Source organism: Pseudonocardia sp. NPDC049154 (assembly GCF_040648315.1).
GTDB lineage: Bacteria > Actinomycetota > Actinomycetes > Mycobacteriales > Pseudonocardiaceae > Pseudonocardia.
Genome location: NZ_JBEZDN010000044.1, coordinates 1 through 55,181, shown reverse-complemented (window position 1 = coordinate 55,181; position 55,181 = coordinate 1). Strand labels below are relative to the sequence as shown.

General features: G+C 74.9%; 54 protein-coding genes and 4 pseudogenes. 24 read left to right on the top strand and 34 right to left on the bottom strand.

What is annotated here, in order from left to right:
• Window positions 1–402: pseudogene (locus AB0B41_RS21325) on the bottom strand (hypothetical protein); the annotation flags it as partial.
• 142 nt (window positions 403–544) lie between these two features.
• Between AB0B41_RS21325 and AB0B41_RS21320 the strand changes: the two are divergent.
• Window positions 545–1,039, top strand: coding sequence for a helix-turn-helix domain-containing protein (locus AB0B41_RS21320; RefSeq protein ID WP_358205843.1), 495 nt, complete (start codon window positions 545–547; stop codon window positions 1,037–1,039).
• Between the two features lie 32 nt (window positions 1,040–1,071).
• On the opposite strand, the gene AB0B41_RS21315 is transcribed toward AB0B41_RS21320, so the two are convergent.
• From AB0B41_RS21315 to AB0B41_RS21300, 4 genes are all read right to left on the bottom strand, one after another.
• Window positions 1,072–1,365, bottom strand: a complete 294-nt coding sequence (locus AB0B41_RS21315; protein ID WP_358205841.1) for a WhiB family transcriptional regulator — start codon at window positions 1,363–1,365, stop codon at window positions 1,072–1,074.
• A gap of 248 nt (window positions 1,366–1,613) precedes the next feature.
• Window positions 1,614–2,180, bottom strand: a complete 567-nt coding sequence (locus AB0B41_RS21310) for a DNA starvation/stationary phase protection protein (protein WP_358205839.1) — start codon at window positions 2,178–2,180, stop codon at window positions 1,614–1,616.
• Between the two features lie 85 nt (window positions 2,181–2,265).
• A complete protein-coding gene (locus AB0B41_RS21305; RefSeq protein ID WP_358205837.1) occupies window positions 2,266–3,126 on the bottom strand; it encodes a sigma-70 family RNA polymerase sigma factor in 861 nt (286 codons plus the stop codon).
• A gap of 108 nt (window positions 3,127–3,234) precedes the next feature.
• Window positions 3,235–4,047, bottom strand: a complete 813-nt coding sequence (locus AB0B41_RS21300; protein ID WP_358205835.1) for a YhjD/YihY/BrkB family envelope integrity protein — start codon at window positions 4,045–4,047, stop codon at window positions 3,235–3,237.
• 195 nt (window positions 4,048–4,242) lie between these two features.
• Between AB0B41_RS21300 and AB0B41_RS21295 the strand changes: the two are divergent.
• Window positions 4,243–4,602, top strand: a pseudogene (locus tag AB0B41_RS21295) (CDP-alcohol phosphatidyltransferase family protein); the annotation flags it as partial.
• 49 nt (window positions 4,603–4,651) lie between these two features.
• Here the strand turns inward: AB0B41_RS21295 and crtI are convergent.
• Window positions 4,652–6,229 (bottom strand): phytoene desaturase family protein, encoded by a 1,578-nt coding sequence (crtI, locus tag AB0B41_RS21290; protein ID WP_358205833.1) that lies wholly within the window; start codon window positions 6,227–6,229, stop codon window positions 4,652–4,654.
• Window positions 6,226–7,350, bottom strand: coding sequence for a glycosyltransferase family A protein (locus tag AB0B41_RS21285; protein WP_358205831.1), 1,125 nt, complete (start codon window positions 7,348–7,350; stop codon window positions 6,226–6,228). The genes crtI and AB0B41_RS21285 overlap by 4 nt, the downstream gene beginning before the upstream one ends.
• 140 nt (window positions 7,351–7,490) lie before the next feature.
• On the opposite strand from AB0B41_RS21285, the gene AB0B41_RS21280 reads away from it, so the two are divergent.
• Window positions 7,491–8,300: a carotenoid biosynthesis protein gene (locus AB0B41_RS21280; protein ID WP_358205829.1), complete on the top strand. Its 810-nt coding sequence runs from the start codon at window positions 7,491–7,493 to the stop codon at window positions 8,298–8,300.
• Entirely contained in the window at window positions 8,297–9,844 is a 1,548-nt protein-coding gene (locus tag AB0B41_RS21275; protein ID WP_358205827.1) for an FAD-dependent oxidoreductase, read from the top strand. The genes AB0B41_RS21280 and AB0B41_RS21275 overlap by 4 nt, the downstream gene beginning before the upstream one ends.
• An 18-nt stretch (window positions 9,845–9,862) precedes the next feature.
• Here the strand turns inward: AB0B41_RS21275 and AB0B41_RS21270 are convergent, their stop codons facing one another.
• From AB0B41_RS21270 to AB0B41_RS21260, 3 genes are all read right to left on the bottom strand, one after another.
• Window positions 9,863–10,876 (bottom strand): YihY/virulence factor BrkB family protein, encoded by a 1,014-nt coding sequence (locus AB0B41_RS21270; protein ID WP_358205825.1) that lies wholly within the window; start codon window positions 10,874–10,876, stop codon window positions 9,863–9,865.
• Between the two features lie 70 nt (window positions 10,877–10,946).
• Entirely contained in the window at window positions 10,947–12,296 is a 1,350-nt protein-coding gene (locus AB0B41_RS21265; RefSeq protein ID WP_358205822.1) for an NAD(P)/FAD-dependent oxidoreductase, read from the bottom strand.
• 81 nt (window positions 12,297–12,377) lie between these two features.
• On the bottom strand, window positions 12,378–12,776 hold the full coding sequence (locus AB0B41_RS21260; RefSeq protein WP_358205820.1) for a VOC family protein: 399 nt from the start codon (window positions 12,774–12,776) through the stop codon (window positions 12,378–12,380).
• Between the two features lie 86 nt (window positions 12,777–12,862).
• Between AB0B41_RS21260 and AB0B41_RS21255 the strand changes: the two genes are divergently transcribed.
• The 3 genes from AB0B41_RS21255 to AB0B41_RS21245 all read left to right on the top strand — a co-directional run bounded on the left by AB0B41_RS21255 (window position 12,863) and on the right by AB0B41_RS21245 (window position 15,206).
• Entirely contained in the window at window positions 12,863–13,804 is a 942-nt protein-coding gene (locus AB0B41_RS21255) for a WYL domain-containing protein (protein ID WP_358205818.1), read from the top strand.
• A gap of 20 nt (window positions 13,805–13,824) precedes the next feature.
• Window positions 13,825–14,298 (top strand): SRPBCC family protein, encoded by a 474-nt coding sequence (locus AB0B41_RS21250; protein WP_358205815.1) that lies wholly within the window; start codon window positions 13,825–13,827, stop codon window positions 14,296–14,298.
• 83 nt (window positions 14,299–14,381) lie between these two features.
• Complete coding sequence (locus tag AB0B41_RS21245) at window positions 14,382–15,206, top strand: SDR family oxidoreductase (protein WP_358205813.1); 825 nt, start codon at window positions 14,382–14,384, stop codon at window positions 15,204–15,206.
• Between the two features lie 27 nt (window positions 15,207–15,233).
• Here the strand turns inward: AB0B41_RS21245 and AB0B41_RS21240 are convergent, their stop codons facing one another.
• Window positions 15,234–15,806: a histidine phosphatase family protein gene (locus AB0B41_RS21240; RefSeq protein WP_358205811.1), complete on the bottom strand. Its 573-nt coding sequence runs from the start codon at window positions 15,804–15,806 to the stop codon at window positions 15,234–15,236.
• 95 nt (window positions 15,807–15,901) lie between these two features.
• Between AB0B41_RS21240 and AB0B41_RS21235 the strand changes: the two genes are divergently transcribed.
• Window positions 15,902–16,534, top strand: a complete 633-nt coding sequence (locus AB0B41_RS21235; RefSeq protein ID WP_358205809.1) for a maleylpyruvate isomerase family mycothiol-dependent enzyme — start codon at window positions 15,902–15,904, stop codon at window positions 16,532–16,534.
• A 26-nt stretch (window positions 16,535–16,560) separates the two neighbouring features.
• A complete protein-coding gene (locus tag AB0B41_RS21230) occupies window positions 16,561–17,676 on the top strand; it encodes an NDMA-dependent alcohol dehydrogenase (RefSeq protein WP_358205808.1) in 1,116 nt (371 codons plus the stop codon).
• Between the two features lie 28 nt (window positions 17,677–17,704).
• Here the strand turns inward: AB0B41_RS21230 and AB0B41_RS21225 are convergent, their stop codons facing one another.
• The gene (locus AB0B41_RS21225) at window positions 17,705–18,343 is read right to left on the bottom strand and encodes a biliverdin-producing heme oxygenase (protein ID WP_358205806.1); all 639 of its coding nucleotides are present in this window, start codon (window positions 18,341–18,343) and stop codon (window positions 17,705–17,707) included.
• A 72-nt stretch (window positions 18,344–18,415) separates the two neighbouring features.
• On the bottom strand, window positions 18,416–19,012 hold the full coding sequence (locus AB0B41_RS21220) for a TetR/AcrR family transcriptional regulator (RefSeq protein ID WP_358205804.1): 597 nt from the start codon (window positions 19,010–19,012) through the stop codon (window positions 18,416–18,418).
• Window positions 19,013–19,198: 186 nt separating this feature from the next.
• Between AB0B41_RS21220 and AB0B41_RS21215 the strand changes: the two genes are divergently transcribed.
• A complete protein-coding gene (locus AB0B41_RS21215) occupies window positions 19,199–19,567 on the top strand; it encodes an STAS domain-containing protein (protein ID WP_358205802.1) in 369 nt (122 codons plus the stop codon).
• Between the two features lie 12 nt (window positions 19,568–19,579).
• Here AB0B41_RS21215 and AB0B41_RS21210 read toward each other — a convergent pair whose 3' ends face one another.
• Window positions 19,580–19,993, bottom strand: coding sequence for a nuclear transport factor 2 family protein (locus tag AB0B41_RS21210; protein ID WP_358205801.1), 414 nt, complete (start codon window positions 19,991–19,993; stop codon window positions 19,580–19,582).
• A gap of 152 nt (window positions 19,994–20,145) precedes the next feature.
• Between AB0B41_RS21210 and AB0B41_RS21205 the strand changes: the two genes are divergently transcribed.
• Window positions 20,146–21,069, top strand: coding sequence for a TIGR03564 family F420-dependent LLM class oxidoreductase (locus AB0B41_RS21205; RefSeq protein WP_358205798.1), 924 nt, complete (start codon window positions 20,146–20,148; stop codon window positions 21,067–21,069).
• Window positions 21,070–21,073: 4 nt separating this feature from the next.
• Here the strand turns inward: AB0B41_RS21205 and AB0B41_RS21200 are convergent, their stop codons facing one another.
• Complete coding sequence (locus AB0B41_RS21200; protein ID WP_358205796.1) at window positions 21,074–21,781, bottom strand: dienelactone hydrolase family protein; 708 nt, start codon at window positions 21,779–21,781, stop codon at window positions 21,074–21,076.
• A gap of 283 nt (window positions 21,782–22,064) precedes the next feature.
• Here AB0B41_RS21200 and AB0B41_RS21195 point away from each other — a divergent pair, with 283 nt between their 5' ends.
• Window positions 22,065–22,958, top strand: a complete 894-nt coding sequence (locus tag AB0B41_RS21195; protein ID WP_358205846.1) for a fatty acid desaturase — start codon at window positions 22,065–22,067, stop codon at window positions 22,956–22,958.
• Between the two features lie 14 nt (window positions 22,959–22,972).
• Here AB0B41_RS21195 and AB0B41_RS21190 read toward each other — a convergent pair whose 3' ends face one another.
• The 4 genes from AB0B41_RS21190 to AB0B41_RS21175 form a co-directional block, all read right to left on the bottom strand.
• Window positions 22,973–23,215 carry a hypothetical protein gene (locus AB0B41_RS21190; protein ID WP_358205794.1) on the bottom strand — a complete coding sequence of 81 codons (243 nt, stop codon included), beginning with the start codon at window positions 23,213–23,215 and terminating at the stop codon, window positions 22,973–22,975.
• A 71-nt stretch (window positions 23,216–23,286) separates the two neighbouring features.
• The gene (locus tag AB0B41_RS21185; RefSeq protein WP_358205792.1) at window positions 23,287–24,441 is read right to left on the bottom strand and encodes a polysaccharide pyruvyl transferase family protein; all 1,155 of its coding nucleotides are present in this window, start codon (window positions 24,439–24,441) and stop codon (window positions 23,287–23,289) included.
• Window positions 24,442–24,466: 25 nt separating this feature from the next.
• The gene (locus AB0B41_RS21180) at window positions 24,467–25,264 is read right to left on the bottom strand and encodes an SDR family oxidoreductase (RefSeq protein WP_358205789.1); all 798 of its coding nucleotides are present in this window, start codon (window positions 25,262–25,264) and stop codon (window positions 24,467–24,469) included.
• 43 nt (window positions 25,265–25,307) lie between these two features.
• Window positions 25,308–25,811: a DUF664 domain-containing protein gene (locus AB0B41_RS21175; RefSeq protein ID WP_358205787.1), complete on the bottom strand. Its 504-nt coding sequence runs from the start codon at window positions 25,809–25,811 to the stop codon at window positions 25,308–25,310.
• Between the two features lie 88 nt (window positions 25,812–25,899).
• Here AB0B41_RS21175 and AB0B41_RS21170 point away from each other — a divergent pair, with 88 nt between their 5' ends.
• The 3 genes from AB0B41_RS21170 (at window position 25,900) to AB0B41_RS21160 (ending at window position 29,883) form a co-directional block, all read left to right on the top strand.
• On the top strand, window positions 25,900–26,529 hold the full coding sequence (locus AB0B41_RS21170) for an L-threonylcarbamoyladenylate synthase (protein WP_358205785.1): 630 nt from the start codon (window positions 25,900–25,902) through the stop codon (window positions 26,527–26,529).
• A gap of 456 nt (window positions 26,530–26,985) precedes the next feature.
• Window positions 26,986–28,554, top strand: a complete 1,569-nt coding sequence (locus AB0B41_RS21165) for an ATP-binding protein (RefSeq protein ID WP_358205783.1) — start codon at window positions 26,986–26,988, stop codon at window positions 28,552–28,554.
• Window positions 28,555–28,659: 105 nt separating this feature from the next.
• Entirely contained in the window at window positions 28,660–29,883 is a 1,224-nt protein-coding gene (locus AB0B41_RS21160; RefSeq protein WP_358205782.1) for a cytochrome P450, read from the top strand.
• Between the two features lie 61 nt (window positions 29,884–29,944).
• On the opposite strand, the gene AB0B41_RS21155 is transcribed toward AB0B41_RS21160, so the two are convergent.
• The 4 genes from AB0B41_RS21155 to AB0B41_RS21140 all read right to left on the bottom strand — a co-directional run bounded on the left by AB0B41_RS21155 (window position 29,945) and on the right by AB0B41_RS21140 (window position 35,171).
• Window positions 29,945–31,447 carry a CoA transferase gene (locus AB0B41_RS21155; protein ID WP_358205781.1) on the bottom strand — a complete coding sequence of 501 codons (1,503 nt, stop codon included), beginning with the start codon at window positions 31,445–31,447 and terminating at the stop codon, window positions 29,945–29,947.
• Entirely contained in the window at window positions 31,444–33,204 is a 1,761-nt protein-coding gene (locus AB0B41_RS21150) for an acyclic terpene utilization AtuA family protein (protein ID WP_358205778.1), read from the bottom strand. Before AB0B41_RS21150 ends, AB0B41_RS21155 begins: the two co-directional genes overlap by 4 nt.
• An 84-nt stretch (window positions 33,205–33,288) precedes the next feature.
• Window positions 33,289–33,975, bottom strand: coding sequence for a hypothetical protein (locus AB0B41_RS21145; RefSeq protein ID WP_358205776.1), 687 nt, complete (start codon window positions 33,973–33,975; stop codon window positions 33,289–33,291).
• A gap of 266 nt (window positions 33,976–34,241) precedes the next feature.
• Window positions 34,242–35,171 (bottom strand): RluA family pseudouridine synthase, encoded by a 930-nt coding sequence (locus AB0B41_RS21140; protein WP_358205774.1) that lies wholly within the window; start codon window positions 35,169–35,171, stop codon window positions 34,242–34,244.
• 150 nt (window positions 35,172–35,321) lie between these two features.
• Here AB0B41_RS21140 and AB0B41_RS21135 point away from each other — a divergent pair, with 150 nt between their 5' ends.
• From AB0B41_RS21135 to AB0B41_RS21125, 3 genes are read left to right on the top strand one after another with little or no spacing between them, the layout of a single operon-like run.
• The gene (locus tag AB0B41_RS21135; RefSeq protein WP_358205771.1) at window positions 35,322–36,989 is read left to right on the top strand and encodes a PP2C family protein-serine/threonine phosphatase; all 1,668 of its coding nucleotides are present in this window, start codon (window positions 35,322–35,324) and stop codon (window positions 36,987–36,989) included.
• Window positions 36,986–38,050, top strand: a complete 1,065-nt coding sequence (locus AB0B41_RS21130) for a cobalamin B12-binding domain-containing protein (RefSeq protein ID WP_358205769.1) — start codon at window positions 36,986–36,988, stop codon at window positions 38,048–38,050. Before AB0B41_RS21135 ends, AB0B41_RS21130 begins: the two co-directional genes overlap by 4 nt.
• The gene (locus AB0B41_RS21125) at window positions 38,047–38,454 is read left to right on the top strand and encodes an STAS domain-containing protein (RefSeq protein WP_358205767.1); all 408 of its coding nucleotides are present in this window, start codon (window positions 38,047–38,049) and stop codon (window positions 38,452–38,454) included. The genes AB0B41_RS21130 and AB0B41_RS21125 overlap by 4 nt, the downstream gene beginning before the upstream one ends.
• A 293-nt stretch (window positions 38,455–38,747) precedes the next feature.
• Here the strand turns inward: AB0B41_RS21125 and AB0B41_RS21120 are convergent, their stop codons facing one another.
• Window positions 38,748–39,464, bottom strand: a complete 717-nt coding sequence (locus tag AB0B41_RS21120; RefSeq protein ID WP_358205764.1) for a DUF222 domain-containing protein — start codon at window positions 39,462–39,464, stop codon at window positions 38,748–38,750.
• 375 nt (window positions 39,465–39,839) lie between these two features.
• Between AB0B41_RS21120 and map the strand changes: the two genes are divergently transcribed.
• Window positions 39,840–40,664, top strand: coding sequence for a type I methionyl aminopeptidase (gene map / locus AB0B41_RS21115; protein ID WP_358205762.1), 825 nt, complete (start codon window positions 39,840–39,842; stop codon window positions 40,662–40,664).
• Between the two features lie 33 nt (window positions 40,665–40,697).
• Here map and AB0B41_RS21110 read toward each other — a convergent pair whose 3' ends face one another.
• A complete protein-coding gene (locus AB0B41_RS21110) occupies window positions 40,698–41,030 on the bottom strand; it encodes a nuclear transport factor 2 family protein (RefSeq protein ID WP_358205760.1) in 333 nt (110 codons plus the stop codon).
• Window positions 41,031–41,032: 2 nt separating this feature from the next.
• A complete protein-coding gene (locus AB0B41_RS21105; protein ID WP_358205757.1) occupies window positions 41,033–41,893 on the bottom strand; it encodes a helix-turn-helix domain-containing protein in 861 nt (286 codons plus the stop codon).
• Window positions 41,894–42,022: 129 nt separating this feature from the next.
• Between AB0B41_RS21105 and AB0B41_RS21100 the strand changes: the two genes are divergently transcribed.
• Window positions 42,023–42,535, top strand: coding sequence for a hypothetical protein (locus tag AB0B41_RS21100; protein WP_358205755.1), 513 nt, complete (start codon window positions 42,023–42,025; stop codon window positions 42,533–42,535).
• Between the two features lie 58 nt (window positions 42,536–42,593).
• Here AB0B41_RS21100 and AB0B41_RS21095 read toward each other — a convergent pair whose 3' ends face one another.
• The 3 genes and pseudogenes from AB0B41_RS21095 to AB0B41_RS21085 all read right to left on the bottom strand — a co-directional run bounded on the left by AB0B41_RS21095 (window position 42,594) and on the right by AB0B41_RS21085 (window position 45,332).
• Entirely contained in the window at window positions 42,594–43,157 is a 564-nt protein-coding gene (locus AB0B41_RS21095) for a potassium channel family protein (protein ID WP_358205753.1), read from the bottom strand.
• Window positions 43,158–43,176: 19 nt separating this feature from the next.
• A complete protein-coding gene (locus tag AB0B41_RS21090) occupies window positions 43,177–43,608 on the bottom strand; it encodes a hypothetical protein (RefSeq protein WP_358205751.1) in 432 nt (143 codons plus the stop codon).
• Between the two features lie 407 nt (window positions 43,609–44,015).
• Window positions 44,016–45,332, bottom strand: a pseudogene (locus AB0B41_RS21085) (transposase).
• Window positions 45,333–45,428: 96 nt separating this feature from the next.
• On the opposite strand from AB0B41_RS21085, the pseudogene AB0B41_RS21080 reads away from it, so the two are divergent.
• Both AB0B41_RS21080 and AB0B41_RS21075 read left to right on the top strand, forming a co-directional pair.
• Window positions 45,429–45,767 (top strand): annotated as a pseudogene (locus tag AB0B41_RS21080) (DUF4253 domain-containing protein); the annotation flags it as partial.
• A 200-nt stretch (window positions 45,768–45,967) separates the two neighbouring features.
• On the top strand, window positions 45,968–46,867 hold the full coding sequence (locus AB0B41_RS21075; RefSeq protein WP_358205748.1) for a phytanoyl-CoA dioxygenase family protein: 900 nt from the start codon (window positions 45,968–45,970) through the stop codon (window positions 46,865–46,867).
• A 10-nt stretch (window positions 46,868–46,877) separates the two neighbouring features.
• Here the strand turns inward: AB0B41_RS21075 and AB0B41_RS21070 are convergent, their stop codons facing one another.
• Entirely contained in the window at window positions 46,878–47,354 is a 477-nt protein-coding gene (locus tag AB0B41_RS21070; RefSeq protein WP_358205746.1) for a hypothetical protein, read from the bottom strand.
• 150 nt (window positions 47,355–47,504) lie between these two features.
• On the opposite strand from AB0B41_RS21070, the gene AB0B41_RS21065 reads away from it, so the two are divergent.
• Window positions 47,505–47,990 carry a peroxiredoxin gene (locus AB0B41_RS21065; protein ID WP_358205744.1) on the top strand — a complete coding sequence of 162 codons (486 nt, stop codon included), beginning with the start codon at window positions 47,505–47,507 and terminating at the stop codon, window positions 47,988–47,990.
• A 69-nt stretch (window positions 47,991–48,059) separates the two neighbouring features.
• A complete protein-coding gene (locus AB0B41_RS21060; protein WP_358205742.1) occupies window positions 48,060–49,034 on the top strand; it encodes an NADPH:quinone oxidoreductase family protein in 975 nt (324 codons plus the stop codon).
• On the opposite strand, the gene AB0B41_RS21055 is transcribed toward AB0B41_RS21060, so the two are convergent.
• Genes AB0B41_RS21055 through AB0B41_RS21040 form a run of 4 tightly spaced genes read right to left on the bottom strand, consistent with a single transcriptional unit; the run spans window position 49,006 to window position 55,110 of the window.
• Entirely contained in the window at window positions 49,006–51,276 is a 2,271-nt protein-coding gene (locus tag AB0B41_RS21055) for a DEAD/DEAH box helicase family protein (RefSeq protein ID WP_358205740.1), read from the bottom strand. The two genes, AB0B41_RS21060 and AB0B41_RS21055, sit on opposite strands and share 29 nt — an antisense overlap.
• Window positions 51,277–52,899, bottom strand: coding sequence for a DNA methyltransferase (locus AB0B41_RS21050; protein WP_358205738.1), 1,623 nt, complete (start codon window positions 52,897–52,899; stop codon window positions 51,277–51,279).
• A 7-nt stretch (window positions 52,900–52,906) separates the two neighbouring features.
• The gene (locus AB0B41_RS21045; protein WP_358205735.1) at window positions 52,907–54,886 is read right to left on the bottom strand and encodes a M13-type metalloendopeptidase; all 1,980 of its coding nucleotides are present in this window, start codon (window positions 54,884–54,886) and stop codon (window positions 52,907–52,909) included.
• A complete protein-coding gene (locus AB0B41_RS21040) occupies window positions 54,883–55,110 on the bottom strand; it encodes a hypothetical protein (protein ID WP_358205733.1) in 228 nt (75 codons plus the stop codon). The genes AB0B41_RS21045 and AB0B41_RS21040 overlap by 4 nt, the downstream gene beginning before the upstream one ends.
• Window positions 55,111–55,181: the final 71 nt, after the last annotated feature.

The window sequence follows — 55,181 nt, the reverse complement described above, 5'->3', positions numbered from 1 at the left end:
ACCAAGGACACCCACGGCCCGACGCTGCGCCTCTCGCCGCCGCTCGTCGTCGAGGAGCAGGACCTGCACCTGGCCCTCGACGCCCTGGAGCTCGTCCTGCAGCGCGTCGAGGCTGCGGGCGAGCTCGCCGGTGGTCGCGGGGGTCTCGATGCGGTCCCGGGACCGCCGGAGCGAGACGCCCGCCTCGGCACACCCGTCGACCAGCTCGACGCAGGCGCCGAGCACCCGGTCGACGACCTGCTCGCTGCTGCCGGCCCGGTAGAGGTCGCGGGCCAGCTCGGCCATCGACAGGGCGAGCTGCCGGGGGGCCGCGCCCGCCGACTCCATCGCGCGGTCCTCGTGGAAGGACCCCTCGCGGAGATCGTGGATCCAGCCCTCCTCCGGCGGGGAGCGGTCGTCCATCCGTCCTCCTTCCGTGCCGCCGCACTCCCGGCCCGGATTCCTCCGGCTCGCTTGCCTAAACCTGTAGCAGCTGCTACAAGTTTACTCGATGCGCGACATATGTTCGCGGAGAGAGGCAGCGGAAGGAGGGGCGCGGCAGGTCGTGACCAACCAGCTGAGCAGGCTTGACGACGAGGACTACCCGTCCGTGTCCATGGGGCAGGCGGCCGAGCTCCTCGGCGTCCAGCCCGCGTTTCTGCGCAGCCTGGACACCGCCGGGGTGCTGCACCCGCACCGCACCGGCGGCGGGCACCGCCGGTACTCGCGGCGGCAGCTCACGCTCGCCGGCCGGCTGCGCGAGCTGCTCGACGACGGCCACACCCTGGCCTCCGCGCAGACCATCGCCGACCTCGAGGACCGGCTGGTCGTCAGCGACCGGGCCCGCGCGCGGGCGGACGACGCCCGCCGCGAGGCCGAGAGCGCCCGCCGCGAGGCCGACGACGCCCGGGACCGCGCCACCGAGGCGCTCGACACCGCCCGCTCGAACCTGCGGGACCGCGCCGACGAGCTGGCCCGCGCGCAGGCGCAGCTCGACGACGCCCGTGGCGAGATCGAGGACCTCACCAGCAGGCTGAAGGCGGACCCGGGGACGCCCTGACGCCGGTGCAGGGCGTCAGGACGTCAGGTCCGTCAGGTGCGCGGCCGGCGCCGTTCCGGCCGGGTGATCGCCAGCCGCTCGTGCTCGGAGAGCCCGCCCCACACGCCGTAGGGCTCGTCGACGCTGAGCGCGTGCCGCCGGCACTCGTCGAGCACCGGGCAGCCGCGGCAGATCTCCTTCGCCCGGGTCTCGCGGCGGGCCCGGGCCGGGCCGCGTTCGCGTTCCGGGTGGAAAAAGACGGTGCTGTCCATGCCGCGGCACGCCGCGGCCTTCTGCCAGTCCCACGTCTCGACCACGGGCAGGGGGAGACGGCGCGTGTCAGCCACGGCGCCACCTCCCGGTGCTGCCGGGCGCGCTGTCGGGAGCGCCGGCACACCGCCGGCGCTCGGGGGGACGAGACCAGGGAGGGGTCCCGAGGGCGTCCCGGCCACGCGCGGCGCGCCAGGATTCGGTTGTCTCGTACATCGCTCACCAGCCTGGGAGGAGCCGGTAGCGGGGCCGATCGCAGACTAGCCGCGCGTGGGCCGTCCCGCCGGACGGGCGACCCGGCCGGGTCGCCCGTCCGGTGTACGGGTCAGCGGTCGACGGCCTTCGCCGCGCCTACCTCGGTGTCCGCGTTCGCCGAGCGCAGGGTGCCGTCGGCGTTCTCCAGGTGTGCACGGACGAACCACTGGTACTGCTCGAGCTCGCCGGCCTGGGCGATGAGCATGTCCTGGGTGACCGGGTCCAGCTCCTCGGTCTTCTCGATCGCGTTGCGGTGGTCCTCGATCACGCCGGCGTAGACGAGGTCGAGGGCGCCGAGATGGGCGATCGCGTCCCTGCGGCCGATCGAGTAGTCGTCCCAGCTGCGCTGTGCGACCAGGGCGCCCGGGGTGCCGCAGGGCGAGCCGCCGAGGGTGGCGATCCGCTCGGCGACGTCGTCGACCATCCCGCGGACGCCGTCCACCTGCGGGTCGAGCATGGTGTGCACCGCGATGAAGTTCGGTCCGACCACGTTCCAGTGCACGTGCTTGAGCGTCAGCGCCAGGTCGTTGAGGGCGTTCAGGCGGTCCTGCAGGAGGGTGACGACCTCACCGGCCTGGTCGGTCTTCATACCGGGGACGGTGTAGTGGATCTGCTGGCGGGATTCGGTGGTGGTCATGGTGTCCTTCCTGTCGTCCCGGTTCAGGGGTTCTCCGGTGGGATAGTCCGTGACGCGCTCGTCAAACGTGGCGGCACCCATGGCGTCAGACGTGACGCCGTGCGGCGTGGGCCCGCAGGGTGGCGAGGCTGCGGGCGAGCAGCCGCGAGACGTGCATCTGCGAGATGCCGACCCGGCGTGCGATCTCCGACTGGGTCAGCTGGTCGACGAACCGCAGGCCGAGGATGGTCCGCTCGCGTTCGGGCAGGGCGGCGAGCAGCGGGCGCAGCATGGCGCGGTCCTCGGCACGGTCGAGGGCGGCGTCGAGGTCGCCGAGCCGGGCGTCGTCGGGCTCGCCGGGACCGCGCCGCTCGTCGAGCGAGTCGGCGGCCTGGTAGCCCTGGGCGAGCAGGACCTCCAGCACGACCTCGCGGTCGACGCCGAGTGCCTCGGCGATCTCGCTGGGCCGCGGCGACCGGCCGAGGCGCTGGTGGAGGGCCGAGGTCTCGCGGTTGACCCGGGTCGCCATCTCCTTGACCCGGCGCGGCACCCGGACGATCCAGGTCCGGTCGCGGACGTGGTGCAGGAACTCGCCCCGGATGCACGGGACGAGATAGCCGACGAAGTCCGTGCCGTCGCCGCGGTCGGGGTCCCACCGGTCGACCGCCCTGAGCAGGGCGAGCCGGGCGACCTGGAGCAGGTCGTCGTAGGCCGCCGGGGAGGTGCCGGCCTGCCCGCGGGCCATCCGCTCGGCGATGGGCAGGTAGGCCTCCGCGATCGAGTTGCGCAGCGCGGTCCGGCGCGGGTCGTCCGCCGCCATGGCGTGCAGGGTGCGCAGACGCGGGAGCTGCGCGGAGTGCCGCCTGCCGGGGCGGGTGTCCGCCAGGGTGCCCGTGCGGGTCTCCGTCCGGGTGCCCGGCGACGTCTCCGTCGGGGTCTCTGCCGTCGGGGGCGCCACGGTCGTCATGTCCGCTCCGTCCGTCCGGGTCCGACCGCGGACGCGAATCGCGCCACACGTTGTTCATGTCGAGGATGACCCGGGATCGGGCGGCGCGCGAGTCGGCCGCGCCGGGAGTCAGCCGCGCAGCACGTCGTCGGCCACGAGCGTGGCCCGATAGCCCGCGAGCAGCAGGACGTGCAGCAGGTAGAGCCACAGCGCCAGCGCCGACACCGCGCCGACGATCGGGAGCCCGCCGAACGGCGCCGACCACTCGACGGGAATGGCGAGGAACAGCAGGAACCCCTGCAGGAACCCGGCGAGCACGGACCCGCTGCCGAAGCCGCCGAGCAGCAGCGCCTTCCACCCGATGCGACCGGGGCCGACGAGCCGGAACACCAGCACCAGGGCCACCGACACGGTGACCCACACCACGTGGAAGGCGACGACCACCCCCAGCACCAGCCACCACCCGCCGCGCACGTAGAGGGGCGCGACGAGCGGGGCCGCGGCGAGCACGGCGAGCACCAGCACGGGGGCGACGACGGCGAGCGCGAGCAGGCCCAACCGCCCCCGCCACCCGGTGAACCGGTCCCGGGCGGGGGAGAGCTGCAGGAACGCGCGGCGCAACCCCTCGCCGTAGAGGCTGGCGGGGAACAGCGCGACGAGCGTCTCCACCCAGGACATGTCGAGCGCCGTGGCGGTGAGCGTGCGCAGGGCCGCGGGGGTCCCGTGCCCGCCCGGGAGCCCGGAGATCGCGGTGTCCATGCCGGCCCACAGCGCTTCGGGCCCGACGAGCACCCCCGCGACCCGCAGCGAGACCAGCGCGAGCGGGACCAGGCCGAGCAGGCCGAAGAAGGTGGCCCCGGCCGCCCACAGGGCGACGTCGCTGCCCGGGAAGGACCGCGCCGTCTCGCGCAGGAGGGCCCGCGGCGTGCGCTCGGAGGTCATCGGCGGCTCCCGCGGTGGGCAGCGACGGCGCGGCGGTGCGAGGCTGGCGCCGTGGAGGAGCCACGGACAGGTGCCGCGGGGTGGTCCGCGCTGCACTCCGGCGTGCAGCCGTCGGCGGTCGTGCGCGGGTGGCTGCGCCTGGTGCAGGGGCTCGCCGCGGGTCCGGCCGGTCGCGTGCCGCCGGACCTGCTGTCGATGGCGGGTGTGCTGGTGCTGGCCGGCGCGTGGGGCGCCGCCGCGGCGGGTGGGCGCTGGCCGCTGCTCGCCACCGCGCTCGTGGTGGCCGGCGGGATCCTCGACGGGCTCGACGGCGCCGTGGCCCTGCGCACCGGCCGGGCCCGGCCGCTCGGCGCGGTCGTCGACGCCGCGGCGGACCGCGTCGGCGACCTCCTGTTGGCCGCGGTGCTGGTGGCGCTCGGTGCCCCGGTGGCGTGGGCGGTCGCCGCCGCGGCACTGGTGCTGCTGCACGAGTACGTGCGAGCACGGGCGCAGTCCGTCGGGATGCCCGGGGTCGGCGCGGTGACGGTGGCGGAGCGGCCGACCCGGGTGATCGTCGTGGCGGTGGCGGCGCTGGGGGCCGGGGCACTGCCCGCGGGCACGCCGCTCACCGGCTGGGACTGGGCCACGGTGCTCGTGGTCGCCTGGACGGTCGTGGGCGCGCTGGGTCTCGTGCAGCTCGTGGCGGGGATCCTGCGGACGGTTCCCCGGGAGTTCCCGCCGGACCGATGAGCCCGGCCGTGATCTCGGCGGAGAGCAGCACGAGCGGCAGCCCGCCGCCGGGGTGCGCCGAGCCGCCGACCAGGTAGAGCCCGGGGACGGGGGAGCGGTTGGCCGGGCGGCGCAGCGCGGCGCGCGGCCCGTGCGACGCGGTGCCGTAGATCGCCCCGCCGGGGGCGCCGGTCTGCCGTTCGAGATCGGCCGGGGTGCGGATCTCCCGGACGCGGATCCGGTCCCGGACGTCCGTGCCGCGCGCGGCCAGCGTGGCGAGGACGTGGTCGGCGTAGCGCTCCCGCAGCCCCGGCTCGTCCCAGTCGACGCCGCGGCCGGGGTCGTGCACGGGCGCGTTGACCAGCACGAACCAGCCCTCGCCGGCGTCGTCCGGTCGAAGGGCGGGGTCGTCCGGGGCGTGTACGTAGATCGTCGGGTCGGGGACGGGCCGGGGACTCCGGCCGAAGATCGCGTCGAACTCGGCGGGGTAGTCCCCGGGGAACCAGACCCGGTGCGCCGGGCCGGGCTCCCGGTCCGCCAGCCCCAACAGCAGGACGAACCCGGCCAGCGACCGCGGGGCGCGGCGCAGGTCGCGGCGGGCCCGCGCGGCCGACCGCGCCGGGAGCAGGTGCTCGTAGAGGACGGAGGCGTCGGCGTTGCACACCACGACGTCCGCCGGCACCTCGCGGCCGCCGACCCGGACGCCCCGGACGGCGCCGCCCGCGACGGTCACGGCCTCGACCTCCGATCCGAGGTGGACGGTCACGCCGAGCGCCCGGCACCGGTCGAGGAGCGCGTCGGCGATGCGGCGCAGCCCGCCGCGGACGTACCAGCCGCCGAACCGCTGCTCGACGTACGGCGTCACGGACAGCACCGCGGGCGTGCGGCGGAAGTCCGAGCCGGAGTAGGTCGCGTAGCGGGCGAACCAGGTCCGCAGCCGCGGGTCGGGCAGGAGCGCGCGACCGAGGCCGTCGAGGGTCCGCCACGGTGCGACCGCCCGCAGGTCCCGCAGCCGCGCCGACATCCGCAGCAGCGTGCGCAGGTCGAGCGGGCGGCGCAGCACGGGCTCGCCGACGAGGTCCCAGAGCCGCCCGGACCGCTCGTACAACGCCCGCCAGGCGGCGCCGGAACCGGGGCCGAGCGCGGCGTCGAGGACGGCCGGTACGGCGTCCGGATCGTGCGGCATCTCGAGCCGGGTGCCGTCGCCGAACGTGTAGGCGCACACCGGGTCCACCGGCTCCACGACGAGCCCGGACGGGCCGCCGGTCGCCGCGAAGACGTCCTCGAGCACCGCGGGAAGGGTGAGCAGTGACGGCCCGGTGTCGAACGTGAACCCGCCGACCTCGGCGACGCCGAGCTTGCCGCCGTGGGTGTCCGCGCGCTCGTGCAACGCCACCTCGTGCCCCAGCCCCGCCAGCCGGGCCGCCGCGGCCAGCCCGCCGACGCCGGCGCCGACGACCACCACCCGGCTCACAGCGTGCGGCCCTTCCAGCTGAGCGTGCCCGCCCGTCGTCCGGCCCAGGAGGAGGCGAGCAGCCCGAGCAGCGCGGCGATCGAGAGCGGGTGGGCGGCGGCGTCGGGCCAGGTGCGGCCGCCGGTCCGGCGGGCGGCGAGCACCCGGCTCGCGACGCCCGCGACGTACCCGAGCGCGCCCGCGCGCGAGCCGCGCAGCGCCGCGACCGCGGGCAGGACGTAGACCAGCGCGAGCAGTGCGGCCACCGCGGCCGCGCCCGGGGCGGAGCCGAACGCCGCCCACAGCGACTTGCGGTAGCCCGCGGCGAGCTGCCGCCCGTCGTCGTACATCCGGCAGGTGGCCAGCGCGGACCCGTCGGCGACCCCGGTCCGCCCCCCGGCCCGCCGGACCGCGCGGGCCAGCGCGATGTCGTCGAGCACCGCGCCGGCCACGGCCTCCCAGCCGCCGGCCCGCGCGAGCGCGGCCGCCTCGACCAGCAGGAACTGCCCGTTGGCGGCGACCATCGACGGCCGGCCCGACCGCTCGGCGACCCGCAGCGGCAGCGTGACCAGCCAGGACCAGGCCAGCAACGGCTGGACGAGCCGGGCCGCGACCCCCTCGGCGACCTGCCGGGGCCAGGGGCAGAGCAGGTCGAGCGGGGCAGGTCCGTGGAGCACGGCCACGCCCGCGGCCACGGCGTGCGGAGCGAGCACCACGTCCGCGTCGACGAACACCAGGACCTCGCCGCGGGCCGCCGCGGCGAGCTGGGCGCAGGCGTGCGGCTTGCCGAGCCGGCCGGGCGGGGGCGGGGTGCCGGTGAGCACGCGCAGCCTGGGATCGCCGCCGGCCGCCGCCCGGACGATCGCGGCGGTGCCGTCCGTGGAGCCGTCGTCGAGCACGAGGATCTCGGCATCCCTCAGCCCGGTCTGCGCGCACAGCGAGCGGATCGTGGGGCCGATGCGGTGGGCCTCGTCGCGCGCCGGCACGAGGAGCGAGACGGGCACGGTGACCGGCGGGGGAGCGGCGGGCGGGGTGCGTAGCAGCCGCTGGTTGCGCAGCTGGTGCAGGGTCCCGAGGACGGCGAGCGCGGAGCCGGCGGAGGCCGCGGCCCGGAGCGGTCCGGGAAGGCGCGCGGCGGTCACGGCCGAACCCTAGGAGCCACCGGCCGGGCCCGCGACTCGACCACCGCCCGCGCGTTCGAGTCGCGGACGCGCCGGACTCGCGGCAAGGTCGGGGCCCCGGGTGTCCCCGCGCCCGGTCCGTGCCCCAGGAAGGACGACGCGTGCTCCGAACCGCTCCCCTCGTGCGCGGGCGCGCGCCCGGCCTGACCTGGATGCTCGTCGCGGGCGCGGTGCTGGTCCAGATCGCCTACCCGCTCACCCCGGAGGCGCTGCGCACGCAGGTGACCGTGCTCTCGGTCGTCGTGTTCGCGGCGGCCTCGCTGTGCGACGCCACCCGGCTGCACGGCGCCCGCGGCGGCCTGCTGCTCCTCGCCGTGGCAGGCGGGGGCGGGCTGGTGGCGGAGGCCGTCGGGCTGCGCACCGGCGTCCCGTTCGGCGCCTACACCTACACCGGCACCCTGGGGCCCGAGCTGCTCGACGTGCCGGTGGTCGTGCCGCTGGCGTGGACGATGATGGCTTGGCCCGCGCTCGTCGTCGGGCGGACGCTCGCGCGGTCGCGCGTGGGCGTCGTCGCCGTCGGGGCGGCCGCGCTGGCGGCCTGGGACGTCTTCCTCGACCCGCAGATGGTCGACGCGGGGCACTGGCGCTGGCTCGACCCCGGACCCGGGCTGCCGTTCGTCCCGGGCATCCCGCTGACCAACTACGCGGGCTGGCTGCTGGTGTCCGCGCTGGTCGTCGCGGCGCTGCATGCCCTCCTTCCCGCCCACGAGCGCCCGTCCGCCCCGGCCACGGCGCTCTACCTGTGGGTCTACGGCTCCTCGGTCCTCGCGCACCTGGCCTTCTTCGGGCTGTCGGGCTCGGCCCTGGTCGGCGGGGTGCTGATGGGGACGGTGGCGATCCCGTTCGCCCGCGCGGCCCTGCCGCGGTTCGCCCGCGCGGCCCTGCCGCGGTTCGCGGGGACACGGCGATGACCGATCCGCTGACGAGCCGGGCCGCCCCGCTGCGGATGCGCCGGCGTCGGCTCGTCGTGCCCGATCCGGCCCTGCCCCGGGAGGTGCCGCCCGGAACCGAGGCGGTGGTCGTCGGGGCGGGGGTGGCCGGCGTCAGCGCCGCGGTCGTGCTCGCCGAGCGCGGGGTGCGGGTGCGGCTGCTGGAGGCCGCCGACCAGCTCGGCGGCCGGCTCGGCGCGTGGCCGGAGATGCTGCCGGACGGGACCGAACAGGTCGTCGAGCACGGGTTCCACGCCTTCTTCCGGCACTACTACACCTGGCGCGCGGTGCTGGCCCGGATCGATCCCGGGCTGGGGTTCCTGGGGCCGGTCGGCGGCTATCCGGTGATCTCGCGGCGGTGGCCGGACGAGGACCTCTCCGGCCTGCCCGCGGCGCCGCCGCTCAACCTGCTCACGCTGATCCTGCGCTCGAAGAGCCTGAGCTGGCGGGACATGGCGGGCGCCGACCCCGACGCCGGCCGCGCCCTCCTCGCCTACGACCGCGCGACGACGACCGCGGAGCTCGACGGCGTCGACGCCGCCGCGTTCCTCGACCGGCTCGGGATGTCCGAGCGCACCCGCGGGATGCTGTTCGAGGCCTTCGCCCGGTCCTTCTTCTGCGACCAGGAGGGGCTCTCCGCGGCCGAGCTGGTCGCGATGTTCCACTACTACTTCCTGGGCAACCCGGAGGGCATCGGCTTCGACGCCCCGGTCACCGACCACCGGACCGCGATCTGGGACCCGCTCGCCGCGCACCTGCGCGCGCACGGGGCGGAGGTGCGGACCGGAAGTCGGGTCACCTGCCTCGAGCCCGACGGTCACGGGTGGCGACTGGGCACGGACACCGGCGACCTGGCCACGCGGCACGTCGTGCTGGCCCTGGACCCGGCCGGGCTGCGCGGGCTGCTCGAGGCGTCGCCCGCGGCGGCGGCGACGGCCCCGCGGCTCGCGGCGCACTGCGCGGGGCTGGGGACCGCGCCGCCCTTCGCCGTGACGCGGCTGTGGCTCGACCGGGACGTCGCGCCGGGACGGGCGGTGTTCAGCGCGGTCAGTGGGGAACGCACCCTCGACTCGATCACCGTGTACTCGCGGCTGGAGGCGCCGTCGGCCGAGTGGGCGGCGCGGACCGGTGGGTCGGTCGTCGAGCTGCACTCCTACGCCTGCCCGGAGCCCGACGCCAAGGCGGCGACCGAGGCGATGTACGCCGAGCTCGCCCGGCTCTGGCCGGAGGCCGGCGAGGCGGAGGTGCTGCACACCCACCAGCGGCACGAGGCCACGGCCCCGGCCTTCCCGCCCGGGCGGGCCGGGACCCGCCCGGGGGTGCGCACCGACGCACGCGGGGTGCGGGTGGCCGGGGACTTCGTGGAGCTGCCCTATCTCGCCGGGCTCATGGAGCGGGCGGCGATGTCCGGGGTCCTGGCCGCCAACGACGTGCTCGCCGAGGCGGGCGCCGCCGCCGAACCGGTCGACGGCGTCCCGCAGCGGGGGCTGCTCGCCGGCGTGCCCCGGGTCCGGGGCCGCTCCTGACGAGCGGGCCGGGCCCGACTACCGGACCCTCCCGGGCTCGGGCTCGGCGATCGTGTCCGCGGCCTCGGCGCCGCGCTCGCCCATCGGCTGGGCCTCGCCCCGCGTGGTGTCCCGGGCGGTCTGCCGCTCGCTCTCGGCGTTGACCTCCGCGCCGAGCAGCACGATGTAGCTGGTCAGGTACAGCCACAGCATCAGGACGATGACGCCGGCCAGCGCGCCGTAGGTCTTGTTGTAGCTGCCGAAGTTGTTCACGTAGAAGCTGAAGGCGACGCTGCCGATGATCCACAGGAGCGTCGCGACCAGCGCGCCGATGCTCACCCAGGAGAACCGCGGCGCGTCCCGGTCCGGGGCGACCCGGTAGACCACCGCGAGCGCCGCGACGACCAGCGCGACCAGCAGCGCCCAGCGCACGATCTGGGCGACGACCAGACCCCACCCGCCGAGGCCGAGCGCGTCGAACAGGGCGGGCACGACGGCCACGAGTGCCACGGCGAGCAGGACGAACACCACCGCGCCGAGGGTGAGGGCCAGCGCGGTGCCGCGGAGCTTGAGGAACCCGCGGGTCTCCTTCTCGTCGTAGGCCAGGTTCGTGGCCTTGATCAGGTTCATCGTGCCGCCCGAGGCGCTCCACAGCGCCGCCAGGATCGACACGACGAGCCCGACACCCAGGGCCCGGTTGCTGCTGCCGGCCACGGCGTTCAGCTGGTCGACGAGGATCGGGCGGGCCGTCTCGGGCAGGGCCGCGGAGAGGGACTCGATCTGCGCCGCGACCTGCGCGGGATCGGCCACCAGGCCGTAGAGGGTCAGCGCGGCGATCAGGGCGGGGAACAGGGCCAGGAACGCGAAGAACGCGACGCCACCGGCCAGGATCGGGACGTTGTCGTCCTTCCCCTCGGCCCAGGCCCGCTTCACCACCTGGAGCCAGCCGCGGGGCGGGATCCGGACCGGGGTGTCGGCCTCCCGGCCCGGGGGCTGCTCGACCCGCGACCCGCGCTCGGCGGAGGCGCTCGTCGTGTCGGTTCGGCTCGTCATGGCGGGCGGGTAGCCCGAAGGACGGCCGACGAATCGTGTCGCCGGCCGCCGTGTCGAGCAGTTTCCCGGCTCAGGCCCGGGCCGGCGCGGCCTCCAGGGGCACGTGCTGGCCGCGCACCACGCCGAGCGCGACGGCCTGGCGCGGGAGCACGGCGTCGAGCAGCCAGTCCGTGGCGACCCGGATCCGGTTGCCCGGCATCGAGAGCAGGTGGTATCCGCGGGTGACGGCGGTGGCCGCCAGCCCGGACAGGGGCACACCGAGCGGGTTCGCGGCCGCGTCGGTCCCGCCCAGCTCGACGACGAACCCGAGGTCGCTGTGCTTGTACGCCCGCGGCGCGCCGTGGCCGAGCGACGCGGCCACGTTGCGGGCGGCGAGCGCGCCCTGCCGCGTGGCGTGCTGCGCGGTCATGGCGGTGGCCGACCCGGGCCGCGTGACGTCCGGGACGGCCGCGGCGTCGCCGCAGGCCACGATCTCGGGGTGCCCGGCCACGGCCAGGTCCGTCCCGACGACGAGCCGGCCGCGCTCGGTGGGCAGCCCGATGTCCTGGACCAGCGGGTCGGGGCGCACACCGACGCACCAGACCAGCGTGTGCGTGGGCACCTCCTCGTCCGTGTTCGTGAGCCGCACGCATCTCGGCAACGCCTCGGCCACGGACTGGCCCATGCGGACGTCGACGCCCCGTTTGCGCAGCACCGCGTCCGCCGTGTGCGACAGCCGCTCGTCGAGCTCGGGCAGCACCCGCTTCGCGATGTCGAGCAACATCCAGCGGATCGGCACGTCCCGCAGCGACGGGTGGTCCGCGGCCAGCTCTGCGGTGAACGAGGCGCCCTGCGCGGCCACCTCGGTACCCGTGTACCCCGCCCCGACCACCACGAAGGTGCAGCGCGACGCCTTCTCGGCCGGGTCGCTCGCGGTGGCCGCCAGCTCGATCTGGCGGGTCATGTGGTCGCGCAGGTAGAGGGCCTCCGGCAGCCCGCGGAAGCCGTGCGCGTACTCGGCGACCCCGGGCACCGGCAGCAGCTTGTTGACGCTGCCGACCGCGAGCACGAGCCGGTCGTAGGACAGCTGCCCGGTGCCGCCCTCCTGGTCGGTCCAGCTCACGGTGCGGGCGTCGACGTCGACGTGCCGGACCTCGCCGACCACGATCTCGGCCTCGCGCAACGACTGCACGAGCGGCACGGCGATCCGCCGCGGCTCGAGCGTGCCCACGGCGACCTCGGGCAGCAGCGGCAGGTAGAGGAAGTGGTCGTTCTGGTCGATCACGGTGATCCGGGCGCGGCCGCGCAGCCGGCGCAACAGCCCCTTCGCTGCGGTGTGCCCGGCGAACCCGGCCCCGACCACCACGACGTGCGGGAGGTCCTCGCCGGAGCTCGGGGGCTGCTGCCTCCGGACCTTGCGCACCACGTCCGCGATCGCCATCTGTGCTCCTCCGTCCGCCGCGTCCCCGATCACCTGGGCCCTACCCGACCATCCCGGGTCCGACACGGCAAGCGGGTGCCCTCATCCGCCCGCGCCGCGGACGCCCTCGGCGAAGTGGCCGTTCTCCATGATCCCGAGCACGTTGCCGAAGGGGTCGACCACGGACGCGGTGACGAAGCCGGGGCCCCGCTCGCGGACGTCGTCGTGCTTCGTGGCGCCGCGGGCGAGCAGGTCGTCGAGGGCGGCGGCGACGTCGTCGACCGCCCAGAAGGTGATCGATCCGGCGGGGGTGCCCGTCGGGTGCGGGGCGTAGGCGGCGTTCACGATCCCGAACTCGTCCTCGCGCGGGCCGAGGCGCCACTCGATGTACCCGCCCTCCACCACGAAGTAGGGCTCGGCGCCGAAGAGGTCCGAGTACCAGGCGCGCGCGGCGTCGAGGTCGGCGGCGAAGAAGTTGTGGGTGGCCATTCCCTGGAGCATGTCGTCCTCCTCGATCCGGTGTGTGGACGAGCATGCGCCGGAGAAGTGCTCACCGAATGAGTACTTTCTTCGAGATACTTCCGGTCGTGCGTGCCGACCGACTCGTCGCGATCCTGCTGTTGATGCAGGCCCGCGGCCGCGTGACCGCCGGACAGGTGGCCGACGAGCTGGAGATCTCGGTCGCGACCGCCCGCCGGGACCTGGAGGCGCTCTCGGCCGCGGGCGTGCCGGTCTACCCGCAGCCCGGCCGCGGGGGCGGGTGGTCGCTGGTCGGCGGGGCACGGACGGACCTGACCGGGCTGACGGCGGGCGAGGCCCGTGCCCTCTTCCTGCTCGCCGGGCCGGAGGCGCGTGCCGCGCCCGAGCTGCGCTCGGCGCTGCGGAAGCTCACCCGGGCCCTGCCCGAGACCTTCCGGGCCGAGGCCGAGGCGGCGGCCGGCGCCGTGCTCGTCGACCCGGCGCGGTGGGGCGAGCGGGAGGCGCCCCGCGACGCCCGGGTGGACCTGCTGCAGGAGGCGGTGGTGCGGCGCCGCAAGGTGCGGTTCGGCTACGGCGGGCGGGAGCGGCTCGTCGACCCGTGGGGCCTGGTCGACAAGTCGGCGACCTGGTACCTGCTCGCCGGCACGGCCGACGGGCGCCGCACCTTCCGCGTCGACCGGATCGCCGGCGCCGAGCTCACCGACCTCGCCGCGGACCGGCCCGACGAGCTCTCCCTCGCCGAGGCGTGGCGCGAGACCGTCGAGCTGCTGGAGCGCCGCCGCTCCTCGGCGACCGCCACGGTCCTGGTCGACGCGCGGCTGGTCCCCGTGCTGCGCGACCGGTTCGGCCGCCACCTCGGCCCGGACGTCGCCGACGCCGGCGACGGTCGCGTGCGGCTCACGGTCACCGCCCACACCCCGGGCGCGCTGGCCGAGCAGCTGGCCGGCTGGGCGGGGTCCGTGGAGGTGGAGCCCGACGGCGCGGACAACGTCGAGGTCCGGGCCGGGCTCGCGCGGATCGGGCGGCTGCTCGCCGAGCGGTACGGATGATCGCCGTGCAGAGTGCGGGCATGAGCGAGCGCATCGAGGTCTCCCGCACGGTCGACGCCGATCCGGCCGAGGTGTTCGCCGTGCTGCGGGACCCGCAGGGCCACGTCGACGTCGACGCCTCGGGGATGCTGATGGACGCGACCGGCGAGCCCGTCTCGGCGGTGGGCGACACCTTCGTGGTCCACATGGATCGCGAGGCCCTCGGCGACATCCCGGAGCTGGGGAAGTACGACGTCACGGTCACCATCACCCGCTACGAGCAGGACCGCGAGATCGCCTGGACGATCGTCGGCGTGGCCCGGCCGCCGATCGGGCACGTCTACGGCTACCGGCTCGAGCCGGTCGACGGCGGCACCCGGATGGTCCAGTACTACGACTGGTCCGACATCGCCCCCGAGTGGCGGGAGAAGGACATCTTCCCGATCGTCTCCGAGGCCTCGCTCAAGGCGACGCTGGGCATCCTCGACCGGACCGTCCGCCGCCGGCGGGTGTGAGCGCGCCCACCCGCCGAAATACGGAGGCTCCTCCGCTCCTTGTGCGGAACGGCAGACTCGCCGATCCTCGAGAAGGTGGAGACATGAAGGTCTGGTTCGTCACCGGTTCGTCCCGCGGCTTCGGGCGCGAGTGGACGATCGCGGCGCTGGAGCGCGGCGACTCGGTCGCGGCCACCGCGCGCGACGCGTCCACGCTGGACGACCTGGTCGCGAAGTACGGCGACAGGATCCTGCCGCTGACGCTCGACGTCACCGACCGCGAGGCCGACTTCGCCGCCGTGGCGAAGGCGCACGAACACTTCGGCCGGCTCGACGTCGTGGTGAACAACGCCGGGTACGGCCAGTTCGGGATGGTCGAGGAGCTCTCCGAGCAGGAGGCCCGCGCGCAGATCGAGACGAACGTGTTCGGCGCGCTCTGGGTCACCCAGGCGGCGCTGCCCTTCCTGCGCGCGCAGGGCTCGGGGCACATCCTGCAGGTCAGCTCGATCGGCGGGATCTCGGCGTTCCCGAACATCGGGATCTACAACGCGTCCAAGTGGGCCCTCGAGGGCTTCAGCCAGGCCCTCGCCCAGGAGGTCGCGGACTTCGGCGTGCACGTGACACTGATCGAGCCGGGTGGGTTCGACACGGACTGGGGCGGCGCCTCGGCGAAGCACGCCACCCCGAACCCGGCGTACGACGAGTTCCGCGAGAAGGCCGCCGAGCAGCGCCGGCGGCGCACGGCCGGCTCGGGCGACCCGGCGGCGTCGAGCGCCGCGGTGCTGACGCTGGTCGACTCGGACGACCCGCCGCTGCGGGCCTTCTTCGGCGAGGCCCCGCTGGCCATCGCCGAGGCGGACTACGAGAGCCGGCTCGCCTCCTGGCGGGAGTACCAGCCGCTCGCGGTCGAGGCCGGCGGCCGGGGCTGAGCATCCTGGGCCGACGAGGCGGTGATCTCAGGGCGGGGTGCCGTCGGCGCCCCGCCCCGGGCCCGTCCGCAGCTCGCGCAGGTTCCACCGGCCCGGCTCCCCGGCCAGCACGGCCACCGACAGGGGATCGACGTCGACGCGCCAGACCGCCGTCGCCGGCGCGCCGAGCGCGTGGGTCAACGCGGCCCGCACGACCGCAGGGTCGACGACGGCGAGCAGCCCGCCCGGCCGGTTCGGCACCGCCCGCAGCCAGCCGCCGATCCGCCCGACGAAGGCGGCCATCGACTCCCCGCCGTGCGGCACGGCCTCGGGCTCGGTGAGCCAGCGGGTGAGGCCGTCCGGGTCGGCGGCCGCGACGTCGTCGAGCGCCCGGCCGGCCCAGCTGCCGTGGTCCAGGCCGGTCAGGCCGGCGTCGACGGCGGCGGGCAGGCCCAGCGCGTCGGCCGTCTGCCGGCAGCGCAGCGAGGGCGCGCAGCGGACCTCCTCGTAGCGGGGGAGGGCCGGGACGGGGAGCTCGGCGGCCTCGAGCCCCTCGTCGTCGGCGAACCCGGACCGCCGGGTGGCCGCGGTGGCGGCGTGGGCCAGCAGCACGAGTCGCACGGGTTCCAGTGTGGACCGACGCGCGCGACGGCGCCCTCCCGGGGCGTTACAGTGCCGCATCCGCGGCGTCCGGTCCGCGGGGCGGGAGGGGACCGGTGGAACGCGCGGAGATCGTCGCGACCGTGGAGCAGGAGCGGCTGGACCTGGCCGACCTGCTCGACGACCTCGGGCCGGAGGAGTGGGCGCGGCCGTCGCTGGCTCGCGGTTGGACGGTGCAGGACGTCGTCGCCCACCTGACGTTGACCACCCGGCTCTCGTCGCTGGCCGCGGTGACCGGTGTGCTCAGGGCGCGCGGCGACCTCAACAGGATGATCGGCGACTCGGCACGAGCGCGGGCTGCGCAGTACACCCCCGCGGAGCTGGTCGCGCAGCTGCGGGAGACCGCCGGCTCGGCGCGCCGCCCGCTCGGCACGCAGCCGCCGGACCCGCTGGTGGACATGCTCGTCCACGGCCAGGACATCGCGCGTCCGCTCGGCCGCACGCGCGAGATGCCTTCGCCTGCCGTGGCCGCTGCCCTGGACCACGCCTGGGGCAGCTCGTTCTACGGCGCCCGGAAGCGGTTCGCCGGCCTGCGGCTGCGGGCCACCGACCTCGACTGGTCCGCGGGCGAGGGGGAGGAGGTCCGCGGGCCCGCGGGCGACCTGCTGCTGCTCGCCACCGGCCGCCCCGCGGGCCTCGACGCCCTCGACGGCCCGGGCGTGACGCAGGCCGCCGCACGCATGGGTTGAGGCCGTTCCTGGCGTAGCGTGATCGCGTGCTGACGCGAGGCGCGGTGCTGCGCGAGGTCCCGGGCAGGTTCGAGGTCGTCGAGCTGGAGGTCGACGACCCGAGGCCCGGCGAGATCCGGGTGACGATGGTGGCGAGCGGGCTCTGCCACTCGGACGACCACCACGCCACGGGGGACCAGAAGGTCGGCATCCTGCCGTTCGCCGGCGGGCACGAGGGCGCCGGGATCGTCGAGGCCGTCGGCCCCGGGACCACCGGGTTCGCCGAGGGCGACCACGTCGTGTTCTCGTTCCTGCCCGCCTGCGGCCGCTGCCGCTGGTGCGCGCACGGGATGCAGAACCTCTGCGACCTCGGGGCCTCGCTGGCGACGAACGCGCGCTGGGAGGACCCGACGTCGTTCCGGCTCGCCCTCGACGGGAAGCCGGTCGGGCAGATGTGCGGGCTGTCCACCTTCTGCGAGCACACGACCGTCTCCACGGCGTCGGCGGTGAAGGTCGACCCGTCGATCCCGCTGGAGATCGCCTGCCTGACCGGCTGCGGCGTGGGCACCGGGTGGGGCGCGGCCGTCAACTCGGCCGAGGTACGGCCCGGCCAGGTCGTGATCGTGATGGGGATCGGCGGGATCGGGATCAACGCGGTGCAGGGCGCGGCGCACGCCGGCGCGTCGGCGGTGATCGCCGTCGACCCGGTCGCGTTCAAGCGGGAGTCGGCGCTCGGGCTCGGCGCGACGCACGCCGTCGAGGACATCCGCGAGGCCGCCGAGATCGGCCGTTCGCTGACCAACGGCCAGGGGGCGGACGCGTCGATCGTCTGCGTCGGGGTGACCCGGGGCGCGCACGTCGGGCAGGCGCTGCGGGCGGTGCGCAAGGGCGGGACGTGCGTGGTCGTCGGGCTCGGCGACGTGCGCACCCACGAGGGCGACATCCCGCTGATGGAGCTGACGCTCTACCAGAAGCGGCTGCAGGGCTCGCTGTTCGGCGCCAGCGCCCCGACCGCGGACATCCCGGCGCAGCTGGAGCTGTACCGGCAGGGCGCGCTCAAGCTCGACGAGCTGATCACCACCCGGTACACCCTCGACGAGGTCGCCACCGGGTTCGACGACATGCACGCCGGCCGCAACCTGCGGGGCGTGATCGTCTTCTGAGCCGGCCGCGGCGGGTCGGGCCGCGGGGTCAGGCCGCGGCGGGCAGGCCCGTCGCCTCGGCCATCCCGTCGAGCATCGCGATGTTCAGCTCGAACGCCCGGACCGCCTCGTCGGCCACCCGGCGCTGCTCGATCTCGTCCCACGGGGCGCCGTCGAGCAGCGCGCGGTAGCGGACGCGGAACTTCGACGGGCTGCCCAGCGCGGAGAAGTCGTAGAACAGGGCGCCGGGCCCGGTCACGCCGTAGGTGCGCTCCAGGATCTTCCCGACGACCTGTCCGCCCGCGAGATCGCCCAGGTAGCGCGTGTAGTGGTGGGCCACGAAGACCGGCGCGTCGGTGGCCGCCTCGCGCAGCCGGGCCACGTAGGTCGCGGTCGCGGGCAGCACCCGGGGTGCGTGGACGGACCCGCCGAGGGCCTCGACGTCCTGCCGCAGCGCGGGCAGCCGGCGCAGCTCGTCGATCACGAAGGGCCCGGCGGCGGGGTCGGCGGCCAGCGCGTCGCCCGCGGCCTCGAGGGTGCCGTACACCGCGAGGTACTGCTCGGCGAGCAGCGTGTACGCCGACAGCGGGAGGCGCCCGTCGAGCAGGGCGGCCATGTAGGTCGAGTGGTGGGCTCGCTCGTGGACCTCGGCCGTGGCCTGGCGCAGACCGGTGGAGAGCTCGCCCATCGGTGTTCCTCCCGCATCTTCCTGACGCCGTGTCAGAAAAGATGCTAGAGCACCCGGCGGACTGAGGCTAGCCTAAGTTCGAGGCCGGACCATGCCCAGCACGATCCGCACGGCCGCCTCGACCGACCCCGCCAGCTCTTCCTGCGGCACGTCGACGATCTGCCGGGCGGACAGCGCGGCGCCGATCATCGCCACCAGGACGGCCGGGTCCTCGGCGGCCATCTCGCCCGACTCGATCCCCTCCCGCACGATCCGCGCGAGCCGGTCGCCGATCGGGTCCGCGTGGGCCGCGATCCGCCGGTACGCCTCGGGATCCAGCGTCCCGGCGAGGCCCTGGCCCGGCGGGAGGTGGAACTCCGCCAGCCGGTGCAGCTGCAGTCGCGCGAAGACGGCGAGCCGGTCGGTGGGCGTGGCCGCGGCGGCCAGCGCCGACTCGAGGTCGGCGACGTACCGGCCCGCCTCGTGCTCCACGAAGGCGACGAGCAGCGCCTGCCGGTCCGGGAAGTGGTTGTAGATCGACGTCCGGCCCACCCCGGCCGCGGCGGCGACGCCGGCGAGCGTGACGGCGTCGAACCCCCGCTCGTAGAGCAGCTCGCGCAGTGCCGCGAACACGCGGGCCCGCACCTCGTCGCGGTGGGCGGCGAGCGACCCCCCGAGCACCTTCGGCACGCCGGCCTCCTCCCGCCGTCGGCACCCAGCGTAGAGGCGGTGCGGGGACCGGGCACGGGTGTCACGTGTAGCCGCCCCGACGTCGATCGAACGTGGTGATCGCGTCACCCACCCGTCGGTTGACCCCTCGCTGACCTGGCGGGAAGGTGAGGCCCGGCGGTGTGACGGCACGAGGAGGCCATCGGCGTGACGCGGGCACTGGAACGATCGCCCAGCTCCTTCACGGCGGAGAGCCGGACCCTGGACCACGGGGTGGTCGCGCTCCGGCTCGTCGGCGAGCTCGACGCGGACTCCGCGGCGCGGCTGCACGACGCCCTGCACGCGGCCGCGGTCGGCGCCCGCGCGATGGTCGTGGACCTGTCGGAGGTCACCTACCTCGGCTCGGTCGGCGTGAGCGCGCTGCTCGGCGTCTACACCCGCTCCGGCGGCCGGGTCCACCTGGCCGGGTTGCACACGCACCCGGGCGTGAGCCGGGTCGCGGTGCTGCTCGGGCTGGACCGGCACTTCGTGGTGCACCGGGACGTCACGGCGTTCCTGGCGACGGTGCGGGGCTGAGAGGCCGAGCGGTCAGGCCGTCGGCGTCACCCCGGTCAGTTCCGCGAACAGCCACGTGTCGGTGTACTGCTGCCAGCGCACCACCTTGCCCTCCTCGAGGTCCCAGACGTGCGCGACCTGGGCGTCGAGCGGCCTGCCGGTCGCCTTCGCCGCGATCGCGCGGTAGCGGGCCTCGACCAGCACCGTGCCGCCGCTGCCGACCATGCGTCCGACCTCGATCGCGAAGTCGTCGAAGTCCTCCGCGAGCCGGGCGATCACGTTCTCGATCACGGCCTGCGGGCCGACGAAGGACCCGCCCGGCCAGTACGTCGAGTGCTCGGCCTCGTTCCACTCGACCTCGGGGTGGAGGATCTCGAGCAGCGGCTCGACGTCGCCCTTGGCGAAGCCGTCGTAGGAAGCCTGGACGAGCGCCACGTTGTCGGTCATGTCCCCTGCACCCCGATCCGGCCTGGTTCGTCCTGGTCCGTCCTGTGGGCGGGCGAGAGTACGGGCCCGACCCGCGGGCGGACCACGGTCGTCCGGCCCCGGCCGTCCGGAGCAACCCGACCCGGGTGCCCGGGGGCTGCGATGCTGGCCGCATGGCGATGCGGATCAGCATGTTCGGGTACCTGGGCGACGGCGGCGGCCGCTCCGTCGTCGACACCTACGTCGAGGAGCTCGCGCGGCTGCGCGACGAGGGCTTCCGCCGGTACTGGACGGCACAGCTGCCCTACGAGGCGGACCTGCTCACCGTGCTCGCCGTGGCCCTGCGCGAGGTGCCGGGGATCGAGGTGGGCACCGGGGTGCTGCCGATCCAGCCGCAGCACCCGATGGCGCTCGCCCAGCGTGCGCTCACCGTCAACCTGATCGGCGAGGGCCGGCTGACGCTCGGGCTCGGGCTCAGCCACCGGCCCGTCGTCGAAGGGGTGTGGGGGCTGCCGTTCGACCGGCCGGTCCGGCGGCTCTCCGAGTACCTCGACGGGCTGCTTCCGCTGCTGGCGGGGGAGAAGGCGGCGGCCGAGGGCGAGCTCGTCACCACGCGGGGGTCGTTGAAGGTCCCCGGCGCGCCCGCACCGGACGTCTACCTCGCCGCGCTCGGCCCGCAGATGCTGCGGCTCGCCGGGCGCCGCACCGCCGGCACCGTCACGTGGATGACCGGCCCGCGGACCCTCGCCGAGCACGTGGTCCCGACGATCCGCGCGGCCGCCGCGGAGGCCGGCCGGACCGTGCGGGTGGTCGCCTCGCTGCCGATCACGGTGACCGACGACGCCGACGCCGCCCGCGCCGAGGCCGCCCGCCAGTTCGCGGTCTACGGCCGGCTGCCCTCCTACCGCGCGATGCTCGACCGCGAGGGGTACGCGGGCCCCGGGGACGCGGCGATCTTCGGCGGGGAGCAGGAGGTCGCGGAGCGGCTCGGGCAGCTGCGGGAGGCGGGGGTGGACGAGTACGTCGCCCTGCCCTTCTCGCCCGATCCCGAGGAGCGCTCCCGCACCCGCGCCCTGCTCCGGGCGCAGGGGGAGTAGCGCGCTACCGCAGGTGCCGGGCGAGGAACGCCGTGGTGTGGCCCCACGCCTCCGCCGCGGCCTTCTCGTCGTACATCGAGGGGGCGTCCCAGTTGGAGAAGGCGTGGCCGGCGTCGTAGTGCCGCACCTCGACCTGCGGCTTCCCGCCCACCGCCGACTCGACCTCCTCGATCTGCTCCTGCGGGATGAACGGGTCGCGGTCGCCGTAGTGGAAGAGCGCGGGGCACTCGAGGGCGTCGGCGCGGTCGAGCAGGTCGTGGATGCCGGAGCCGTAGTAGGGGACGGCGGCGTCGATGCCGGCGCCGTCGACCCGGGCGGTGGTGGCGCAGAGCCAGGTCAGCGTGCCGCCGAGACAGAAGCCGATGGCGCCGACCTTGCCGGTGCTCTCCGGCATCGCGCGCAGGTGGGCGAACGCGGCGGTGATGTCGCCCGCCGCGGCGGCGAAGTCCAGCCGCTGGACCATGCCCATGCACTCGGCCAGGGCGGACTCGTCCTTGCGCTCGAAGCGGCGCTCCAGCCGCCAGAACATGTCGGGCGCCAGGGCGACGTACCCCTCGCCGGCGAGCCGGTCGCAGATCCCGCGGATGTTGTCGTTGATCCCGAAGATCTCCTGGAACACGAGGACGCCGGGGCCGCGGCCGCCTTCCGGGAGGGCCAGGTAGGCGTCGAACTCGTCGCCGTCGGGGGCGGGCACGCGCTCGTAGCGGGTCATGGGGCTCCTTCTCGTCTCCGGGGCGCCGGGCCCGGTGATCCTGGCACGTCCGGCACGGTGGCCCGCCGGTTCCGGACCGGTGACACGCGGACGGCGACCGCGTGAGAACTACCCCTGCACTCTGCGGGTACAGGACCCCCGCCCTTAGGCTTGCCTGAAGTCCGTCCGGCTCCGCCCCCGACACCACGAGGTGACCCGCTTGAGCGTCGAGGCCCCCGAACTCCCCGCCCCCGACCCTGCTCCCGGGCCCGTCTCCGATGGCGCCCCGAAGGGCCCCAAGCCGATGATCGGCGAGTACCGCAGCACCTGGCAGCAGGGGCTGGTCTGGGCGTTCGTGGTGCTTCCCGTGCTCGCCCTGCTGGCGACCGTCCCCGTGCTGTGGGGCTGGGGCCTGGGCTGGTGGGACGTCGTGATCGCGGCCGTCTTCTACACCGTCGGCATCCTGGGCGTGACCGTCGGCTACCACCGGCACTTCACGCACCGCTCGTTCAAGGCGCGCCCGTGGCTGCGGGTCGTCCTGGCGATCACCGGCTCGATGGCGATCCAGGGCTCGATGATGGCGTGGGTCGCCGACCACCGCCGCCACCACGCCTACTCCGACAAGGAGGGCGACCCGCACTCGCCGTGGCGCTACGGCACCACGCCGTGGGCCGTCGCCCGCGGGTTCTTCTGGGCGCACATCGGATGGATCTTCGACCGCCGCAAGACGAACTGGGAGCGCTTCATCCCGGACCTGCTCGCCGACAAGGTGCTGCGGCGGGTGAGCGGGCTGTTCGGGCTGTGGGTCACGGTGAGTCTGGTCCTGCCCGCGGTGCTCGGCGGCCTGCTGACCTGGTCCTGGGCCGGCGCGCTGACCGGGTTCTTCTGGGGTGGACTGGTGCGCATGGGGGTGTGCCACCACGTGACCTGGTCGATCAACTCGATCTGCCACATGGTCGGGGCGCGGCCCTTCCGCTCGCGCGACCGCTCCCGCAACTTCTGGCCGCTGGCGATCCTGTCGATGGGCGAGAGCTGGCACAACCTGCACCACGCCGACCCGACCTGCGCGCGGCACGGCGTCCTCAAGGGGCAGATCGACATCTCGGCCCGGGTGATCTGGCTGTTCGAGCGGTTCGGCTGGGCGCACGACGTACGCTGGCCCACCACCCGTCGCCTCACCCAGCTGCAGCAGGCCTGACGCTCACCCGCCGCTCACACCCGCCCGCAGCGGCGCCACCCGCCGCCCCGCCCGGTGCGTGGCAGCCGCATGACCTGGCGCCAGCGCACGAGGACGCGGACGAGGGGATCGGGGTCGTCGGCCGTCCGGCGCCCGGTCCTGATCTCCTCGATCAGGCGGTCGTCGGCGGCGACGGGGTCCGTGGAGCCCTCGGGGGCCGGACGCTGTGCGGGAACCGGGACCGCCGCAGCCCCGTGGTCGTTGCTGATCGCGTCCATGCCCATCCATCGCGGCGGCTACGGCGAACGTGTCCCTCCATCCGGGTGATGATCGGCACGTGTGCCACCCGTCAGGCCGAGCGGCGGATCCGGGTGCCGACCCGGCGCCCGTAGACGCGGTCGGCCAGCGCGGCCTTCCGCCTGCGCAGGTCGGCCAGCACCGCGGGCGGGAAGCCGCCGGGGCCCGGCCGGTCCGGCGCCGCGCCGAGGTCGGTGACCAGCTCCCAGCCGCTGCCGAGCGCGGTCAGCGAACGGTGCTTGGTCGGGTAGTAGTCGCCGTTCAGGCTCACGGCGATCCCGCTCGCGCCCACCGCCGCCGCGACCAGGTGCGGGTGGAAGCGCGTGGAGATCCACGTCTGGTCCGCCGCGACCGGCAGCCCGTCCCGCCACACGGCGTCGAACGGCACGAACCGCGCCCCGGGCAGCTCGTGCTCCAGCAGCGCGTAGACCACGCGGTCCTGCCCCGGGATCCCCTCGACGACGGCGACCTCGTCCGGGGCGACCTCCCAGCGCCGCAGCGCCCCGAGCACGAACGTGGCCAGCGCCTCGGCGGGCCGGTCGCTGAGGTCGGACTGCAGGCAGAGCACGACCCGCGGCGCGCCGTCGACCGCGGGGACCGCGGCGGCGGGGAGGAAGGCGTCGTCGAGCCCGAGGGTGTCCGGCCGGTCGAGCAGCCGGGCCGAGGCCTCGTCGCGCACCTCGACCAGCGCGAACCGCTCCAGCAGCGAGCGGAGCAGCGGGCCGGCGCCGTCCGCCTCCGGGGTGAGGCCCTGGCCGGTCGCGACGGCGCGCCCGCCCGACTGCTCGACGGCGGCGACCGCGGCGGCGAGCACCCCGGCGTGGCGCGGCCAGATCCCGTTGACGTACCCGCCGCCGACCACGTGCACCACGTCGGCCCGGCCCAGGAGCTCGACCCCCGCGACCCACCGGGGCGCGAGGCCCGGGTCGGCGACCGCGCTGCGCACCCACGCCGCCGTCTCCCACGGGCCGCCCTCCGGAGCCGCGTGGCACAGCCGCCAGATCGTGTCGGTGAAGCGTGCCCGCGGGTGCAGGCCGTCGAGCAGGACGGCGGCGGTGCCGGGGGAGGGGCAGTCGAGCCAGACGTCCGCCTCCGGCGCGGTGCGCGCCAGGTGCCGCAGCCAGCCGGCGGCGATCAGCTCGTCGCCGTAGTTCGGGAACCCCGCGGTCCCGACGAGGTGGTACAGGGGCCGCCGGTCGTCCGCCACGGCCCGAGTATCCCGACCCGCGATCTCAGTAGAAGGTCACCCCCGGCTGCCCGCCGCCCGCAGCCACGGCGTCGCCGTTGATCGCCACGCTGCGCGGCGAGGCGAGGAAGGTGACGACGTCCGCCACCTCCTCGGCGGTGATCATCCGGCCGACCGTGGTCGTCCGGCCGAGGGCGCGCTCTGCCTCCTCCGCCGACGTGCCGTCGGCCTCGGCCTTCGCGGCGACCACGGCCGGGGTGCGCTCGGTGACGGTGAGCCCGGGGTGCACGACGGTGACGTTCACGCCCTGCGGGCCCAGCTCGTCGGCCAGCGCCGCGGTCATCGCGGAGACGGCGACGTTGCGCACCGAGCCGACCAGCGACGACGAGCCGCGCGCGTTGAGCCCGCTGATGTTGACGATCCGGCCCCAGCCCTGCGCGGTCATCAGCGGGGCGACGGCGCGGGCGCACCGCAGGTAGCCCAGCACCTTGGTCTCGAACTGCTCGCGCATGAGGTCGTCGCCGGTGGTGGACGCGCCGGCCTGCGCCCCCGCCGATGCGGGCTTCGCGGCCGCGTTGACCAGGATGTCGACGCCGCCGAGGGTGGTCACCACCTCGTCGACCATCGCGCGGACGGACGCGTCGTCCGTGGTGTCGGCGACGAGGGGCACGATCCGGGTGCCGTGCGCGGCGAGCCGGGCGGCGGCCTCGTCGAGCGCCTCCTTGCCGCGCGAGACGATCGCGACGTCGCAGCCCTCGGCGGCCAGGGCCGCCGCCACCGCGAGCCCGATGCCGCGGCTCCCGCCGGTCACGATCGCCCGCCTGCCGGTCAACTGGAGATCCATGTCCCCACCTCACACCAGGCGGGGCCGGGCGGCCAGACCGCGATCAGCCCGGCAGCAGCCCCCGGACGTACTCGGCCTGCCCGAGGTGCTTCGCGTCGTCGTCGACCACGGAGACGAGCCGGACCCCGCGGGTGACCGGCGGGTCCCAGTTGTCGTCGATCACCTCGTCGAGCTGCTCCGGCGTGAGATTCGCGAGCAGCTCGACGGTCCGCTGCGCGACGGCGGCGTGGTAACCGGCCAGCAGGTCCGCGGGCGCGCGCACCGCGGCGACCTGGTCGGGGCCGTGCCCGTAACCGGTGTCGGCCGGCTCGAGGTCGAGGCCGAAGCGCTGCTGCCAGCCGTCGGCGAGCCAGACCTGCTCGGTGCCGAACGCGTCGGCGAGGTGGTCGTCCTGAACCCGGGTCAGGTGCCACACCAGCCACCCGATCGAGTTGCCCTCCCCGTTCAGGCGCAGCGCGAGCTGCTCCTCGGTCAGGCCGTCGACGACGGCGGGCACGCCCTCCGAGATCCGGCCGAAGGCGTCGGTGAGCAGCTCGGCGGGGGTCACGGCGTCCTCCGGGGGTCGTCGGCGGTCGGGCCTCGTCGACGCTAGGTGATCCCTGCCCCGTTCCGCATTCCGGCGATAGGCTGCCGCGGTGGCCCGGTACTTCGACGTGCACCCGGACAACCCGCAGCGCCGCGCGATCGGCCAGGCGGTGGACATCGTCCGTCGGGGCGGGCTGATCGTCTATCCCACCGACTCGGTCTTCGCCCTCGGCTGCCAGCTCGGCAACAAGGAGGGCCTCGACCGGATCCGCACGATCCGCCGGCTCGACGACCGCCACCACTTCACCCTCGTCTGCAGCGACTTCGCGCAGCTGGGCCAGTTCGTGCAGGTCGGCAACGCGGTGTTCCGGGCGATCAAGGCGGCGACGCCGGGGCCGTACACGTTCATCCTCCCGGCCACCAAGGAGGTGCCGCGGCGGCTGCTGCACCCGAAGAAGAAGACCGTCGGCGTGCGCATCCCGGACCACCTCGTCGCCCAGGCCCTGCTCGCCGAGCTCGGCGAGCCGCTGCTCTCCTCGACGCTGCTGCTGCCGGACTCGCCGGAGCCGGACGTCCCGCCGACCCAGGGCTGGGAGATCAAGGAGCGGCTCGACCACGCCGTCGACGCCGTCCTGGACTCGGGGGAGTGTGGCACCGAGCCGACCACCGTCGTCGATCTCTCCGGCCCGGAGCCCGAGATCGTCCGCAAGGGCGCCGGTGATCCGTCCCGTTTCGAGTGATCCCGGGAAATCAGTCCCTTCCGGACCCTGGACGACCGGGCAGGTGCTGACCTAGCCTCTGTGACCGGGCGCACCGCCGCAGCGTCGCGGACGGGGCGCCTGTTCCGTTCTCAGCCCTCTCCTCCCGCCCTCTCCTCTCGCCCTCTCCTCCCGCCGGACCGCGTCCGTGCGACGACCGGCCGCGGGGGAGGAATCACTCCCTCCGGTCCGGCGTGTCGGCTTGCCGATCGCCGTCGGTCCACCTCCCGTCGACCGGTCATCGCACGCCCGCCCGACGGGCGGCCGGGCGCCGGACCTCCGGGTAATGTCCCGTGGACCTACAGATGTCGGGTCGCAGCTCCCCCGGCGGACGCGGGGCCCGAGGGCGCCCGCCTGCTACGGCGGGCGGTCGCGGCCGGGCGGCCGGGTCCGTGCGGCGTCCCGGCCGGATCGGGGTACGGACCAGCGGAGGACAGCGTGGATCGAGACGTCTCGTCCGCCTCCTGGCTCGACGAGCCGGGCGGGGGTGCGGCCGGCCCGGGCACCGGCGGCGCCGTCGGCGCCGACGACCGGCCCGACCTGCTGCTCGCGGGCCTCGCGCGGCGGATCTGCGGCCACGCCGAGCGGCAGCTCGCCGTCGCCGAGCGGCTCGGCCCGGACTCGCCCGAGGGCGCCGAGCTCGCTGCCGGCGCCCGGCGCCTGCTGCGCGACGGCGAGAGCGTCCTCAGCCTCGTCGGCGGCCGTCCCGAGCGGCGCGGCCCCGTGCCCACCGGCATCGGCCGGATCCTCGCGGACACCGCGGCGGGCGCCGAGGAGCCGCAACGCGTGTCGGTCCCGCCCGCCCCGTCGGCCTCGATCGCCGCCGGCAGCGCCGTGGGCGCCGGGCAGGTGCTCGCCGAGCTGGTCGCGCACGCCGAGCGCACGGTGCCGCGGAGCAGCCGCATCGAGCTGGTCGGCCGCTGGGCGGGCGACGGCGGCGTCACGATCGAGCTGCAGGCCGAGGGCGTCGACCTGCCGTGGCAGGAGGCCGCGGCGCTGGAGAACGAGATCGCCGGCGGCGCCAGCGCGCCCATCCCGCCGGAGCGGCTCGGCCTGCACCTGGCCGCGCGGCTGGCCCGCCGCTGCGGCGCCCGCCTGGAGCTGCAGGCCCCCCTCGGCGGCCCGGCCAACCCGGGCTTCGGCACGGTCGCGCTGGTCCGCTTCCCGCGGGCGCTGGTCGAGCCGGCCGCGGGCGTCCAGGTCCCGCGCGAGGCCGCCCCGCCGCCGCCCGCGCCGGCGCCCCGCGAGGAGTCGTCGGAGATCACGTGGGAGCCGGTGCGCGCCGGGTCCGCCCCCGCGCCCGCCTCGGTCGACGAGCTGTTCGGCTCCTTCGACGCCGGGCTCTCCCGGCCGGAGGAGGACCTGGTCGGCACCCCGATCTTCGCCGCCGTGGCCTCGGCGTGGTTCCGCACGAACGACGACCCGGCCCCGGCCCCGGCCCCGGCCACCAACGGCTGGTCCCACGGCAACGGGGTGAACGGGCTCAACGGGCACACGAACGGCCACCACGGCAACGGGCGCGGGCTGGCGGACAGCTGGCTCGGCTCGACGAGCACCTCGAGCGGCGGGACCCCGTCCGGCGGGGACTGGGCCGGCTCGGGGGACGACGAGTGGCGCGCGGCCGCCGAGCGCGCGGCGCGGGCCGAGACCGAGCTGCCGACCACCGGGAGCGGACTCCCGCGGCGCCGGCCGGGCCGGCAGATGGTCACGCCGCCACTGCGCAGCCGCCGGGGCGCGGCCGGGACCCCGACCGCCGGCGGGGAGGCCTCCGCCGAGCGCCAGCCGGACCGTGTGCGCAACCGGCTCTCGACCTACCAGCGCGGCCTGGAGGCGGGCCGGCACCGCGCGGCCGATCCCGAGGACGAGCCGTCGTACCAGTCGAGCGGGCCCGGGGCGGACGACGACGCGCCGGTGCAGGGCCCCGTGCCCGGGCCGACGCTGGAGCGCCGCTACGAGGAGGAGCGCGACCCCTGGACCGGCGAGGGCCTGTGGAGCGACGAGCGCTGACCGCCCGGCGGGCGTTTGCGGGCTGTCCGTTCTGAGGACGTCTCAGGGCGGGTCGGCCTAGCGTGGGCCCCGGGCCGGGGCGAGCCCGGCCGGGGGGAGGACGCGATGACGAACGCGGAGACCCGGGTCGTCGAGCTGGACGGGAAGTTCTTCGACGACCCGGACGCGCTGTACCGCACCCTGCGCCGGGAGGCGCCGGTCGTGCGGGTGAACACCCCGATGGGCCTGCAGGCCTGGGTGGTGACCCGCTACGCCGACGCGCGGCCGGCGCTCAACGACCCGCGGCTGTCGAAGGACGGCACGCGGTTCGCGGAGATCCTGGAGCGCCGCTCGGTGGCGCCGGAGCGGCGGATGCAGTTCGCCGACTCCCTCGCCGGGCACATGCTCAACACCGACCCGCCGGACCACACGCGGCTGCGCAAGCTGGTGAACCGGGCGTTCACGGTGCGGGCGATCGCCCGGATGCGACCGCGGATCGAGGAGATCGCCCGCGGGCTCGCGGACCGGATGGCCGCGAAGGCCGCCCGGGAGGGCACGGTCGACCTGCTCGACGAGTTCGCCTACCCGCTGCCGATGACCGTCATCTGCGAGCTGCTCGGCGTGCCGGAGGGCGAGCGGGACGACTTCCGCGGCTGGACCACCACGCTGCTGTCGGCCGCGCCGCCGGAGGAGCGCGGCGCCGCGGCCGCGGCGATGGCGGAGTTCCTGGCCCGGCTCGTCGCGGACAAGGCCGCGAACCCCGGCGAGGACATGCTGTCGGCGATCGTGAAGGCGTCGGAGGACGGGGACACGCTCTCGGCGCGCGAGGCGACGTCGATGGCGTTCCTCCTGCTCGTCGCCGGGCACGAGACCACGGTCAACCTGATCGGCAACGGCACGCTCGCCCTGCTGCGCCACCCGGACCAGCTCGCCCTCCTGCGCGCCGACCCGGACCTGGTGCCCAACGCAATCGAGGAGTTCCTGCGCTTCGACGGCCCGATCAACCTCGCGACCTTCCGCTACACCACCGAGCCCGTGGAGATCGGCGGCACGACGGTCCCCGAGGGCGAGGTCGTGCTGATCTCGCTGGTCTCGGCCAACCGGGACACCGAGCGGTACGGCGAGGCCGCGACGCTCGACGTCACCCGCGACGCGGGCGGGCACGTCGCCTTCGGCTACGGGGTCCACCACTGCCTGGGTGCCCCGCTGGCCCGGCTGGAGGGCGAGATCGCCTTCCGCACCCTGCTCGAGCGCTTCCCGGGCCTCGCCCTCGCCGGCGACCCCGAGACGCTCGGCTGGCGGCAGTCCACGCTGATCCACGGCCTGGGCAGCCTCCCCGTCCACCTGTGAGCGGCAACTGCCCCTAGAGGGGCAGTTGCCACTCACGACCGCGGCTGACCTGCGGGAACGGCTACGTGAGCCAGGCGGGCCGGGAGCTGCCGCGCGCCACGAGGACCGTGCGGTAGCGCCCGGGCGTGCCGGACATCCGGACCTGGTCGGTCACGCCCTGGTACAGCCCGAGCGGGGTGTCCGCGGTGAAGGTCTCGGGATCGAGGTAGGCGTGTTCCTCCCCGGTCCCGGCGACCGACCGGGCGTAGCCGAGGTCGAACACGCCGAGCTCGAGGATCCACAGCGCCACCCGGGTCAGCGAGACGTGGACCTTCCAGCTGCCGCCCTCCACGGCCCGCCGGCGCAGCGCCGCGACGATCCCCGCGGCCGTCAGCCAGGAGACGATGTAGTCGTTGACCACGAGGATCGGCGACAGCCGCGGCTCCACCTCGGGCGAGATCCCGCCCGCCTCCAGGTCGAACATGCCGGTGAGCGCCCCGGCCGTCTGGTCGAAGCCGACGCGGTCGCGCCACGGCCCGCGCTCGCCGTGGAGCGTGTTCGTGGCGTACACGATGCCCGGGCGCGCCGCCGCGGCGTCCTCGGCCGACAGCCCGATCGACGGCAGGTACCCCGGCCGGCGGTTGGCGTAGAAGACGTCCGCGCCCGCGAGCAGCTCCCGCACGACCCGCGGGCCGTCACCGCGGGCGGGATGCACGGTCGCGGACCGGACCCCGACGTTCGCGGTCACGTACGTGGTGTCGTGCTCGAACTCGGTGGGCCGCCACAGGTTCAGCACGTCCGCGCCGTGCAGCGCGAGCGTCCGGCCCGTTCCGGCGCCCGCGATCACGTGCCCCATCCCGAGCGCCCGGACACCGTCGAGCGGCTGCTCGGCGCCACCCGGCAACGGCTCGGGGTCGGCGTCGCCGATGCGCGTGATCTCGATCAGCGGGGTGTCCTCGAGGACCGCGTGCTGCTCGGTGGCGAGGAACTCGGCGGTGGTGCGGACCAGCGGCATGACGACGCCGGCCTCGGCACCCGCGCGCTCCAGGTCGGCGGCGCCCCACCGGGCCACCGCCCGCGCGACCGCCTCCGGGGTGTCGGCGCAGTCGAGCAGCCGCTGCGTGGCGACCTTGAGTGCGGGATAGCCGTTGAGCGGCATGACCCAGCGGTCGTCGCCGGCCCGGTAGAAGCGGAACCCGAACGCCGGCGACGGGTTCGCCGCCGACGCCGCCGGATAGCCGTTCAGCAGCTCCCAGCGCCGGTCGTAGAACGGGCAGAGCCGGTGCGGGGCGCTGCGCAGGTCGGCCGTGACGTCCTGGCCCGCCCCGCCGCGGTCGCGGTGCAGCGCCGCGACGGCGACCGACTTCGCCGCCAGTGCCAGCGCCGCCGCCCCGCCGAGCCGCAACGCGCTGGGGACGACGGGGTCGGCGCCGAGGAAGGTGACCCGCCCGCCGGTGTCCGATGCGGCCAGGCCGATCCCGCCGAGCAGGGCGTCGAGCGCGCCGTGGACGTCGAAGGCGTCGTCGGTGGCCGGGTTCGCGACCGCCGCCCCGATCCGCCCGCCCAGCCCGAGCAGTGCGGTCACAGCAGCTCCTCCGGCACGGTGACGTGCTTGGACCGCAGGTACTCGCCCACGGACTTGCCGATCTGGTCCACCCGCAGGTTCGACGACCCGCCCGTGCCCAGCAGGCCCTTGAGGACCACGTGCACGGCGCGCAGGTACGGGAACTCGTGCCGGACGACGTCGCACTCCTTGGCCTCGGGCAGCAGCTCCCGGATCGCCGAGGTGCTCAGCGTGGACCGCAGCCAGTCCCAGTGCGCGGGGTCCGGCGCCCAGATGCCGACGTTGGAGTTGCCGCCCTTGTCGCCGGCGCGGGCGTAGGTGAGCGTGCCGAGCGGCATCCGGCGCCCGGACGCGGTGGCGGCGGGCGGCTCCGGCGAGCGGCCCTGCTCGAGCTCCTCGGGCGTCGCCCAGCGCGAGGAGACCGGCGCCTCGAGGCGCGTGCCGTCGTCGAGCACCGCGGTGTTCGGGACGAGCTCGGCGGGCAGCAGCGCGGGCCAGTAGTCGATCCGCGGCCACGGCTCGCGTACCGGCTGGGCGCCACCGTCGTGGTGGAAGCCGGGGAAGCCCTGCAGATAGAGGCTGCCGACGGCGGCGGGGAACGGCTTCAGCGCCTCGGGCGCGCGGGCCGTCGCCATGACCCGGATCGGGACCGTGGCCTCCCACTGCGAGTGCGGGTCCTCCGCGGCCGTGCCGAGCGGGGTGACGTCGAGCTGGTCGACGTGCCCCTCGAGCTGGGCGCGGAGCTGGTCGCGCAGCAGCGCCACCTTCTCGGCGACGTTCGGCGAGGTGCAGAACAGCATCTGCGAGATCTGCCAGCCGATCTGCGCGAACACGGCGACCTTCGCGGTGGGCGGCGGCGGCGATCCGGCGACGGGCGCGATCGCGACGCGGTCCTCGCCCACCTGGCTGAGCCGGACGGTGTCGAGGTGGACCGTGGCGTCGGGGTTGAGGTAGCGCGGCCCCTGGATCTCGTAGACCAGCTGTGCGGTCACGGTGTCGACGGTGACCATGCCGCCGTCCCGGGCGTGCTTGGTGATCACCGACGAGCCGTCCGCGGCGATCTCGGCGATCGGGAATCCGCACCTGATCATGCCGGGGACCTGGGTGAAGCCCGAGAAGTTGCCGCCGGTCGCGTGGGCACCGCACTCGATGATGTGCCCGGCGGTGATCGCGCCGGCGAGCGGGCCCCAGTCGTCGGGCGTCCAGCCGTGCCACCAGGCGGCCGGGCCCGCGGTGAGGGAGGCGTCCGTGACCCGTCCCGTGACGACGATGTCGGCGCCGGCCCGCAGTGCCTCGGCGATCCCGAACCCGCCCAGGTAGGAGTTGGCCGCGATCGGATCCACGCCCCAGTCCTTGAGCGGGGCACCGGTGTCGAGGTGCTCCATCGCGTGCCCGTCGGTGTGGAACCGGCCCAGCCGGTCGAGGACGTTGTCGCCCTCGACGTGTGCGACGGTGAGGTCGACGCCCGCCTCGGCGAGGTCCTCCCGCAGGGCCGCGGCGAGCCCCGCGGGGTTGAACCCGCCGGCGTTGGTCACGATCTTGATGCCGCGCTCGGCGATCGTGGCCAGGTGCGGGCGGAGCTGTTTGCGGAAGTAGTCGACCCAGCCGCCGCCGCGCGCCGGGTCGTGGGTCACCGCGAGCGCGGCGAGCGTCACCTCGGCGAGGTAGTCGCCCATGAGGACGTCGACGGGGTCGCCCGCCATGGCCTCGTCGATGGCCGTGAACCGGTCACCGAGGTAGCCCGAGAAGTTCCCGATCCTCACCGATCGTTCGTTCATGAGGACCGACGATAGCCTCCTCGCGGGAATTCGAGGAGGGGCCGGTGATGCAGTCGCATCCGGACTGCACCCCGGCCCTCCTGCTCAGTGGCCCGGGGAGGGTGCGGCCCCGGTCGTCACGGGGGCGCCACCGGTCGTGACGGCCTTGCCGGCCGGGCTCGTCACACCCAGCGACCCGGCCGGGACGGCGGCCGGCGCGGCCGCGGGGCTGGCGCCCGGGCCGTTGGCGGCGGGGGTGCCGTTGACGCCCATCGCGGCCCAGGTCCCGCCGACGCCCTCGCCCTTCGCCTCGCCGGGCTTGGTGTCGCCGCTGTAGCGGTAGAGCGGCCAGCCGTTCAGCGTGAGCTGCTGGGTGCCGTCCGGACGTCCGATCGTGCCGACGAGGCCGGACGGGATGCCCTGCAGCGCGGGCTGCCCGTCGCCCTGCACCGGCGGCCACTTCTTGGCGCAGTCGCCGGTGCACGTGGCGGCGGACGGGTCGTTGCGGTCGTTGGCGAAGCGGTAGACGGTGAAGCCGTCCGTGGTCACCACGGTGCCGACGGCGGTCACGCCGGTGCCGAGGCCGCCGGTCGGGGCGACGGTCGTGCCGTCCGCACCGCCGGTCGCGCCGCGGGAGGTGCTGCCGGACGAGGCGCCGGCGGGCAGCGCGTCGCTGGCGTCGACGAACCCGGAGGATCCGCAGGCGGACAGCGCGGCGGTGGCGGTGAGGGCGGCGGCGGCCGCGAGGACGGGGCGCAGGCGGGCGTGCCGGAGGAGACGGGGGAGCGTCATCTCGGTTGTTCCTTCAGTTCTTCGCGGGGAGCGAGTCGTGCGGTCCCGCCCGCGGCGGCGGGGGGCGGTGCGCCGGGGACGGGAGCCGCTGAGGGCGACCTTACGAAGTCGCGGGGGTCCCGAGTTGCCACGCTGAGAGACGATCACGGCACGCGACGCGACCGGCGCGCCGAGCGGGCGCTGTCTGCTGCCGACGCACACCGGCGCTGCTCCGAACGCCGTAGGCCGTCCTCAGAATCGATGACGGGACCGGCCCGGGCGGCCGCTCACCCGCCCGCCGGACCGTTCTCCGGCCAGGCCCGCAGCGCCGAGCGGCTGTCGAACCGCCGCTCCTCGCCGCTCACCGGATCGGTGAACTCCAGGGTGCGGGCGAGCAGCTGCAGTGGCGAGGAGAAGTCGTCGAGCGGGGTCTCGTGCAGGTCGGGGTAGAAGTCGTCGCCGACGATCGGGATGCCGAGCCCCGCCAGGTGCAGGCGCAGCTGGTGGGTGCGCCCGGTGAGCGGCCGCAGGCGATAGCGGCCGAGGTCGCCGCGTCGCTCGAGGAGCTCCACGCGGGTCTCGGCGTTGGGCTCGCCCGGCACCTCGTAGGCCCGGATCACGCCGCGCTCCTTGACTATCCGGCTGCGCACCGTGCGGGGCAGCTCGAGGTCGGGCCGGTACGGGGCGACCGCCTCGTAGGTCTTCCGGACGCGGCGGTCGCGGAACATCGTCTGGTAGCGGCCGCGCAGCTCGGGTCGCACCACGAACAGCACCAGCCCGGCGGTGACCCGGTCGAGCCGGTGGGCGGGGGAGAGCTGTGGCAGGTCGAGCCGGTGCCGCAGCCGCACGAGCGCGGTCTCCACGACGTGCCGCCCGCGCGGGATCGTGGCCAGGAAGTGGGGCTTGTCGACGACGAGGATGTCGTCGTCGCGGTGCACGATCCCGATCTCGAAAGGGACCGGCACCTCCTCGGGCAGGTCCCGGTGGAACCAGACGAACGAGGCGGGCACGAACGGGGCGTCGACGGCGAGCGGCCCGTCGAGGCCGACGATCCGCTCCTCGCGCAGCATCTCCTCGATGCGGCCCGGGTCCACCCGCGGCAGCCGCTCGACCAGGTGTTCGCGCATGGTCCGCCACGGGCCCTCGTCCGGCGTGCGCAGCCGGACCGGGTCGAGCCCGTGCCGCTGCGGAAGCGGGGCCGGGCGGCGTCGTCTCACCGGGCGAGGATACGGAGGCGCGGCTGTCGGTCCGTGCCCGCGGGCGCCGCGGCAACGGTTAACCTCACGTGCGGTTGCGCCGTTCCTGCGCGTGGCCGTGTCGGGAGGGGGAGCGCGATCATCCGCAGCAAGGACGCCGATGCGGGTCGCATGACGGCGGGGATCGGCGGGGGATCCGTCGACGACCCGCTCGACCCGGCCGACCCGGTGGCGCCGGCCGTCGTCCCCCCGCGGACGCCCGCCCGGACCCTCGCCGACCGGCTGCTCGACGGCGCCGACTTCGGCGTCCTCGCGGTCGACGACCGCGGCCTCGTCCGCCGGGCCAACGCCGCCGCTCGCCGCCTGCTGCCCGGCGTGCGCGAGACCGAGCTGCTGCCCGGGCCCGTCGCGGTCGGGCTCTCCGCCGGTCCGGACGACGGCCCGGCCGAGCTCGAGCTGGCCGGTCGCGCCCTCCGGGCCCGCCGCCAGGAGCTGCCCGACGGCTGGGTCGCCTGGCACGTCGAGGACGTCACCGAGCACCGCAGGCGGCTGGACAACCTGCTCGCCGAGCGTGCGCGCTCGCGCTTCCTCGCCACCGCCAGCCGCCGGCTCGGGCTCTCGCTGCACCCGGGGCGCACCGCGCGGGCGGTCGTGGAGCTGGCGTCGTCGGAGCTGGCGGACCTCGCGGTCGTCGTGCTGCCGGTCCGCGGCGGGGTGTCGGAGTGGTACGCCTGCACCGGCGACCGGGTCGCCAGCAGCGGCCGCACGGACGTCGCCCACATGCCCGCCGAGCTGCGGGACGCGCTGGCCGGGGTCGCCGGCGGGCCGCGTCCGCTGCTCGCCGAGGACCTCGCCGGGCAGCCCTGGGCGGCCGACGCGCCCTCTGCCGCGGCGCTGATCTCGCTGCCCGGCAACGGCGTCCCCGCCGGCGCGCTGGTGCTGCTGCGCCACGAGGCCGACTCGGCCGCCGCCCCGGGCGTCGACAAGGCGCTCACCGAGGAGTTCGCCCAGCGCTCCGGGCTGGCGCTCGCGGCCGCCTCGCTCTACGCGGGCCAGGCCGGGACCGCCGCCGTGCTCAAGCGGAGCCTGCAGCAGCCCGAGCTGCCGCGGGTGCCCGGCATGGTCTTCGGTGCGGCGTACCGGCCGGCCGAGGAGGGGCTGCTCATCGGCGGCGACTTCTACGACGTGCTCGTCGGGCCGGACCGGTCGGCGATGTTCGTGCTCGGCGACGTGTGCGGCAAGGGCGTGCACGCGGCCGTCAGCACCGGGCAGCTGCGCCAGTCCGTCCAGGCCCTGCGCCGCCTCGACCGCGATCCCGTCAGCCTGCTGCGGCTGCTCAACGAGACCATGCTCGAGGCCGCGGACCCCGAGGCCGACCCGGGCTTCGCGACCGTCGTGCTCGGCAGCGCCACGCCGCTGGCCGACGGCGGTCTCGAGCTGGAGCTGGCCGGCGGCGGGCACCTGCCCCCGCTCGTCGTGCGCCGCGACGGGATCGAGGAGATCGGGATCGGCGGAATGCTGGTCGGCGCCGTGCCCTCCGCCCGGTTCGCCTCGCGCACCGTCCGGCTCGCGCCCGGCGAGGCCTGCGTGCTCTACACGGACGGGGTCAGCGAGGCCCGCGGCGGCGTCGACGGCCGCGAGACCCTCGGCGAGACGCGGCTGGCCGGGCTGCTGACCGGCGCGCACGTCATGCCCGCGCCCGCCATCGCCGAGCGGGTGGAGCAGCACACCACCCGCTGGCTCGCCTCCGGCCCGCACGACGACATCGCCGTCCTCGTCGTCCAGGCGCCGCTGGTGCTCCCCGATCCCTCGGGTCCGGCCGCGGAGGCCCGCGCATGATCGCCGGGTTCGACCCGCGGGTCGCCGCCCGCCGCGCGGAGTTCATGGCGGCGCTCGGCCGGGCGGACGAGGACGCCGCCGTCGCGCTGGCGCTCGGGTTGGTCGACGCGGGTGTGCCCGCCCGGGAGGTCCTCCTCGGGCTGGTCGCGGACACGCAGGAGGAGGTCGGGCTGCGCTGGCAGCGCGGGGAGTGGAGCGTCGCGCGGGAGCACGCCGCCACCGCCGTCAACGAGCGGGTGGTCGGCGCCCTGGGCCGCCGGACCCGGCGGGGCTCGCGCGGGCACGTCGTCCTCGCCTGCCTCGACGGCGAGTGGCACGCCCTGCCCGGCCGAATCGTGGCGGAGGTGCTGCGGCTCGCGGGCTGGCACGTCACCTTCCTCGGCGCCAGCGTGCCCGCCGCCGAGCTCGTGACCTACCTGCACCAGGAGGGGCCGGACGTGGTGGCGGTGAGCTGCGCGCTGCCCGTGCACCTGCCGGCCGCGCACCGCACGATCGTCGCGGCGCAGCGCACCGGCACACCCGTGCTGGCCGGCGGCCCGGGCTTCGGCGCCGACGGCCGCTGGGCCCGCAGGCTGGGCGTCGACGCCTGGGCGCCGGACGCCGTCGAGGCCGTTCGGCTGCTCGACGAGCTGCCCTGGCCGGAGCCCGAGCCCGACCAGGTCGGCGACCGCGGCCCCGGCCCCGAGTACGCGGGCCTACGTGCGCGACGGGGCGACCTCGTCGTCGCCGCCACCCGGGTGCTCGACGGCGAGATCGCGCTCGGCGGGGTCGTGGAGGCCGGGCTGGAGGACGACCTGACCCACGCCGTCGACTTCCTCACCGCCGCGGTCTACCTGTCCGATGTCGAGGTCTTCAGCGGCTACCTGGGCTGGCTCGCCGACCTCCTCGACGCGCGAGGCGTGGGGACCGGGTCGGCGCGCGCCGTGCTCGCCGCGTTCCACGCGGGCCTGCACGACTTCCCGTTCGCCCAGGAGTGCCTGCGCCGCGGTGCCGCGCAGCTGCAGGACCGTCCGGCCGTGCCCACCGACGGGGCGGCCACCGTGAGGGAGGCCACGGCATGAGCACCAGCTCCGGCGTGCACCGCGACCCCACCCGCCCCCAGCCGCTGCGCGTCGAGGCGCGGGCCGAGCGCGAGCGGGTCGCCCTGGTCCTCGCCGGCGACCTGACCTTCGGCACCGCGTCCAGCCTCGAGGAGCACGTCCGGGAGGTCGCCGAGGACGCCGGCCCGGACCTGCCCACGGACCTGGTGATCGACGTCGCGTGCCTCGACTTCTGCGACTCCGCCGGCCTTGCCGCCCTGATCGGCCTGCAGCGCCGCGCCGCCCGCCGCGGCGGCACCGTCACCCTCACCGGCCCGAGCGGGACGTTGCGCCGGGTGCTGCGGGTGACCGGCGCCGAGATCCTCTTCACCCTCCGCCCCGTCGCCCCGGCCACCGGGATCGAGAGCGAGGGGCAGACGGGGTAGGGCTCGCCGACGAGCGCAGGGGTACGGGCCGCCGCGGGTCGGGACCACCGGCGGCCACGACCTGGAGTGGATCCCTCTCGCCCACCCGGGAACGGGGACTCGGGGTGGAGAGCGACGCATGACGAGTGGGCGACCAGTGGCCGCTGAGCTACGGGCGTGAGGGAGCGAGCGCTGGTGCCGCGCCGCCCGTCACCCCGTCGGCTGGAGGAGCGGGGGTGATCGACGTCGTGGGGAGCGGGTCGGGTCCAGCCAGTACGGCGGGACGAACTCGGGGAGCCCTCCGGCGAGCCTGATCACGACGTCGAGCAGCGGGCGCCGGCCGCCGGTCTCGGGGAGTCGGCCGCGCTCGAGTACCAGGCCGCACACCTCGGCGAGCGCCTCGGCCTGGCGTTCCGGGGTGGTGCGTTCGTCCTTCGCGTCACGGGGCGCGGCGCCGGCGTCGACCGCGGCGGCGATCGCATCGACATCGTGGCGTCGTCGAAGCGGCCGATGAGGCTGCCGCCGGGCTTCGTGCGGAAGCGACGCAGGCGCAGCTCGTCGACCTGCGGCGGCGGCCCGTCATCCGGCTCGGCGCCGTCCTGGTCGAGGACTTCGACGAGTTGAGTGCCCCACGCGAGGAGCTCGCTCGGCGTGTACACGCCGGTCTTGCCGGCGAGCTCCCGCTCCGCGCCCGCCCAGACCTCGGGCGAGAGCCGTCGGGCCGCGCCGCTGTCCAGCACCTTGGCGATCACCTCGACGTGCCGCAGGCCGGCAGTTCCGGCGGCGAACGCCTCTGCGGTCGCCGGCAGCCGTGCGGGAAGCTGCGTTCCGTCGATCCCGATGCGCGCACGGACCGACTCGGCGGCGACCACACGTCGGCGTGCCTCGAACCGCTCCCAGCCGAGCAGGTCGCCGAGTGCGCCGGTGGGGGAGCGGTAGCCGCGTTCGGCGAAGACACCTCGGCGCTGGAGATCGGCGACGGCGTCGACCACGACGCGGTCGAGACCCCGCCGCGCCTTCTCGGCCGCCACGAGGACGGCCAGCTCGTCGTCCGACGCGGCCGGGCCCGCCGCGCCGCTCGTCGACCGCCTCCGTCAGGCGGCCGTGCGCGGCGTCGACGCGGCCCGGATCCATGACCCCAGTGTAGTCGAACAAAAGTTCGAAGACTCGCCTTTCGTCGCAGGTCGGGAACTGTTCGACGCGAGTTGTTCGCGGCGGTGAACACCGCTCCTCGAGGCGCACTCGCCCTGCGACCGCTCGCCGCGACGGCAGCGCGCCGAGTGGCGGTGGGGGACTGCTCAGGTGCGGGCCGGCCGCACTCCCCGCCCCCCCGGCTGGTATTACTATACCGCCACGCGCTACGGTGCCGGTATAACTATACCGACACCCTGGAGCGCGAGGTACTCGTGATCGAACTGAAGACGCCTGCGGAGATCGAACGCATGCACGTGGCCGGGCGCTTCGTCGCCGAGGTGCTCTCCGAGGTCGGCCGGCTCGCCGACGTGGGCGTCAACCTCCTGGACCTGGAGCACCACGCGCGCGGCATGATCGAGCGGCGCGGGGCGGACTCGTGCTACTGGGACTACGCGCCGTCCTTCGGGCGCGGCCCCTTCCGCAACGTCATCTGCCTGGCGGTCAACGACGCGGTCCTGCACGGCCTGCCCCACGACTACACGCTGCGCGACGGCGACGTGCTGACCGCCGACCTGGCGGTCGGCATCGACGGCTGGGTGGCGGACTCGGCGCGCACGGTCGTCGTCGGCACGGCCGCCGAGGAGGACCTGCGGCTCGTCCGTGCCACCGAGGAGGCCCTGGAGGCGGCGATCGAGGTGGCGCGTCCGGGCAATCGCCTGGGCGACATCTCGGCGGCGATCTCGGCGGTGGCCCAGGACCACGGCTACCCGGTCAACGACGAGTTCGGGGGTCACGGCATCGGCCGCACCATGCACGAGGATCCCCACGTCTCCAACAAGGGCCGGGCGGGCCGCGGCCTGAAGCTCCGGCCGGGGCTGACCCTCGCGCTCGAGCCCTGGTTCGCCCGCACGACCGACAGGATCGTGTACGACGCAGACGGGTGGACCATCCGCTCGGCCGACGGCTCGCGCACGGCGCACTCCGAGCACACGGTCGCCATCACCGAGGACGCCCCCCTGGTGCTCACCCGCCGTGACTCGGAGGAGCCGGCCGGGAGGGGGTCGTCCGCCGGTCGCCGCACCGCGCGGGACGCCTAGCAGCCGACGGCAGGTGCGTGGTCCGCAACGGACCTACGGGCAGATCGTGAGGGCGGCGAGGGACCCGTCGGCGAGGGTGAAGTGGTGGTGCAGCAGCACCGGACTGCCGGGGAAGTCCCCCGCGATCTCCACCGCCACGACCGTCGCCGCGCCGACACCGCGGACGGACCGCACCGTGCGGGTGAGGGTGTAGGCCGCGGCCACGCCCTCGGCCCAGGCGCGGATCTCGGCGGTGCCGACGTGGTCGCGGCCCTCGTCGTGGACCACGGCGTCGGGCGTGAAGCAGCCGACGATCGTGCCGACGTCCGTGTCGGTCTTGGCGCGGAGGTAGGTGGCGACGGCCTCGGGTGCGTCGACGAGAGTCATGATCATCTCCTTGCTGACGGGGTGAACTGCTCCGGCCCGACGACGCGCAGCAGGCCGAGCCTGCCGGCGGTGCCGGTGCCGGGGGCGGGGGTGAACAGGAGCAGGTGCTGGTCCTCGGCGGTGGTGCGCAGGACCACGCTGTCGAGCTCGAGCAGGCCGACCGCGGGATGGTGCACGCGCATGCGGCTCTCCCGCCGCACGGCGACCTCGTGCTCCTCCCACAGCGCGGCGAACTCCGGGCTGTCGCGCCGCAGCCGGGCGACCAGGGCCTCGCCCTCCCGGTCACGCCCGCCCTGCCGGCGACGGGCGAGGGCGGCGCGGAGGTCGGCGACGTGCACCCGGCTGAGCCGCTCCCGCTCCTCGGGCGGGTGCGGGGCGCGGACGGCGGGGTCGGTGAACCAGCGCAGGACGACGTTGCGCCGGTCGCCGCTGACGGTGCAGACCTCGCCGAACAGCGTCTCCGCCATGCGGTTCTGGGCGAGCAGCGTCCCGATCTCGTCGACGACCTGGGCGGGGGTGTCGACCAGCGTGTCCAGCAGGTGCAGGACGCCGGGTTCGACGTGCCCGCCACCCCGGGGACCCGCGGGCGGCCGATGGCCGGCGAGCAGGAAGAGGTGGTCCCGCTCGTCCTTGGTCAGCCGCAGGGCGCGGGCCAGGGCCGCGAGCAGCTGGGTGCTGGGCTGCGCGCTGCGCCGCTGTTCGAGGCGCATCACGTAGTCGCCGCTCACCCCGGCGAGCTGGGCCACCTCCTCGCGGCGCAGCCCGGGTGTCCGCCGCCGGACGCCGCGCGGCAGCCCCACCTCCTCCGGCGACAGGCGCTCGCGCGCCCGGCGGAGGAAGTCGGCGAGCTCGGTCCGGTGCACACCCCGATCATGACCCCGGGCACCGACAAGAACCACGGAGCGTCGCTCCTACCCTCCCGGTCCGTTCACAGGTGCGAACACCTCGGCTCCGCCGGGACCCGGATCGTCACCGTCCTCGTCCAACCCGGCATGACGACGATCGACGCCCACCTCCCCTTCGACCTCCACGACCTCCCGAACCCCGACGTCTACGAGGAGCTGCTCCGTGCGGCCCCGACGACCGGGCGGTGCCCCGTGTGGATCACCGACCGGACCGTCGGCCGCGTCGGGCCGCTCACGAGCGCCGAGCGCACGGCCCGGCTGCTCGACGTCGCGCGGGCCGACCCGGCCCGGCAGCTCGAGCAGGCCTGGCCCGGGCCCTGCCCGCCGACCTGCTCCTGCTCGGCACCGCTGCCGGCCTGGCCGGGGCTGCTGCCGGTGCCGGACCGGAACGCGACCGCCCTGGAGGGCGACCTCGCCGTCGTCGCCGCCGCACGGTGGGCCCGCGAGCGGGCGTGGCACTCGGCGCTCGCCGTGGTCGACGCCGCGCGCCCCGCGGACGTCCCCGGCGGTGGTCGACTCGACCGGCGCCGGCAACCACGACCAGGACGTCACGGAGATCTCCGCCGTGCTCCGCAGCTGGGAGACCTCCGATCGTCGTGAGCGTCAAGGCCCCGGGTCGCGGCTGCTGTGCGGGGCATTTTGTCGCGACGTTCACTGTTCACGACGGCGGTTCGGGGTCCTGCTGCGTCGTCTGCCGTCCGCGGTTGATCTCGACGGCGCCGAGGAACACCTTGACCACGAGGCCGAGGACGAGCAGGTCGAGGATCATCTGCGCGATGACGACCACCCGGGCCGCCTGGCTGGTCGCCGTGATGTCTCCGAAGCCGACCGTGGCGAAGACGGTGACCGTGAAGTACAGCGAGTCGGTGCGGGTCAGTGAGTCGACGTTGAAGTTGTCGGGGTTGCCTTGCTCCATCATGAAGTACGTGGCGGCGAAGAGGAGGACGAACACCGGCACGGTGATGGCGAGTGCCTCGATCGCGCGTAGGGCTGCGTGTCGATGCCTGATGATCGCTCGTACCTGGAAGACGACGAGGGCGGTCAGCGCAAGTATTCCGACCGCCAGGGCGACACCTAGCGAAATGCCGGTCAGCTTGTTCAGCGGCAGGAGGTAGTACGCCGCGATCACCAGGACCGTGGTTGCCAAGGCTCGCAGCAGTCCGATCGCGACGAGCCGTCGGCGCTGCGCTGCGGAGAGACTCTCGGTGGGTGCGGTGCTCACGTCACGGCTCCTCGATCCGCTAGGCCTCCCGGTTGATCGGAGATGGTCCCGGGTCGATGGTCTTGTGCCGCTCTTGCGGCACCCGCGCCGAGCGGTGCTCGCCTGCCGCCTCGGGGGCGGTCACCCACAGCATCCACACCCCATGGATCAGGAATCCCAGGAGCGGGAAGGCCGGGGTGATTCCCTTCGGGAGGGAGAGCCCGGTCAGCACCCATTCGCCGAACTCGTATGCGGCAGCCGCCCCGATGAGGGCGACGAGCAGGACCGCAACAACCCGATGCTCACCCGCGAGGGCTCTGGTCGTGTCGGATGCGAGCAGCTCGAGCGCCACCCCGCCGAACACGATCACCACATAGGCCGCAGCATTGACCACGATCCACACGGCGAGCAGACGCCAGTCCCACCACGGGCCCGGGCGATCCTCCGAGTCGTTCCCGGCTTCCATGCTCATAACTGCTCCCAAGCATGAGGCGCGCGAAGCGTGCTGTTCCGCCTAATCTCCGCACCTCGGGATGAAGCGGATCTCGGTGAAGGTGCGACACGTCCGACGCTCACGTTGTCGATGACGCCTCTCACACGCACGAACTTCATGCCGAGACCCGCGTGTCGGCCGACGCGGTCCGTTGATCCCGGACAACCGCGAGCCGGGGTAGAAGCGGGCGCTCCTGCCCGTGCGGACACCCCGCGAGGTCTCATCCTCGGCGGGCACCGGCCCCAGCGTCCTCACCCGCTAGGCATGATTGGTGGAGACTCTGGCCCGCGCCCGCGCCCGCGGCGCTGCTGCCGAGCCTTCTCCAGGGCATCGGACGACCCGACGTGCGGCCTTTGTGACTTCTGCAGCGGCGCCAACAGCGCGGTTCATGCTGCGGTCGAAGCCGGCGCCGGTGGCAGGGTCGGACCGGGTGCGGACACGATGCTGAAGGCTTTGTCCTGGTCATAGAGCTGTCGGGTCTGCAGGCAGAAGCAGAGCTGGCCGATCATCCGGTTGAACAGGCGCCGCAGCGCGGCGGCATGGCGGTCTCCGGCAGCGCGCCGGCGCAAGTAGTGCTCCTTCGGCGGGCCTTCGCGTCCAGATGCGGCGAAGGCCCAGACGAACCCGACGGCGGCCAGACGGTTGTTCTTCACCTGCCTGCGCATGATCACTAGCTGGCGACCGGATGCCCTGGTTACCTGCGCGGAGCCTGCATAGGCCTTCACCGCGCGGTCGTCGGCGAAGCGTGTGCGGTCGTCGCCGAGCTCGCCGAGGACGCGGGCGCCCGACGGTTCCCCGAGCCCCGGGGAAGCTGGTGATGATCGCGTAGTCGGGGTGGGCGCGGAAAGCCTCGATCGCGGCCTGGCCAAGCTCCTCGGCGTTGGTGCACTCGGCGTTGAGTGTGGCGAGCAGCGCGAGTGCCTGGCGGCCCAACGCCTGCTCGACCAGCGGCGGATGGAGCAGCTGTGGTGTCCGCAGCGCCGCGGCGATGGCCTCGGCTTTCGACTGGATAGTGCGCTTGCGTCCGCCGCGGCGCAGCGCGGTCGCGATCCGAGCCACCGACAGCTTCGCCCCAAGCGGCCCGTGTCGGGGCGATCGCAGGACTGCGCGCGCATCCGAGCTGGCCAGGTTCGTGACGGTGCTGGTCGCGGAGCGCGCGAACGCGGCGAGGAACGTCGGGTAGTACTCGCGCAACAGCGAGCGCACCTCGAGCATTGCTCGGGTGCGCCGCCACACGGCGTCCTGCTCCGCCCTGGCCAGCACTGCGATGGACTGAGCCAGGGCGCTGCCGGCGGGCAGTCGCCGGTGGGCATGCGAGTCGGTCCGCAGGATGTTCGCCAACGTCAGCGCATCCGCATGATCGGACTTGGCGCAGGCGACCGAGTGCCGGTCTCGATAGCGGGGAACCGCCATCGGGTTGCTGGCATAGACCGGTCTTCCGGTCGCGCGCAGGGCCGCGACCAGCAGCCCGTGGGGGGTCTCGATGGCCACCGGGACCGGCTTCTCGGGGCTGTCTCCTGCGGCAGCGAGCAGGTCGACCAGGGCGGCGAAGCCGTCGGGGTTGTCGGGGATCCTGCGAGCTGCCCGTCCTGCTCCACCAGCGCGACGTCGTGATGGCGCTCCGCCCAGTCGATCACGCAGAACACTCTCAAGCCTTCTAGAAGGGCGCCTGCGGCGTCGCTGTCACCGCGCCCCGCAGCCAGCCCACCAACCGACCACCAGGAAGGAGGCGACCGACATTGCGCATCCGTCCCCCAGAGCCAGGGCTCGTCAGCCCGTGGAGCGCTTCAGGCATCACCGTGTCGGTCACCCCCGGCCACCGAGCAGCGCCGCGACTGACCCGCTCTCGCTTCAGGCCTCGGCCCGCGCGTCAAGCCTTACCGGGCCATGGAGAGACAAGAGGGCTCCGTCCCGTCCAGCTGCTCGGCAGTCATCAGGAGCGCTTCGGCGCCGTCCTCGTGGAGCTCGACGCCGACACGCTGCTCCTCTCGGTCGCCGCCCCGCCGATGACCCGCCGGGAGTGCGAGACGGTTGCGGCCGAGCACTTCGCCTTCTGCCCCGACCAGCAGGACCCGCAGGACGGCCGGATCCTCACACTGCGCAGCTACGCCGACCGGATCCGCGGCTCACGCCAGTGGCGGTTCTGGTGGGGCCGAGGAGAGGACACGGTGGGGGCGTCGTCGTGTCGGGAGGTCGGTGGACACGGGAGTCCTCCTCCAGCTCGGCCGATGACCCGATGGGTGAGCCGTCGCGTCGCCGCGAGGGTGGAACGACTGCGGACGACGAGTCCGCACGCCGGAGCAGAGCTCGGACTGCTCACCGAGAAAGGGAGATCGACATGCTCGTCGACGAGATCCGCCGCACGCCCGCCAAGGTCCTCACGGAGGAGCAGCGCGAGTCGTACTGGGAGAACGGCTACCTGCTGCTGGAGCGGCTCGTACCCGAGGAGTGGCTGGAGCGCCTGCGCGCGGCCACCGACGAGATGGTCGAGCGCAGCCGCACGCTGACGGCCTCGGACCGGGTCTTCGATCTCGAGCCCGATCACACGGCCGACGCCCCGCGGCTGCGCCGGGTCACGAGCCCGGTCGACCAGCACCCGGACTACTGGGCCTACGCCCGGGACTCGCTGCTGGCCGACGTCGCGGCCGACCTCGTGGGGCCGGACGTCGCGTTCCACCACTCGAAGCTCAACTTCAAGTGGGCACGCGGGGGCGCCGAGGTCAAGTGGCACCAGGACATCCAGTACTGGCCGCACACCAACTACACGCCGCTGACCTTCGGAACGTACCTGTACGACTGCGGCACGGAGCAGGGGCCGCTCGGGGTGCTGCCCGGCAGCCACCAGGGCCCGCTCCACGACCTGTACGCCGACGACGGCACGTGGGCGGGGGCCCTCTCGGCCCGCGACGTCGCCGGGCTCGACACCGCGCGCACCGTGTACCTGCCCGGGCCCGCCGGCTCGGTGACCATCCACAACTGCCGCACCGCGCACCACTCGGCCGTCAACGACTCCCCGATCGGCCGGCCCCTGCTGCTCAACGTCTACAAGGCGGCCGACGCCCTGCCCTACACCGCGAACCCGCTGCCCTCGAGCCACGCCGAGGAGGTGGTGCGCGGGGAGCGGGCGCGCTGGGCCCACCACGACCCGCGACCGTGCCTCGTTCCTCCGGACTGGTCGGGTGGCTACACCAGCCTGTTCGCGCTGCAGCAGAAGGAGCCCGCACCGCGGGCGATGTGACGCGCCTCGCTCACGCCTCCCGCCGCCGTCCCCACCGGCGCCGCGGCTCCTCCGGCTCGGGCTCGGCGGGCGCGGGCCCGAGCGCCAGCTCGGACGCCTGCTGGGCCAGCACCTCCAGCTGCGCGGTGACGTCGGCGTGCGCCGGGTCGAGCGCGGCCTGCTCGGCGATGGTGGCGGCCTGGGCGACGGCGTCGGCGAAGGAGGACCGGGCCTCGTCGAGCCGCTGCGAGATCCGCTTCGCCGGCGCCTCGCTCACCCACAGCCACGCCGGTTCGATCGAGTCGCCCACCGTGGCCAGCCTGCGAACGGCGCCGAGCTCGGTGTCGAGCTGCGTCGCGATCCGGGCGAGCCACTCCCGTGCGGGCGACGCCGGGATGGCGGACACGATGCGCCGGAATCGGGCGACGGAGTCCTCGCACCCCGACACGTACCCGTTCCAGTAACGGGACAGCCGGGGCGGCGGCGGTTCGGGCTGCGAGCGGGGCACGCGACCAGGGTGCCCCACGACGCCGCCCGGCCCGCGCGCCGGCCGGTGCCCTCACCGGAAGGTGGGGAGCCCGCAACTCACCCGACGACGAGGTCCGCTCCGGCGCTAGCGTGAGGTGTCCGCATCTTCCCTGACAGCAAGGAGTTCGGCGTGACCCTCTCGATCGGCGACACCGTCCCGGACGTCACCCTCATCACCGTCCGCGACGGCGCTCCGACGCCGGTGCAGAGTTCGGACGTCCTGGGCTCGGGCACCGTGGTGCTCTTCGGCGTGCCCGGCGCGTTCACCCCCGCCTGCTCGGACCAGCACCTGCCCGAGTACGTACTGCGTGCCGACGAGCTGAAGGAGAAGGGCGTCGACACGATCGCCTGCGTGGCGGTCAACGACGCCTTCGTGATGGACGCGTGGGGGAAGTCGCGCGAGGTCGGCGACAAGGTCCTCATGCTCGGCGACGGCAACGGCGACTTCGCCAAGGCGGTCGGCCTGACGCTCGACGGCACCGGGTTCGGCCTGGGCCTGCGCTCGCAGCGCTACGCCGCCGTGCTGAAGGACGGCGTCGTGGCGAGCGTGTGGGTGGAGGAGAAGCCCACCGACGTGACCGTCAGCTCGGCCGACGCGGTGCTGAAGAGCCTCTGACGCACGACCACGGCGTGGCCGTGCTCACGGCCGGAGGACACCGAACGGACGATCGGCCAGGGTGGACCGATGCAACGCGTGGTCTGCACCGAGTTCGGCGATCCGGAACTGCTCACCGTGGTCGAGGAACCCACCCCGGCCCCCGGGCCTGGTGAGGTCCTGATCGAGGTCGGCGCCGCCGGGGTCAGCTTCGTGGACGGGCTGATCGTCCGCGGCGGCTACCAGGTGAAGCCCCCACTGCCGTTCACCCCCGGGTCGGCGGTCGCGGGCCGGGTCGTCGCGGTCGGCGAGGACGTGGATTCCTGCCCGGTCGGCACCGCCGTGGCCGCCTCGGTGACCGGGTTCGGGGGCTTCACCTCGCACGTCACGGTCCCGGCCCCGCTCGCCGTGCCGTTGCCCGCGGGCGTCGACGCCACCGTCGCCGCGTCCGCGACGGAGAACTACGCGACGCTCGTCTTCGCCGTCACGCGGCGGGTCACGATCGAGCCCGGCGAGCAGGTCGTGGTGCTCGGCGCGGGCGGCGGGATCGGACTGGCCGCCGTCGACGTGGCCCGCAGCCTGGGCGCGCGGGTGGTGGCCGTGGCGTCGTCGGAGGAGAAGCGCGCAGCGGCGAAGGCCGCGGGCGCCGAGGTGACGATCGACTACACCGACCTCAAGGACGCCGTCCGCGCGGCCACGGACGGCGGCGCGGACGTCGTGATCGACCCCGTCGGCGGGCCGGCGGCCGAGTCGGCGTTGCGTGCGCTGCGCGCGGGCGGCCGGTTCTGCGTGCTCGGCTTCGCCTCCGGCGAGATCCCGCGCCTGCCCGCGAACATCGTGCTGCTGCGCAACCGCTCGGTGATCGGCGTGGACTGGGGCGACTGGGCCCGCGAGGTCGGCGGGCCGGAGGGCAACGCCGCGCTGCTGGCCGACGTCCTGGGCCGGATCGGGCGCGACGAGCTGCACCCGCCGCGCCCCTCGGTCGCGCCGCTCGACGAGGCCGGGGCGGTCCTGCGGCTCTACGGCGAGCGCCGGGTCACCGGGAAGTACGTCCTGGTCCCGTGAGCAGGTAGACCGCCTCGTCGTCGACGTGCGCGGCCCGCGGTGCGACCGGTCCGAACGGGGTGTCGACGGTGAAGGCGCGCGGCAGCACCATCGGCTCGCCCCGCACGGCGTCGGCGGACCGGAGCTCCCCGCCGACGACCTCCAGCACCGGCGGGAGCTGCGCCCGCAGGCCGCCGAGCAGCGCGGACGCGGTGCGGTCGAGCACCGCGGCCGGGTTGACGCCGACGCAGCCGAGCAGGCCGGCGTCGCCGAGCACCCGGCACACGGTCGCGCGGGTCAGCCCGGTCCGGGACTGCACCTCGGCGACCACCTCCGCCTCCGTGAGGCCTGCCCCCGGATCGAGCGCGTAGGCCGGCCCCGCCACTGACCCACCGGTGGCGTGGTCCGTCGTCCGGACCCGGACCAGCGGCGGCGTGATCGGCCCCGCCGCCCGGAGCGCCCGCACGGCGTGCCGGACCAGGTCCTCGGTCGACAGCGGCAGCCGGGCCCGGAGGCCCGGCCCGACCCGTGCCCACAGCGCCGCGAACCCGGCCCCGCGCACCGCCGCGTCGGGATCGCCGGCCCGCCGCACCACGATTGCGCGCCCGGTGTCCGCGCGGTACTCCTCCTGCAGGGTGCGGGCGAACTCGTCGTAGGCCTCGTTGGCGACCACGGTCAGCCGCGCCACCCGCGGGTCCCGCACCCGCCGGCCCGCGGCGTCGACGGGCAGCCGCAGCCCGCGGCCGATCTCCTGGCGCTTCCGGTCGGGGGAGCGGGTCTCGTTGAGCGTGCAGATCTGGAAGACGTTCGGGTTGTCCCAGCCCTCGCGCAGGGCGGAGTGGCTGAACAGGAACCGCATCGGCTCGGCGGCCGAGAGCAGCCGTTCGCGGTCCCGCATGATCAGGTCGAACGCCGAGGCGTCGGTCTCCCCGCCGTCGACGTACCCCGTCCGCGGGTCGCCGGCGAAGTAGCCGCCGTGGACCGCCGCGACCGGTGGCAGGTCCAGTTCCGGGTAGTCCGGCCCGAGCCGCGTGTATGCCTCCTCGAACCAGCGGCCGGCCTCGCCGAGCCCGCCGTCGGGCGCCCGGTAGCTCGCCACCCGGTCGACGAAGAACAGCGACAGCACCTTCACCCCGCGCGGCGCGAGCGCGCGCTCCCGGTCGAGGTGCCGGCGGACCGTCTCGATCACCTGTGCCCGGCGCACACCGGCGTCGTAGGTCCCGGCCGGGGTCGACGGCGTCACGAGCAGCCCGCCGGAGAAGTGGACCCCGGGCTCCCGGAACCCGATGTCGGCGACGACGAAGCCGCGGCCGTACTCGCCGCGCCCGCCGGACAGCAGCGCGAGATCGTCGCCGAGCCGCACCCAGAGGGTGCGTTCGCGCTGCTCGTGGTGGATCGTCAGCCGGGCGCGGGACCGGCCGGCGTCGACCGCGAGCAGCCGGACCAGGGGTTCCGACGCCCGCCCGTCCGGCACGACCGAGGCCACCTCGATGCCCTTGACCAGGCCCTGCTCCCGCGCCTCGACCGGGTCCAGCCGGTACACCAGCTCGTGCGGGTTCCGGTGCGTGGCCGAGTAGCGCAGCGTGCAGAAGGGATTCAGCTTCGCGATGGCCGCGGCCGCGCCGTCGGACTCCATGTTCTGCGGCTCGTCGAGGATCACGACCGGCCGGGTCGACGCGACGACCTCGATCGGCACTCGTCCGGCCATCTGGTCCTGCGCGCGGTGGACGACGTTCCCGCCCCGGCCCGCCACGTCGCGGCGGAAGGCCTGCAACGTCATCACCAGGAACTGGACGCTGGCCGAGGTGGCGAAGCGGCGGACGCGGCCGAGCCGCCGGGCGTCGTAGGCCGCGGCGTCGAAGGGCTCCGCATACAGCGCGGTGAGGTGCTCGCGCAGGGCCTCGATGCTCGCGAGCACGCCCTCCCGCACGGCCACGCTCGGCACCACGACCACGAACTTCCGGAAGCCGTGGACGCGGTGCAGCTCGAACGCCGTCCGCAGGTAGACGTAGGTCTTGCCGGTCCCGGTCTCCATCTCGACGGCGAAGTCGCGGGTGCGCCCGCCCGTCGTCGGCAGGCCGTGGCGCTCCTGGACGGCGCGGAGGTTGGCCGGGAGCCGGGCGTCGAAGCCGGGGCCGGGTGGGTTGGCGACGCCGGTCTCGGTGAAGGCCGGGTGCGGCGCGCGGGGCAGCCCGGCGAAGAGATCGACGACGGCGGCGACGGCCGCGGCCTGGTGGGGGAGCGTCGCGTCGAAGCGGAGCACTCACACCACCTGGAGCGCGAGGTCGACGCCCCGCCGGTTGCGTTCGCGGACGGCGTGCAGGGTGTGCAGGCGCAGGGCATCGTCGCCGCCGAAGCCCTCCTCGGTCACGGCCAGCACCGCGGGCTCGCGCGCCAGCATCGCCTCGACGACCGCCTCGGTGAGCGGGGCGAAGCAGGCGAGCAGGGCACCGTCGGCCACCGACCAGCCCGCGACGCCGGCGAGGTCGACCTCCTCGACGGGCGCGGTGAGCGGGTGCCCGGCGGCCAGCACCACGCCGGTGAGGTCGGAGCCGCCCCCGGCGACGAGCCGGTAGGCCCGGAAGCCGAGGTCCGCGTCGGGCTTCGCGTCCGGCCGCAGCGCCGCGCCCGCGCGCCGCACCCGCTCCCGCGTGACGTCGGCGATCGACGAGTACGCGGTGCCCGGCGTCGGCTCCGGCAGCTGGACCAGCAGGAACCGCCGCTCCTCCCCGCTGGCCAGGTTCTCGGCGAACACGGCGTGCCCGAGAGTCCCGGAGCCGGCGAAGAAGTCGAGCACGAGATCGCCCGGGCCGGTGCCGATCTGCAGCATCCGGCGGACCAGCCGGGTCGGCTTGGGCGTGGTGAACGGCTCGTCGGCCCCGAACAGCGCGACGACCTCGCGCTTGGCCTCCTGGTTGTGCCCGGTCTCGTCGTGCCGCCACCAGGTGTCCGGCACGATCCCGGCCTGCACCTCGCTGCGGAAGCCCTTGACCCGCGGCGGGTGGTCGCCGTCCCGGCCGAACCAGATCCGGCCGTCGGCGCGCAGCTCCTCGTAGCGGACCCGGTCGCCGTTCCAGTGCCGGCCCGCGGGCGGCCAGACCTCGCGGCCCGACGGCAGCGTGACCGGGTACCGGTAGGTCCCGGCCCGCTCCACGCCCTCCGACCGCACCGAGAAGGAGACGCTCTGCCACGGCCCGCGGGGGTCGCCGTCGGGGTTGCCGAAGGCCTTCTCCTGCGCCGCGCCGCGGGGGAGGAGCCGCCGGTCCCACGCCTCGACGTCCCGCGCGTAGACCAGCACGTGGTCGTGGCTGCCGGAGATCAACGCCCGGTTCTTCTTGGCGAACACCTTCTGCCAGGCCACCGTGGCGACGAAGTTCTCCTCGCCCCAGATCTCGTCCATGATCAGCCGCAGGTGCGCGACCTCGGTGTCGTCGATCGTCACGAAGATCGCGCCGTCCGGGCGCAGCAGCTCACGGGCCAGCACCAGCCGCGGGTACATCATCGACAGCCATCGCGAGTGCCGGCGCCCCGCGGTCTCGACGGCCGCGTTCGCCCGCCGTCCGGAGTCGTCGACCTGGCCGGAGAAGCGCAGGTAGGCGGCCATGGGGTCGGCGAAGTCGTCCGGGTACAGGAACTCCCGGCCGGTGTTGTACGGCGGGTCGATCGTGATCAGCTTGACCGCGCCGTGGTAGGCGCGGGACAGCAGCTTGAGGACCTCGAGGTTGTCCCCCTCGACGATCACGTTGCCGGTGGTGTCCCAGTCGACGGACTCCGCCGGCAACGGCTCGAGCGTGCCGGTGGGCGGCTCGCCGATCACCCGCAGGCACTCCGCCCGGCCGGGCCAGGTGAGGCCGAAGCGCTCACCCGGCCCGTCGGTCACGGTCACGCGGGGCTCACCAGATGCGCACGCGCGCCTCGGGGGCGGTGAACAGCGCGTCGGACTCCCGCACGTCGAACGCCTCGTGGAAGGCGTCGAGGTTGGTGACGACGGCATTGCAGCGCAGGTCCGGCGGCGAGTGCGGGTCGATCGTGAGCCGGCGGATCGCCTCGGCGTCCCGGGTCACGGCCCGCCACACCTGCGCCCAGCCGATCAGCACGCGCTGCAGCCCGGTGAACCCGTCGATCACCGGCGGCTCCGTGCCCTCGGTCGCGATCCGGTACGCCTTGATCGCGATCGTGAGCCCGCCGAGGTCGCCGATGTTCTCGCCGACCGTCAGTGCGCCGTTGACCTTGTGCTCCGGCAGCCCGGCGGGGGAGAGCCCGTCGTACTGGTCGATGAGGGCCTTGCTGCGCCGGTCGAACTCCGCCCGGTCGGCGGTCTCCCACCAGTCGGTCATGTTGCCGTCGCCGTCGTAGCGCGAGCCCTGGTCGTCGAAGCCGTGGCCGATCTCGTGCCCGATCACCGCGCCGATGCCCCCGTAGTTGGCGGCGTCGTCCGCCTCGGGGTCGAAGAAGGGCGGCTGCAGGATCGCGGCCGGGAAGACGATCTCGTTCATCCGCGGGTGGTAGTAGGCGTTGACCGTCTGCGGGGTCATCAGCCACTCGTCCCGGTCGACCGGGCCGCCGATGCGGTTCAGGTCGTAGTCGAAGTCCCACTCGGCGGCGCGCAGGACGTTGCCGAGCAGGTCGTCCGCCTTCACCTCGAGCGCCGAGTAGTCCTTCCACCTGTCCGGGTAGCCGATCTTCGGCGTGAACTTGCCGAGCTTCTCCAGCGCCCGCTCGCGGGTGGCCGGGCTCATCCAGTCCAGCGCCGAGATGCTCTGCCGGTACGCCTCGACGAGGTTCGCGACCAGCTCGACCATCCGCTCCTTGGACGACGCCGGGAAGTGCCGCTCCACGTAGAGCTTGCCGACCGCCTCGCCGAGCGCCCCCTCCACCACCGACACGCCGCGCTTCCAGCGCTCGCGCAGCGCCGGGGTGCCGGAGAGGGTGCGGCCGTAGAAGTCGAAGTCCTCGTCGACGACGGCTCCGGTCAGGTAGTCCGCCGCGGCCGACGCGGTGCGGATCGACAGCCACGCCTGCCACTGCTCGAGCGGCAGCTCCGCCCAGAGCTTCGCCGCGGCGAGCACGAACGACGGCTGCCGGACGACGACCTCGTCGAACGCCCCGTCCGGCGCGCGCAGCGCCGCGTGCCAAGACTCCCAGGGGAACTCCGGGGCGTTGGCCTGCACCGCGGGCCACGTCATCAGGGTGTACGTCTTCTCCGCGTCGCGGTTGGTCACCCGGTCCCAGGACACCGCGGCGAGCGCGGTCTCCAGCTCCATGACCGTCGTGGCGAGCCCCGCCGGGTCCTCGAGCCCGACCAGGCCCGCGAGCCGCTCCAGGTGGGTCACGTACTTCGCGCGGATCTCCGCGTAGGCGTCCTCGCGGTAGTAGGACTCGTCCGGCAGTCCGAGGCCGGACTGCGAGAGGTGCACCAGGTAGCGGTCCGAGTCCTTCGCGTCCGTCGCGACGTAGACGCCGAACAGGGAGGCGCGCCCGTGCCGCTGCCGACGGCCCAGCACCGCGGCGAGCTCGGCCTTGTCCGCGGCCTGCACGATCTCCGCCAGCAGCGGCCGCAGCGGCTCGACGCCCCGGGCCTCGATCCCGTCCGTGTCCATGAAGGAGGCGTAGAGGTCGGCGATCTGCCGGGCCTCGGGTCCCTCGAGGTCGCCCGCGCCTTCCACGATCGCTCGCACGTCCTCCTCGGCCCGGTCGCGCAGGTCGCGGAACGCGCCGTCCTGCGCGCGGTCGTCCGGGATCACGTGGCTGGTCAGCCAGGCACCGTTGACGTGGCCGAACAGGTCGTCCTGGGGGCGGGTGCCGGGGTCGACCCACCGCAGGTCCAGACCGCTGCGGCGGGTCCCGTTCGCTGTCTCGGGGGAGGTCGTCACGCCGTCCATCCTGCCGTCCGCCGCGGCCCGGCCGCCACGGGTTCGCGCACGGCGGAGACGGCGGCGGACACGGCATCGGCGGCGACGGCGAGTGTGCGCAGGTGGCCGGCCAGGTCGGAGCGGGTCGGCTGGGTCTGCAGCAGCAGCGCGCCGGCCCACGGCAGCGCGGCGTCGGCCCGCAGCCGGGCGGCGACCTCCGCGGCCACGTGGAAGTGGAGCCGCACCCACGTGCGGCAGGCGGAGCTGCAGGCCTACCTCGCCGCCGTGCTGGAGCGGTGCGGGCTGGCCGACAAGG

Coding starts and splice junctions, on each gene's coding strand:
- AB0B41_RS21310 (WP_358205839.1), bottom strand. CDS start 2,180: ATGACCACCACCGAATCCCGCCAGCAGATCCACTACACCGTCCCCGGT.
- AB0B41_RS21305 (WP_358205837.1), bottom strand. CDS start 3,126: ATGACGACCGTGGCGCCCCCGACGGCAGAGACCCCGACGGAGACGTCG.
- AB0B41_RS21300 (WP_358205835.1), bottom strand. CDS start 4,047: ATGACCTCCGAGCGCACGCCGCGGGCCCTCCTGCGCGAGACGGCGCGG.
- AB0B41_RS21275 (WP_358205827.1), top strand. CDS start 8,297: ATGACCGATCCGCTGACGAGCCGGGCCGCCCCGCTGCGGATGCGCCGG.
- AB0B41_RS21270 (WP_358205825.1), bottom strand. CDS start 10,876: ATGACGAGCCGAACCGACACGACGAGCGCCTCCGCCGAGCGCGGGTCG.
- AB0B41_RS21265 (WP_358205822.1), bottom strand. CDS start 12,296: ATGGCGATCGCGGACGTGGTGCGCAAGGTCCGGAGGCAGCAGCCCCCG.
- AB0B41_RS21260 (WP_358205820.1), bottom strand. CDS start 12,776: ATGCTCCAGGGAATGGCCACCCACAACTTCTTCGCCGCCGACCTCGAC.
- AB0B41_RS21250 (WP_358205815.1), top strand. CDS start 13,825: ATGAGCGAGCGCATCGAGGTCTCCCGCACGGTCGACGCCGATCCGGCC.
- AB0B41_RS21245 (WP_358205813.1), top strand. CDS start 14,382: ATGAAGGTCTGGTTCGTCACCGGTTCGTCCCGCGGCTTCGGGCGCGAG.
- AB0B41_RS21225 (WP_358205806.1), bottom strand. CDS start 18,343: ATGGGCGAGCTCTCCACCGGTCTGCGCCAGGCCACGGCCGAGGTCCAC.
- AB0B41_RS21210 (WP_358205801.1), bottom strand. CDS start 19,993: ATGACCGACAACGTGGCGCTCGTCCAGGCTTCCTACGACGGCTTCGCC.
- AB0B41_RS21205 (WP_358205798.1), top strand. CDS start 20,146: ATGGCGATGCGGATCAGCATGTTCGGGTACCTGGGCGACGGCGGCGGC.
- AB0B41_RS21200 (WP_358205796.1), bottom strand. CDS start 21,781: ATGACCCGCTACGAGCGCGTGCCCGCCCCCGACGGCGACGAGTTCGAC.
- AB0B41_RS21195 (WP_358205846.1), top strand. CDS start 22,065: ATGATCGGCGAGTACCGCAGCACCTGGCAGCAGGGGCTGGTCTGGGCG.
- AB0B41_RS21190 (WP_358205794.1), bottom strand. CDS start 23,215: ATGGACGCGATCAGCAACGACCACGGGGCTGCGGCGGTCCCGGTTCCC.
- AB0B41_RS21180 (WP_358205789.1), bottom strand. CDS start 25,264: ATGGATCTCCAGTTGACCGGCAGGCGGGCGATCGTGACCGGCGGGAGC.
- AB0B41_RS21160 (WP_358205782.1), top strand. CDS start 28,660: ATGACGAACGCGGAGACCCGGGTCGTCGAGCTGGACGGGAAGTTCTTC.
- AB0B41_RS21150 (WP_358205778.1), bottom strand. CDS start 33,204: ATGAACGAACGATCGGTGAGGATCGGGAACTTCTCGGGCTACCTCGGT.
- AB0B41_RS21145 (WP_358205776.1), bottom strand. CDS start 33,975: ATGACGCTCCCCCGTCTCCTCCGGCACGCCCGCCTGCGCCCCGTCCTC.
- AB0B41_RS21135 (WP_358205771.1), top strand. CDS start 35,322: ATGACGGCGGGGATCGGCGGGGGATCCGTCGACGACCCGCTCGACCCG.
- AB0B41_RS21130 (WP_358205769.1), top strand. CDS start 36,986: ATGATCGCCGGGTTCGACCCGCGGGTCGCCGCCCGCCGCGCGGAGTTC.
- AB0B41_RS21125 (WP_358205767.1), top strand. CDS start 38,047: ATGAGCACCAGCTCCGGCGTGCACCGCGACCCCACCCGCCCCCAGCCG.
- AB0B41_RS21110 (WP_358205760.1), bottom strand. CDS start 41,030: ATGACTCTCGTCGACGCACCCGAGGCCGTCGCCACCTACCTCCGCGCC.
- AB0B41_RS21100 (WP_358205755.1), top strand. CDS start 42,023: ATGACGACGATCGACGCCCACCTCCCCTTCGACCTCCACGACCTCCCG.
- AB0B41_RS21090 (WP_358205751.1), bottom strand. CDS start 43,608: ATGAGCATGGAAGCCGGGAACGACTCGGAGGATCGCCCGGGCCCGTGG.
- AB0B41_RS21075 (WP_358205748.1), top strand. CDS start 45,968: ATGCTCGTCGACGAGATCCGCCGCACGCCCGCCAAGGTCCTCACGGAG.
- AB0B41_RS21060 (WP_358205742.1), top strand. CDS start 48,060: ATGCAACGCGTGGTCTGCACCGAGTTCGGCGATCCGGAACTGCTCACC.